At 60.0% G+C, this 54,720-nt stretch carries 55 protein-coding genes (2 of these 55 cut by a window edge); 32 read left to right on the forward strand and 23 right to left on the reverse strand.

Annotated elements, in window-relative coordinates; genetic code table 11:
• The 3 genes in view from MHM37_RS05600 to MHM37_RS05610 are tightly spaced (each overlapping or abutting the next) and all read left to right on the forward strand, a layout consistent with a single transcriptional unit that may run on beyond the window.
• Nucleotides 1–188, forward strand: the 3' portion of a protein-coding gene (locus tag MHM37_RS05600) for a DUF484 family protein (protein WP_239296300.1). 538 nt of this gene lie to the left of the window's left edge; 188 of the gene's 726 nt are visible here — the last part of the coding sequence; its start codon lies off the left edge, out of view; its stop codon occupies nt 186–188.
• The gene (locus MHM37_RS05605; RefSeq protein WP_239296298.1) at nt 181–1,095 is read left to right on the forward strand and encodes a tyrosine recombinase XerC; all 915 of its coding nucleotides are present in this window, start codon (nt 181–183) and stop codon (nt 1,093–1,095) included. The genes MHM37_RS05600 and MHM37_RS05605 overlap by 8 nt, the downstream gene beginning before the upstream one ends.
• Nucleotides 1,092–1,829, forward strand: a complete 738-nt coding sequence (locus MHM37_RS05610) for an HAD family hydrolase (protein ID WP_153843535.1) — start codon at nt 1,092–1,094, stop codon at nt 1,827–1,829. The genes MHM37_RS05605 and MHM37_RS05610 overlap by 4 nt, the downstream gene beginning before the upstream one ends.
• A 5-nt stretch (nt 1,830–1,834) precedes the next feature.
• Here MHM37_RS05610 and yihA read toward each other — a convergent pair whose 3' ends face one another.
• Nucleotides 1,835–2,482, reverse strand: a complete 648-nt coding sequence (gene yihA / locus MHM37_RS05615) for a ribosome biogenesis GTP-binding protein YihA/YsxC (RefSeq protein ID WP_139526048.1) — start codon at nt 2,480–2,482, stop codon at nt 1,835–1,837.
• 309 nt (nt 2,483–2,791) lie between these two features.
• On the opposite strand from yihA, the gene MHM37_RS05620 reads away from it, so the two are divergent.
• The 10 genes from MHM37_RS05620 (at nt 2,792) to dtd (ending at nt 11,553) form a co-directional block, all read left to right on the forward strand.
• Nucleotides 2,792–3,421: a c-type cytochrome gene (locus MHM37_RS05620; RefSeq protein WP_239296296.1), complete on the forward strand. Its 630-nt coding sequence runs from the start codon at nt 2,792–2,794 to the stop codon at nt 3,419–3,421.
• 119 nt (nt 3,422–3,540) lie between these two features.
• Nucleotides 3,541–4,173 carry a thiol:disulfide interchange protein DsbA/DsbL gene (locus MHM37_RS05625; protein WP_239296294.1) on the forward strand — a complete coding sequence of 211 codons (633 nt, stop codon included), beginning with the start codon at nt 3,541–3,543 and terminating at the stop codon, nt 4,171–4,173.
• Between the two features lie 2 nt (nt 4,174–4,175).
• Nucleotides 4,176–5,024, forward strand: a complete 849-nt coding sequence (locus tag MHM37_RS05630; RefSeq protein ID WP_239296292.1) for an endonuclease/exonuclease/phosphatase family protein — start codon at nt 4,176–4,178, stop codon at nt 5,022–5,024.
• Between the two features lie 96 nt (nt 5,025–5,120).
• On the forward strand, nt 5,121–5,681 hold the full coding sequence (locus MHM37_RS05635) for a TRAP transporter small permease subunit (protein ID WP_153843533.1): 561 nt from the start codon (nt 5,121–5,123) through the stop codon (nt 5,679–5,681).
• Nucleotides 5,681–7,084: a TRAP transporter large permease subunit gene (locus MHM37_RS05640; RefSeq protein WP_219862230.1), complete on the forward strand. Its 1,404-nt coding sequence runs from the start codon at nt 5,681–5,683 to the stop codon at nt 7,082–7,084. Before MHM37_RS05635 ends, MHM37_RS05640 begins: the two co-directional genes overlap by 1 nt.
• 172 nt (nt 7,085–7,256) lie before the next feature.
• Nucleotides 7,257–8,366, forward strand: a complete 1,110-nt coding sequence (locus tag MHM37_RS05645; protein WP_139526042.1) for a TRAP transporter substrate-binding protein — start codon at nt 7,257–7,259, stop codon at nt 8,364–8,366.
• A gap of 113 nt (nt 8,367–8,479) precedes the next feature.
• Nucleotides 8,480–9,340 (forward strand): bifunctional hydroxymethylpyrimidine kinase/phosphomethylpyrimidine kinase, encoded by an 861-nt coding sequence (gene thiD / locus MHM37_RS05650; protein WP_231125624.1) that lies wholly within the window; start codon nt 8,480–8,482, stop codon nt 9,338–9,340.
• Nucleotides 9,341–9,489: 149 nt separating this feature from the next.
• On the forward strand, nt 9,490–10,335 hold the full coding sequence (locus MHM37_RS05655) for a universal stress protein (RefSeq protein ID WP_239285781.1): 846 nt from the start codon (nt 9,490–9,492) through the stop codon (nt 10,333–10,335).
• Nucleotides 10,336–10,439: 104 nt separating this feature from the next.
• The gene (locus tag MHM37_RS05660) at nt 10,440–11,021 is read left to right on the forward strand and encodes a chalcone isomerase family protein (RefSeq protein ID WP_219862226.1); all 582 of its coding nucleotides are present in this window, start codon (nt 10,440–10,442) and stop codon (nt 11,019–11,021) included.
• A 94-nt stretch (nt 11,022–11,115) separates the two neighbouring features.
• The gene (gene dtd / locus MHM37_RS05665; RefSeq protein WP_239296290.1) at nt 11,116–11,553 is read left to right on the forward strand and encodes a D-aminoacyl-tRNA deacylase; all 438 of its coding nucleotides are present in this window, start codon (nt 11,116–11,118) and stop codon (nt 11,551–11,553) included.
• 4 nt (nt 11,554–11,557) lie between these two features.
• Here the strand turns inward: dtd and MHM37_RS05670 are convergent, their stop codons facing one another.
• Nucleotides 11,558–13,504 carry an ATP-binding cassette domain-containing protein gene (locus tag MHM37_RS05670; protein WP_153843530.1) on the reverse strand — a complete coding sequence of 649 codons (1,947 nt, stop codon included), beginning with the start codon at nt 13,502–13,504 and terminating at the stop codon, nt 11,558–11,560.
• Nucleotides 13,505–13,533: 29 nt separating this feature from the next.
• Here MHM37_RS05670 and MHM37_RS05675 point away from each other — a divergent pair, with 29 nt between their 5' ends.
• From MHM37_RS05675 to MHM37_RS05705, 7 genes are all read left to right on the forward strand, one after another.
• On the forward strand, nt 13,534–14,106 hold the full coding sequence (locus MHM37_RS05675; protein WP_153843529.1) for a TIGR02444 family protein: 573 nt from the start codon (nt 13,534–13,536) through the stop codon (nt 14,104–14,106).
• A 196-nt stretch (nt 14,107–14,302) separates the two neighbouring features.
• A complete protein-coding gene (dctP, locus tag MHM37_RS05680) occupies nt 14,303–15,352 on the forward strand; it encodes a TRAP transporter substrate-binding protein DctP (protein WP_153843528.1) in 1,050 nt (349 codons plus the stop codon).
• 270 nt (nt 15,353–15,622) lie between these two features.
• The gene (locus MHM37_RS05685; protein ID WP_139526035.1) at nt 15,623–16,201 is read left to right on the forward strand and encodes a TRAP transporter small permease; all 579 of its coding nucleotides are present in this window, start codon (nt 15,623–15,625) and stop codon (nt 16,199–16,201) included.
• 28 nt (nt 16,202–16,229) lie between these two features.
• The gene (locus MHM37_RS05690) at nt 16,230–17,513 is read left to right on the forward strand and encodes a TRAP transporter large permease (RefSeq protein WP_139526034.1); all 1,284 of its coding nucleotides are present in this window, start codon (nt 16,230–16,232) and stop codon (nt 17,511–17,513) included.
• 21 nt (nt 17,514–17,534) lie between these two features.
• The gene (locus tag MHM37_RS05695) at nt 17,535–17,978 is read left to right on the forward strand and encodes a universal stress protein (RefSeq protein WP_139526033.1); all 444 of its coding nucleotides are present in this window, start codon (nt 17,535–17,537) and stop codon (nt 17,976–17,978) included.
• Nucleotides 17,979–18,126: 148 nt separating this feature from the next.
• A complete protein-coding gene (locus MHM37_RS05700) occupies nt 18,127–18,807 on the forward strand; it encodes an FKBP-type peptidyl-prolyl cis-trans isomerase (protein WP_139526032.1) in 681 nt (226 codons plus the stop codon).
• 9 nt (nt 18,808–18,816) lie between these two features.
• Nucleotides 18,817–19,878, forward strand: a complete 1,062-nt coding sequence (locus tag MHM37_RS05705) for a PHB depolymerase family esterase (protein WP_239285820.1) — start codon at nt 18,817–18,819, stop codon at nt 19,876–19,878.
• A gap of 37 nt (nt 19,879–19,915) precedes the next feature.
• Here the strand turns inward: MHM37_RS05705 and MHM37_RS05710 are convergent, their stop codons facing one another.
• A complete protein-coding gene (locus tag MHM37_RS05710) occupies nt 19,916–20,512 on the reverse strand; it encodes an SCO family protein (RefSeq protein WP_139526030.1) in 597 nt (198 codons plus the stop codon).
• Nucleotides 20,513–20,515: 3 nt separating this feature from the next.
• Complete coding sequence (locus MHM37_RS05715; RefSeq protein WP_139526029.1) at nt 20,516–21,019, reverse strand: hypothetical protein; 504 nt, start codon at nt 21,017–21,019, stop codon at nt 20,516–20,518.
• A 121-nt stretch (nt 21,020–21,140) separates the two neighbouring features.
• Here MHM37_RS05715 and MHM37_RS05720 point away from each other — a divergent pair, with 121 nt between their 5' ends.
• Nucleotides 21,141–22,055 (forward strand): AEC family transporter, encoded by a 915-nt coding sequence (locus MHM37_RS05720; RefSeq protein ID WP_139526028.1) that lies wholly within the window; start codon nt 21,141–21,143, stop codon nt 22,053–22,055.
• A 263-nt stretch (nt 22,056–22,318) separates the two neighbouring features.
• Here the strand turns inward: MHM37_RS05720 and trmB are convergent, their stop codons facing one another.
• The 3 genes from trmB to thiS are packed head-to-tail and all read right to left on the reverse strand — an operon-like array spanning nt 22,319 to nt 24,124.
• On the reverse strand, nt 22,319–23,068 hold the full coding sequence (trmB, locus tag MHM37_RS05725; protein ID WP_139526027.1) for a tRNA (guanosine(46)-N7)-methyltransferase TrmB: 750 nt from the start codon (nt 23,066–23,068) through the stop codon (nt 22,319–22,321).
• A gap of 12 nt (nt 23,069–23,080) precedes the next feature.
• Entirely contained in the window at nt 23,081–23,875 is a 795-nt protein-coding gene (locus MHM37_RS05730) for a thiazole synthase (RefSeq protein ID WP_239296288.1), read from the reverse strand.
• Nucleotides 23,876–23,902: 27 nt separating this feature from the next.
• Complete coding sequence (gene thiS / locus MHM37_RS05735; RefSeq protein WP_239296287.1) at nt 23,903–24,124, reverse strand: sulfur carrier protein ThiS; 222 nt, start codon at nt 24,122–24,124, stop codon at nt 23,903–23,905.
• A gap of 142 nt (nt 24,125–24,266) precedes the next feature.
• Between thiS and MHM37_RS05740 the strand changes: the two genes are divergently transcribed.
• Nucleotides 24,267–24,647, forward strand: coding sequence for a DUF423 domain-containing protein (locus tag MHM37_RS05740; RefSeq protein ID WP_239296286.1), 381 nt, complete (start codon nt 24,267–24,269; stop codon nt 24,645–24,647).
• A 6-nt stretch (nt 24,648–24,653) separates the two neighbouring features.
• Here MHM37_RS05740 and MHM37_RS05745 read toward each other — a convergent pair whose 3' ends face one another.
• Nucleotides 24,654–25,409 carry a glutaredoxin gene (locus MHM37_RS05745; protein ID WP_219862217.1) on the reverse strand — a complete coding sequence of 252 codons (756 nt, stop codon included), beginning with the start codon at nt 25,407–25,409 and terminating at the stop codon, nt 24,654–24,656.
• A gap of 161 nt (nt 25,410–25,570) precedes the next feature.
• Here MHM37_RS05745 and MHM37_RS05750 point away from each other — a divergent pair, with 161 nt between their 5' ends.
• Nucleotides 25,571–26,011, forward strand: coding sequence for a DUF411 domain-containing protein (locus MHM37_RS05750; protein WP_139526023.1), 441 nt, complete (start codon nt 25,571–25,573; stop codon nt 26,009–26,011).
• On the opposite strand, the gene MHM37_RS05755 is transcribed toward MHM37_RS05750, so the two are convergent.
• Together MHM37_RS05755 and MHM37_RS05760 are read right to left on the reverse strand one after the other, a co-directional pair.
• Complete coding sequence (locus tag MHM37_RS05755; RefSeq protein WP_239296285.1) at nt 25,998–28,514, reverse strand: EAL domain-containing protein; 2,517 nt, start codon at nt 28,512–28,514, stop codon at nt 25,998–26,000. The two genes, MHM37_RS05750 and MHM37_RS05755, sit on opposite strands and share 14 nt — an antisense overlap.
• Nucleotides 28,515–28,622: 108 nt before the next feature.
• Nucleotides 28,623–29,264 (reverse strand): nucleotidyltransferase family protein, encoded by a 642-nt coding sequence (locus MHM37_RS05760; RefSeq protein ID WP_239296284.1) that lies wholly within the window; start codon nt 29,262–29,264, stop codon nt 28,623–28,625.
• 164 nt (nt 29,265–29,428) lie between these two features.
• Here MHM37_RS05760 and MHM37_RS05765 point away from each other — a divergent pair, with 164 nt between their 5' ends.
• From MHM37_RS05765 to paoC, 3 genes are read left to right on the forward strand one after another with little or no spacing between them, the layout of a single operon-like run.
• Nucleotides 29,429–29,995: a 2Fe-2S iron-sulfur cluster-binding protein gene (locus tag MHM37_RS05765; protein WP_239296283.1), complete on the forward strand. Its 567-nt coding sequence runs from the start codon at nt 29,429–29,431 to the stop codon at nt 29,993–29,995.
• Nucleotides 29,992–30,942, forward strand: a complete 951-nt coding sequence (locus tag MHM37_RS05770) for a xanthine dehydrogenase family protein subunit M (protein ID WP_239296282.1) — start codon at nt 29,992–29,994, stop codon at nt 30,940–30,942. The genes MHM37_RS05765 and MHM37_RS05770 overlap by 4 nt, the downstream gene beginning before the upstream one ends.
• A 3-nt stretch (nt 30,943–30,945) precedes the next feature.
• Complete coding sequence (gene paoC / locus MHM37_RS05775; protein WP_239296281.1) at nt 30,946–33,129, forward strand: aldehyde oxidoreductase molybdenum-binding subunit PaoC; 2,184 nt, start codon at nt 30,946–30,948, stop codon at nt 33,127–33,129.
• A 37-nt stretch (nt 33,130–33,166) separates the two neighbouring features.
• Here the strand turns inward: paoC and MHM37_RS05780 are convergent, their stop codons facing one another.
• Both MHM37_RS05780 and MHM37_RS05785 read right to left on the reverse strand, forming a co-directional pair.
• On the reverse strand, nt 33,167–33,583 hold the full coding sequence (locus MHM37_RS05780) for a PaaI family thioesterase (RefSeq protein WP_239296280.1): 417 nt from the start codon (nt 33,581–33,583) through the stop codon (nt 33,167–33,169).
• A gap of 172 nt (nt 33,584–33,755) precedes the next feature.
• The gene (locus tag MHM37_RS05785; RefSeq protein ID WP_239296279.1) at nt 33,756–35,930 is read right to left on the reverse strand and encodes a malate synthase G; all 2,175 of its coding nucleotides are present in this window, start codon (nt 35,928–35,930) and stop codon (nt 33,756–33,758) included.
• Between the two features lie 219 nt (nt 35,931–36,149).
• On the opposite strand from MHM37_RS05785, the gene MHM37_RS05790 reads away from it, so the two are divergent.
• On the forward strand, nt 36,150–37,118 hold the full coding sequence (locus MHM37_RS05790; RefSeq protein ID WP_153843513.1) for an alpha/beta hydrolase: 969 nt from the start codon (nt 36,150–36,152) through the stop codon (nt 37,116–37,118).
• Nucleotides 37,119–37,137: 19 nt separating this feature from the next.
• Nucleotides 37,138–37,719 carry an NAD(P)H-dependent oxidoreductase gene (locus MHM37_RS05795; protein ID WP_239296277.1) on the forward strand — a complete coding sequence of 194 codons (582 nt, stop codon included), beginning with the start codon at nt 37,138–37,140 and terminating at the stop codon, nt 37,717–37,719.
• Nucleotides 37,720–37,730: 11 nt separating this feature from the next.
• Here the strand turns inward: MHM37_RS05795 and MHM37_RS05800 are convergent, their stop codons facing one another.
• The 5 genes from MHM37_RS05800 to MHM37_RS05820 all read right to left on the reverse strand — a co-directional run bounded on the left by MHM37_RS05800 (nt 37,731) and on the right by MHM37_RS05820 (nt 44,005).
• Nucleotides 37,731–39,239: a YifB family Mg chelatase-like AAA ATPase gene (locus MHM37_RS05800; protein ID WP_239296275.1), complete on the reverse strand. Its 1,509-nt coding sequence runs from the start codon at nt 39,237–39,239 to the stop codon at nt 37,731–37,733.
• A gap of 117 nt (nt 39,240–39,356) precedes the next feature.
• A complete protein-coding gene (locus MHM37_RS05805; RefSeq protein WP_239296273.1) occupies nt 39,357–40,226 on the reverse strand; it encodes an ABC transporter substrate-binding protein in 870 nt (289 codons plus the stop codon).
• Nucleotides 40,227–40,344: 118 nt separating this feature from the next.
• A complete protein-coding gene (locus tag MHM37_RS05810; RefSeq protein ID WP_239296272.1) occupies nt 40,345–42,441 on the reverse strand; it encodes a TonB-dependent siderophore receptor in 2,097 nt (698 codons plus the stop codon).
• 137 nt (nt 42,442–42,578) lie between these two features.
• Nucleotides 42,579–43,514 (reverse strand): AraC family transcriptional regulator, encoded by a 936-nt coding sequence (locus tag MHM37_RS05815; protein ID WP_239296271.1) that lies wholly within the window; start codon nt 43,512–43,514, stop codon nt 42,579–42,581.
• A 134-nt stretch (nt 43,515–43,648) separates the two neighbouring features.
• The gene (locus tag MHM37_RS05820; RefSeq protein ID WP_219862197.1) at nt 43,649–44,005 is read right to left on the reverse strand and encodes an accessory factor UbiK family protein; all 357 of its coding nucleotides are present in this window, start codon (nt 44,003–44,005) and stop codon (nt 43,649–43,651) included.
• A gap of 358 nt (nt 44,006–44,363) precedes the next feature.
• Here MHM37_RS05820 and MHM37_RS05825 point away from each other — a divergent pair, with 358 nt between their 5' ends.
• The 3 genes from MHM37_RS05825 (at nt 44,364) to glnK (ending at nt 46,639) form a co-directional block, all read left to right on the forward strand.
• On the forward strand, nt 44,364–44,702 hold the full coding sequence (locus tag MHM37_RS05825) for a P-II family nitrogen regulator (protein ID WP_058579766.1): 339 nt from the start codon (nt 44,364–44,366) through the stop codon (nt 44,700–44,702).
• A gap of 87 nt (nt 44,703–44,789) precedes the next feature.
• Nucleotides 44,790–46,037: an ammonium transporter gene (locus MHM37_RS05830; RefSeq protein WP_139526009.1), complete on the forward strand. Its 1,248-nt coding sequence runs from the start codon at nt 44,790–44,792 to the stop codon at nt 46,035–46,037.
• 263 nt (nt 46,038–46,300) lie between these two features.
• Nucleotides 46,301–46,639, forward strand: a complete 339-nt coding sequence (gene glnK / locus MHM37_RS05835) for a P-II family nitrogen regulator (RefSeq protein WP_009098335.1) — start codon at nt 46,301–46,303, stop codon at nt 46,637–46,639.
• A 143-nt stretch (nt 46,640–46,782) separates the two neighbouring features.
• Here glnK and MHM37_RS05840 read toward each other — a convergent pair whose 3' ends face one another.
• Nucleotides 46,783–47,559: a ferredoxin--NADP reductase gene (locus MHM37_RS05840; RefSeq protein WP_139526007.1), complete on the reverse strand. Its 777-nt coding sequence runs from the start codon at nt 47,557–47,559 to the stop codon at nt 46,783–46,785.
• A gap of 192 nt (nt 47,560–47,751) precedes the next feature.
• On the opposite strand from MHM37_RS05840, the gene MHM37_RS05845 reads away from it, so the two are divergent.
• On the forward strand, nt 47,752–48,678 hold the full coding sequence (locus MHM37_RS05845; protein WP_044629892.1) for a LysR family transcriptional regulator: 927 nt from the start codon (nt 47,752–47,754) through the stop codon (nt 48,676–48,678).
• Nucleotides 48,679–48,681: 3 nt separating this feature from the next.
• Here the strand turns inward: MHM37_RS05845 and MHM37_RS05850 are convergent, their stop codons facing one another.
• From MHM37_RS05850 to phnE (MHM37_RS05870), 5 genes are all read right to left on the reverse strand, one after another.
• Nucleotides 48,682–50,787, reverse strand: coding sequence for a methyl-accepting chemotaxis protein (locus tag MHM37_RS05850; protein WP_239296270.1), 2,106 nt, complete (start codon nt 50,785–50,787; stop codon nt 48,682–48,684).
• A 144-nt stretch (nt 50,788–50,931) separates the two neighbouring features.
• The gene (locus MHM37_RS05855; protein ID WP_139526005.1) at nt 50,932–52,800 is read right to left on the reverse strand and encodes a methyl-accepting chemotaxis protein; all 1,869 of its coding nucleotides are present in this window, start codon (nt 52,798–52,800) and stop codon (nt 50,932–50,934) included.
• 102 nt (nt 52,801–52,902) lie between these two features.
• Nucleotides 52,903–53,334 (reverse strand): host attachment protein, encoded by a 432-nt coding sequence (locus MHM37_RS05860; protein WP_139526245.1) that lies wholly within the window; start codon nt 53,332–53,334, stop codon nt 52,903–52,905.
• A gap of 91 nt (nt 53,335–53,425) precedes the next feature.
• Nucleotides 53,426–54,235, reverse strand: coding sequence for a phosphonate ABC transporter, permease protein PhnE (phnE, locus tag MHM37_RS05865; RefSeq protein WP_139526004.1), 810 nt, complete (start codon nt 54,233–54,235; stop codon nt 53,426–53,428).
• Nucleotides 54,229–54,720: the 3' portion of a phosphonate ABC transporter, permease protein PhnE gene (gene phnE / locus MHM37_RS05870; RefSeq protein ID WP_139526003.1), read on the reverse strand. 315 nt of this gene lie beyond the right edge of the window; 492 of the gene's 807 nt are visible here — the last part of the coding sequence; its start codon lies off the right edge, out of view; it ends in the stop codon at nt 54,229–54,231. The genes phnE (MHM37_RS05865) and phnE (MHM37_RS05870) overlap by 7 nt, the downstream gene beginning before the upstream one ends.

Consider the following 54,720-nt stretch of genomic DNA (forward strand, 5'->3'; position numbering starts at 1 on the left):
GCAAGGCGGGCTCCTGTGCCATCACGCGACTCTCGGCCGGAGAGCCGCTAGGCTATTTGCTGCTTGCAAGCCCCGACCCCGACAGCTATCGCGCCAGCATGGATACGCTATTTACCGAGTACCTGGGCGATATCGTCGCGCGCCTGCTGCTGCGATTAGGCCCCCACGGCATGGAGCAGCATGGCTAGCCAAGCGACGCTGACAAACGCCGTTGAAGAGTACCTAGCGCAACTGGCGACTCACGCCAGTCCCGCAACGGTGGCGGCCTACCGCCAGGATCTGGCGGCGTTTTGTCAGTTTGCTGACCAGCGCGGCGTGACTCAGGCCAGCGCGCTGGACACGACGCTGGCAAGAGCTTTCCTCGGTACCGAGCGCAGCCGGGGGCTGGCGCCCCGAACGCTGGCCCGCCGTCGCGCGGCACTGTCGCGTTTCGCCGATGCCTTGGTAGAACGCCATGTGCTGGTGGATAACCCGATTCAACTGTTGCGCACCCCTAAGCAGCCCAGTCACCTGCCCAAACCGTTGGACGTAGACGCGCTGTCGCGCTTTCTGGACACTCCCCACGACGGCTCGCCGCTCTCGCTTCGTGACCAAGCCATGTTGGAGCTTTTCTACTCCAGCGGTCTGCGTTTAGCAGAGCTCGCGGCGCTGGACGTGAATCACTTGGCGGCCAACCATGTGCGGGTGATAGGTAAAGGCAGTAAGCCTCGCCAAGTGCCGGTGGGACGGCGTGCCCAGCAGGCGCTCACCGCGTGGCTCGCCTGCCGGGCCAGTTGGGTAGACAGTGCTGAAACGGCACTGTTCGTCGGGCAGCGCGGGCAGCGGTTGGGTCATCGGGCGATTCAGAAACGCTTGGCGCAACTGTCAGTGATGCGCGGCCTCCCCGAACACCTTCACCCCCACCGCCTGCGCCACTCTTTTGCCAGCCATCTGTTGGAGTCCAGCCAGGACTTGCGCGCTGTGCAGGAGCTGTTGGGCCACGCCAATCTATCGACGACCCAAGTGTACACGCGGCTGGATTGGCAGCATCTTGCCGAGAGCTACGATGCCGCGCATCCCCGCGCCAAACGCCGCCCCAGTGGGAGTGAATCATGATCACGTTAGACGCCATCACCTTTGATTTGGACGACACCTTGTGGGACAACCAGGGCGTGATGTTGAAAACCGAGGAAGGGCACTACCGCTGGTTGCTGGAAGCGCTCACCGCGTGGCGGTCGGCGCGTCAGGAGGCACCGCTGCCACTCACCTACGAGGAGGGGGTAGAAGACTATTTACAGCGTCGCCAGCAGTGGGCCCACCAGGTGCCCGAACGACGTGGCGACTTCACGTGGTTGCGCCTGCGGGCGCTGGAGGCCCAGTTGGAGGAGAGCGGCTTAGCGCGTAGCGCCGCGCTACTATGGGCCGCTGCCGCCATGAACGAGTTCCACCGTCTGCGTGTGCAGGTCACCCCGCACCCTGAAGCGGCCGGGCTGCTCTCGGCGCTCGCCGAGCGCTATCGGCTCGCGGCGATTACTAACGGTAACATTCACCTCAAACGTCAGCCGCTGGCGGCGCACTTTCCAGTGGCGATTGCAGCGGGTGAGCTGCTGGCACCGAAGCCGGATCCCAAGCCGTTTCTCACCGCGTTGGAGCGCCTGAATACCGTGCCGAGACGGGCCATGCACGTGGGTGACTCCTGGCAAGAAGACGTACTTCCCGCTCAGCAGCTCGGTATGCACGCCGCTTGGGTGGCCGAGCGCGGCGACCAAGCGCTGCCCGAGCGGGTACATCGTATTGCCCACGTCAAAGAGTTACCCGAGCTGATCGCATGGCTGGAGCGACAAGCCTAGGCCTGTTACTCGTTGGCGTCTTCAGGGGTGTAGAGCCACTGGTCGAGCTTTTGGGAGAGCATGTCGACGCCGTCACGCTTCAGCGACGAGAAGAGCTGGACCGATACCAAATCTTCCCACTCCCTCAAGCGAGAGCGCACCTTTTGGAGGGCGGCGCTGGCCGGGCCGCGTTTCAGTTTGTCGGCCTTGGTTAGCAGGATGTGCACCGGCATGCCGCGCTGGTCGGCATAATCGAGCATCATTTGGTCGAATTCGGTCAGCGGATGGCGAACGTCCATGAGCAGTACGAGGCCGCGCAGGCTAAAACGGCCGCGCAGATAGTCGGACAAGTGCTGCTGCCACTCGAGCTTGACCGCTTCCGGTACTTTGGCGTAGCCGTAGCCGGGCAAGTCCACCAAGCGACGCGACGTATCGTTCATCACGGTGAAGAAGTTGATGAGCTGGGTGCGGCCGGGTGTTCGCGAGGTGCGCGCTAGCGCGTTTTGCCGGGTAAGCGCATTGATAGCGCTGGATTTACCGGCATTGGAGCGCCCGGCAAAGGCCACTTCTGCCCCCGTATCGTCTGGGCATAGCGCCAAGGTCGGCGCGCTGATCATAAAGCGCGCAGTGGGGTAGTTTAGCCGAGGGACTGGGCTATCATGAGGGGTAGACATGGAGTTCATCCTGAAAAACAAACGTATGACACGGCCTGCCCAAGCACTCTCGAGTGAGCGAGGGCGGTACCGCGACGAATTACCCCAAAAGCAGACCTGGACTTGCATTCCCGCCGCTAGGGTGATTCGTTATAATGCAAGCGGTTTATAACTGCGACCTGGGGCGCTAGTGTACCATCGCGCTCTAGCCAGCAGCGACCAACGCGATATGTTGTTCGTTTTGGCGGAGCTGACCCTGGTAATGTGCTGAACCTGGGCAGCGCCCAGGGTGCGTACCAGTCAATAATCAAACGGCATAGTGGAATAGCAATGAGAACGTTACTGGCAAGCCTGGCAATTACCATGGGTGCCGTTGGCACCACCCACGCCCAAACGGACCTTCAAGCCGACGCTGATGCAGCGGCGGGTCGCGAACTTGCGCAAACCTGTGCTGCCTGTCATGGCCAGCAGGGCATTAGCGCAGTGGGTACCTTCCCCAACCTGGCAGGACAGCAGATGTCCTATCTGGCCAAACAGATCATGGACATTCGTGACGGCAACCGTGTCGTTGCTCAGATGGCCGGTTTGGTCGATGACTACTCAGACCAAGATGCTTGGGACGTCGCTGCCCACTTTGCAGGCCAAGAGGCTAACCTCGGTCAAACCAGCGATGAAGACGCTGAGTTGCTGGCCCGCGGTGAAGAGCTGTACCGCGCAGGCGATATGTCCAAAGGCATTCCCGCCTGTAGCGCCTGTCATACGCCCACGGGTGTCGGCATCGGCAGTGCGGTCTATCCGGCGCTGTCAGGCCAGCATGCGGAGTACACCGTCTCCACGCTGCAAGATTTTGCCTCTGGTGAGCGCGCCAATAGCCCGAACAACATCATGGGCGATATCGCTTCCAAGATGAGCGACCAAGACATGGAAGCTGTCGCCAACTATGTGCTGGGCTTGAACTAATTTTCCCTCCGCCGGTTTCCCTATCCTGTGAAATATCCGCCGGATGGGGAACCTGCCTGGCCCGCCAGGGGTCATAGCCACACTTTTTGTTGGCCTGCTTTTTTTGGAGAGTTCTCGCTATGTTGAAAACGTTGATGGTCGCACTGGCCGGTCTGGGCTTGTCTGCAGCGGTAAGCGCTCAAGAACTGGTCGAAGGCCAACACTACACGCTGCTGGAGTCGCCGGTGGCGACCCAGGTAGATGACGATCAGATCGAAGTGACCGAAGCGTTCTGGTTTGGCTGTCCGCACTGCTACCGGCTGCAAACGACCGTGAACGAGTGGTACGAAACGCTGGACGATGACGTAAGCATCGTGAAAATGCCTGCTACCATGGGCGGTGACTGGAATACCCATGCGACGGCTTTCTATGCTGCCCAGTCGTTAGGAATCGAAGAAGAGTTGCACCAGGACTTCTTCGACGCCATTCACCAAGACGGTCGTTCGTTGACCGAAGCAGACGACATCGCCGACTTCTTCTCTGATTACGGCGTGAGCGAAGAAGAAGCCCAAAAAGCACTGACCGCGTTCAGCGTGCGTAGCGAGGTCAATAAAGCCAACAGTCGTATGCGTGACATGCGTCTCATGGGCGTGCCAGCACTGATCGTGGATGGCCGCTACGTGGTATCGCCCCAGTCGGCTGGCAGCTTGGAAAACATGCCACAAATCGCCGACGCGCTGATCGACAAAGTTCGCAGCGAGCGTGCGCAATAACGGTGCTTGAGCACGGTCACACGGGCGGGCCAACTCGCTCGCCCGGAGCGCTTCCCTCCTCTGCGCTGTTGGAACGCGGCCATCTTCGGCTGCTGACCTTCAACTTGCAGGTAGGTATTCAAACCTCTGCCTACCACCACTATCTCACGCGGAGTTGGCAGCATGTGCTGCCCAACCCCCAGCGTATTAAGCGGTTGGCGCTAGTGGGCAGCGTGTTGGAGCAGTTCGACGTGGTAGGGCTTCAGGAAGTCGATGGCGGCAGCTTTCGCTCCAGCCGGGTCAATCAGGTGGAGTACTTGGCAGCCCAGGCGAAGTTTCCGCACTACTTTCAACAACTCAACCGCAATTTGGGTCAGTTTGCCCAGCACAGCAACGGCCTGCTTTCTCGTTTGACCCCTAGCCACATCGAAGAGCATCGGCTGCCCGGCATGTTGCCCGGCCGCGGCGCGATTCACGTGCGTTACGGCGAAGGCCCAGATGCGCTGCATATCTTCGTCGCCCATTTGGCGCTTAGCCACCGTGGCCGAGTGCGCCAACTCGACTACCTTAGCGATATCATCGAACCGCTGCGACACGTGGTGGTCATGGGTGACTTGAACTGCACGCCCGATCAGCTTCATGCCCACGAGCGGTTTAGCACCTCACTACCGCTGCACCCTGTCAAACCGCTACTCAGCTACCCTTCCTGGCAACCGCGCCGCGCGTTGGATCATATTTTGCTGTCGCAAACGCTGGAAGCCGCCGAGGTGCGCGTACTGGATCATCTCTTTTCCGACCATCTGCCGATCGCGGTGGATCTGCCGCTGCCAGCGGCGTGTCTCTCGTCCATCAGCGCGAACGTTAAACAATAAGCCGTAAGAGCGTCTTTGGGGCGCTGCATTGTCTGCGTATATGCGCTATTGTCTGGGGCGCTGACTCCCCTTAGCCGTTTTACGCGAGACACTTCCATGTCGGACACAACACAACTACCTGCGTTTATCGGTGCGCTGGACCGCGCTTCGGAGTGGTTCGGGCGTACTCTTGCGTGGCTGATCATCATCATGATGTTGATTCAGTTCGCGATTGTTCTGCTTCGCTATATGTTCAGTATCAATAGTATCTTCATGCAAGAGCTGGTGATGTACATGCATGCTAGCGTCTTCATGCTCGCTGCTGCCTATACCTTTCGCCACGATGGCCATGTCCGCGTCGATATTTTCTATCGTGGGATGACCCCTCGACGACAGGCGCTGGTGAATATAGTGGGTATTCTGTTGCTGATGATTCCGGTGATGCTGTTCGTCATCGCGTCCAGCTATGGTTATGTGGCGAACTCTTGGCGCATCATGGAAACCTCCTCGGATTACGGTGGCATACCCGCCGTATTTGCACTGAAGACGCTGATTCCGGTGTTTGCGGTCTTGATGATCCTTCAAGGGCTGATCGAAGTCGTGCGCAATGGCTATGTCTTCACCGGGCGAATGACGCCGCCAACTGCCGATGACAATCACCTCGAGGAGCGTGTTTGATGCTCGAATTTATGCCGCTTATTCTGTTTGCCGCCATCTGTGTCGTATTGATGTTCGGCTTTCCCGTGGCTCTGTCGCTGGCGGGCACTGCGTTGCTGTTTGCAGGCATGGGTCTGGGGCTGGAAGCCATTGGCATCGACGCCAACTTCGATAGCGGCTATCTAGCCGCGCTACCCAATCGTCTTTACGGCATCATGACCAATCAGACGCTCTTGGCGGTACCGCTATTCGTCTTGATGGGCGTGCTGCTGGAGAAGTCCAAAGTCGCCGAAACGCTGCTGGATGCCATGGCGCTGCTCTTCGGCTCCATGCGTGGCGGCCTGGGGATTTCGGTCACGCTGGTGGGCATGCTAATGGCCGCTTCTACCGGCATCGTAGGGGCAACCGTGGTCACCATGGGGTTGATGTCGCTGCCCACCATGCTCAAGCGTGGCTACAGTACGTCGCTGGCCACGGGCACCATTTGCGCTACCGGCACGCTGGGGCAGATCATTCCGCCCTCCATTGCCCTGGTACTGCTAGGCGATGTCTTGTCGTCTGCGTATCAGCAGGCCCAGCTCGACATGGGCATCTTCAGCCCGAAAACGGTGTCCGTGGGCGACCTGTTCATGGGGGCGCTCGTGCCAGGGTTGATTCTCGTCGTCATGTACATGATCTACGTGGGCTTGGTGGCGTTTTTCCGTCCCAGCATGGCGCCAGCGGCAGACCGCGAAGAGCTGATGGCCGAGCTTGGCCACACCTCGGGCTTGGGCATCCTGCTACTCAAAGGCCTGGTGCCGCCAGTGGTGCTGATCGTCGCCGTACTGGGTTCTATCCTGAGTGGTTTTGCAACGCCCACTGAGGCATCGGCGGTGGGTGCCTTTGGTGCCTTAGTGCTGGCATTGGCTTATCGTCAACTGGATTGGGCAACCCTCAAAGACGTGCTGCGTTCGACCACCCATGTCACCACGATGGTGTTCCTGATTCTGATCGGCGCGGCATTGTTTTCGCTGGTTTTCCGCGCCTATGGCGGTGAGCACATGGTCACCGAGCTGTTCGAGAGCATGCCAGGGGGCGTGATTGGAGCCACGATCATCGTCATGCTGGTGATCTTCCTGCTTGGCTTCATTCTCGACTTCATCGAAATCACCTTCGTGGTGGTGCCAATCGTCGGTCCGATCCTGCTGGCGATGGGACTCGACCCGATTTGGTTGGGCATCATGATCGCCATCAACCTGCAGACCTCCTTCCTGACGCCTCCGTTCGGTTTCGCGCTGTTTTATCTGCGCGGCGTGGCGCCACCGTCGGTGCCCACCTCGGCCATCTACCGTGGCGTGGTGCCGTTCATCCTGATGCAGTTAGGAATGCTGCTGTTGCTGACGTTCTTCCCGCAGTTGGCGACCTGGCTGCCGACACAGTTCTAAGACGCACTTAGTTGAAAAATAACGCTGCTATCAACGCAAGAGAGTGGCAACCTTCACTAAAAGCAGCCAAGCTGCAGACACACAATGGCTTGTAACAACCCGCTTGGTGGCACACGCCAAGCGGGGTATTCCCTACCCATAACAGCAATAAAACAAGCAAGAGGGTTAACGCATGAAAGCCAAAGCACTGCCTGTCGCCATTGCCATGACGACCGCTCTTTCTGCCAGTCTGCTGGTCGTATCCAGCTTCGATAACCAGGCCCAGGCACAAGAGAATTTTCGCTGGAAAATGGTCACTTCCTGGCCGAAAAACTTCCCCGGTGTGGGCCAAGGCCCTGAGCGGCTCTCCCAGCTCGTCGAGGAGATGTCCGATGGCCGGTTGACCATCGAAGTCTTCGGAGCAGGTCAGCTCGTGCCAGGCTTCGAGGTGTTCGATGCGGTGGCAGACGGCACCGCCGAGCTGGGCCACTCCGCCTCCTATTACTGGAAAGGCAAAGCGCCAGCGGCCCAGTTCTTTGCTGCCGTACCGTTTGGCATGAACGCTCAGGAAATGAATGCTTGGCTCAGCTACGGCGGTGGTATGGAGCTGTGGAACGAGCTTTATGATGATTTCGGCGTCGATGTGTTGGTCGCAGGGGCCTCCGGTGTTCAGATGGGCGGCTGGTACAACAAAGAGATCAACTCGGTAGACGACCTGGAAGGCTTGAAAATGCGCATGCCGGGTCTGGGGGGCGAAGTGATGAGCCGCATGGGCGTGGCCATCGTTAACATGCCCGGCGGTGAAATCTTCACGTCGCTACAGTCCGGTGCCATCGACGCCACCGAGTGGATCGGCCCCTACAACGATCTCGCCTTTGGTTTGCACCAAGCCGCTGATTACTACTATTACCCAGGCTGGCATGAGCCGACGGTGATGTTCGAAGCCATCGTGAATGAAGAGGCATGGGCGGAACTGCCCGCCGACCTTCAGGCGATTCTGCGCACTGCCATCAGCGACATCAACCAAAGCGTTCTGGATGAGTACACCGCCCGAAACAACGACGCCTTGGAAACCCTGGTCAACGAGCACGATGTCGAACTGCGCCGCATCCCTGACGACGTGCTGGCCCAGGCTCGCGAACACTCAGCCGACGTAGTGGGTGAGCTGGCTGCATCCAGCGAGCTGGCGACCCGCATCTATGACTCTTATCGCGAGTTCCAGGACAAGGTCGAGGATTACCACGCGATTTCCGAGCAGGCGTATTACAACGCCCGCAACCCGGACGGCGATACCACCCAGTAACGCCATGCCTCCACAAGGCCGCCCTCGGGCGGCCTTTTCGTGAGATTAAGGCAGCGTAAGTGCGGCGGCTTGAGTATCCTATGCAGATACTGTTCTGCTTGGTAAGGAGCCCCATGTCCACGCCCGCTATGCTCACGCCTTCACGACCTGCCGACGCTCGCTTGCGTAATGTATTGACCATCGCTGGCTCCGACCCCTCTGGAGGTGCCGGTCTGCAGGGCGATCTCAAGACATTTTCCTCCCTTGGCGTTTATGGCACGAACGTGATCACGGCGGTGATTGCCCAGAACACCTGTGGCGTCGCCTCGGTGTACCCTGTATCGCCCCAAGCGATCCGTGAGCAGCTCGAGCATCTGTTGAACGATGTGACTATCGATGCAGTGAAAATCGGCATGGTGGCAAGTCGTGACGTGGCGGAAGTCATTGCAGACGTACTACGCCAACGGCGTCCGCGCTGGATCGTGCTCGACCCGGTGATGGTAGCGAAGAGCGGCGATATCCTGGTCGATAACGCGGGCATTCGTGCCGTGCGGGAAGTGCTGGTGCCGCTCGCTGACGTGATTACCCCCAACCTACCGGAAGCGGCCGTGCTGCTGGACGCACCTGCGCCCACCAGTTTGGACGAAATGGAAGCGCTGCTGCCTAAGCTGGTGGCCCTTGGCGCGCCCTTTGTGGTGCTAAAGGGCGGCCATTTGCGTGGCGATACCTGCCCCGACTTGCTGGCCACTCCCAGCGGACAGCAGTGGCTACCGGCTTCCCGCATTGCTACTGAGAATCTTCATGGCACGGGCTGCGCGCTCTCTTCTGCCATTGCTGCCTGCCTGGCAAAGCTGCCTGACGCGGCTGAAGAGGATGCGCCAGAGCAGGCCATTACCGAGGCAAAGCAGTGGCTGCATAGCGCACTGGCGGCCAGCCACCGTTTAACCGTTGGCAAAGGGCGTGGTCCGGTACACCACTTCCATGCGTGGTGGTAGGCCGTTAGGCGAGCGCCACGCAGAATAAACGTCGGATCGAGGGGAAAGGCGGCGCAGAGTCTCCTTGCGAGATAGGGCAGCGGGCACCATGCTGAAGGGTGCCCGTTTGTTTGCCTATCAGGCTGAGCCATTCGGCCAAGGAGCTAGCCATGTCTCGCACGCTGCTATTTGCCACTGACCTGTCACAGGAAAATCGCGCGGCCTTTGCCCGTGCGCTGCGACTTGCCCATCAGCAGGGCGCGCAGTTGGACGTGCTCCACGTGCTCGACCCCTACCTTCCCCATCGGATGCTTCACGACCTGGAGCGCGCGGTCAGCGATGACATTAGCGCGACGCTCACCGATCTTCGTGAGGATTACGCGCTCGAACTCCCTTCGCTGATGATTCAAACGGTGGTGGGCGATGCCCATGTGGAGATCGTTCGCGAAGCCCATGAGCGTCATGCATCGCTAATCGTGCTTGGCATGCACCGTAAGCGGGGTGAGAAAGATTTACTCTTTGGCACGACCTTGATGCGTATTCTGCGCAGTACCCCTTGCCCCGTGGTGGTAGCGTCATACCGACCGACGCAGCCGTGGCAGCATATCGTGGTGCCGATCGACTTCTCTCTCACCGCTCGACAAACGCTAAAAGAGGCACTGATCCGCTTTCCCGACGCTCAGCTCACGCTGCTGCACGCGTGGAACCTGCCCGGTGAGCGAGAGCTGGGTAACCAGGCATTTTATGCCCATTGGCGTGATCATGAGGTCGCCCGCCTACGAGAAGCGCTGGACAACGAGGTCGAAAGCCTCATGCGCGAACTAGACGGCATACCCGATATCGAGCTGGTACTGGAACCGGGCCAGCCCTGCGACGTGCTGCACGACTATATCAAGCGCCACTCGCCAGACTTGGTCATGTTGGGTAGCCGCTGCCGACCGCATCAACCCAACCCGCTCACCGACATGTTGCTGAGCGAACCCCACTGCGACGTGATGGTGTGTCGACCTTGGTAGCCGGTAGTGCCGTTTCGAGCATGGCTGTACGGAACCTTTATTGTCCTGGTGGGTATGTATAGCTATACGTGAAGCCAGCCAAGCCAATACGGGAGGAGGACACCGTGCAACCACGCCTTGTGACAGCCCTACTGTCGACCTGTTTGCTCATAGGAACCACCGTGGCGGTCAATAGCGCCCAAGCCGAAAGCGTGACCGAGCGGGGCGAACGCTTCGACCGTGTGGTGGAAGAGAATGGCCAGCGCTATGTGCTGCTGGGAAGCGGCGTATTTCGTTACATGATATGGACCGCTTATGCGGGGGCGTATTATCAGTTGGAAGGGGAGCGCGAGCCTCAGCCGTTAAGCGATGTACCCCGCCGTTTGGAACTTGCCTACTTTCATGAGATTGCTGCCGACGACTTTGCCGAGGCGACAGAGAAAACGCTCGACGATTCGTTGACGCTTTACGAGTTCAATCAGGTGAAAGAGAACATGGCGCAGTTGAATCAACGGTACCGGGATGTGGTACCCGGTGATCGGTACCTGTTGAGCTGGGACGGTGAGCAGTTACGCCTTGCCCTCAACGGTGAGACGCTCTACGAGGATAGCAGCGCCGAGTTTGCCAGCGCGATGTTCGGCATTTGGCTGGGCGAGCGCCCGCTGGGTGAAGAGTTTCGCGACGCGCTACTGGGCGTGGACGGATAGCGGCTGACCACGCACCATCTCGCTTGGGCCAGCCCTCGCCTCAGTTTACACTCGCCCTCTTCGACAGCGCCAATGAACGGACAAAGGGGTAAGCGTGAAAGCACTGATTCAGCGGGTCAAACACGCCAACGTCACGGTGGATGGCAGCACCATCGGTGCGATCGACCACGGGTTGCTGGCACTGATAGGTGTCGAGAAAGGCGACAGCGAGGCGGAGGCCGATAAACTGCTGCACAAGCTGCTGCATTACCGCGTGTTCAGCGACGACGCGGGCAAGATGAATCACAACTTGCAGCAGGCCCAAGGAGGCTTGCTGCTGGTGTCGCAGTTCACGCTTGCGGCCGACACGCACAAGGGGCTGCGCCCCAGTTTTTCCAGCGCCGCGCCGCCCGAGGAGGGGCAGCGGCTGTTTCATTACCTCGTCGATCGAGCGCGCGCTGCTTGGCCCCAGGTGGCGACTGGCCAGTTTGGCGCGGACATGCAGGTTGCGCTGACGAACGATGGCCCGGTCACGTTTCTGCTGGAGAGCTAGCGCTCTAGGCACTCTCACTGGCGAGCAATTCGGCTTCCATGGCTTCCAGTGCCTCTTCGGCGGCGAGCCACGCCTGCTCGGCGTCGTCTAGCTGCGCTTTGATCGTTGCCTGCTTGGCCAGCGCATCGGTCAGCTCCGCTTTGCGGGCGCCGTCAGTGTAGAGCTCAGGGTCGGCGAGTATGGCCTCGACCTCCTCTAGCGAGTGCTGCGCTCTTTCCATGGCCTTTTCCGCCTTGTCGCGCTCTTTTTTCAGAGGGCGCAGCTTTTCGCGCAGCTCGGCCGCTGCTTTGCGGGCGGCTTTACGGTCGCCGCTGGGCTGTTGGCTCTGGCGTTCGCTCTTTTCACTACGGGCGTCGCGGCGGTTCTCTTCCAACCGCGCCTTGAGCCAAGCCCGGTAATCCTCCAAGTCACCGTCGAAGGGCTCGACCCGGTGGTCGGCGACCCGCCAAAACTCATCGACCGTGGCGCGCAGTAGGTGACGGTCGTGGGAGACCAAAATGACCGTGCCCTCGAAGCCTGCCAGCGCTTCCGTGAGCGCCTCGCGCATTTCCAAATCCAGGTGGTTGGTCGGCTCGTCCAGCAGCAGCAGATTGGGTTTTTGCCAAGCGACCAGCGCCAGTGCCAGCCGCGCTTTCTCACCGCCCGAGAAGGTGGCGACTTCCCCGAAGGCGTCGTCGCCCTTGAAACCAAAGCCGCCTAGAAAATTGCGAATCTCTTGATCGCTGGCGGTGGGCGAGAGCCGCTGCACGTGGACGAACGGCGTCGTGGTCACGTCCAGCCCCTCCAGCTGATGCTGAGCAAAGTAGCCAATCGCTAGGTGCTCGCCGGGCACGCGCTTGCCGTCGAGCAGCGCCAGTTCGCCGGTGAGCGACTTGATCAGGGTGGATTTACCCGCGCCGTTGGGTCCCAGCAGGCCGATCCGGCTGCCGGGAAGCAGCGTAATGTTCACCTTGTCGAGCTGTGCGACGTCGCCCGCCTGGCTGCGGTAGCCTAGCGTGGCTTGATCCAGCACCAGCAGCGGGTGAGAGGTCTTATCTGCCGCGGGCAGGGTGAAGTGAAAGGGAGAGTCCACGTGGGCCATGGCGATATCTTCCATGCGCTCCAGCATCTTGACGCGGCTCTGCGCCTGACGCGCCTTAGTGGCCTTGGCCTTGAAGCGAGCGATAAAACGCTCGATCTCTTCGCGGCGCGCCTGCTGTTTGGCCGCTTCGGCCTGCTGCAGGGCGAGCTTCTCCGCCCGTGTGCGCTCGAATCGAGAGTAGTTGCCCCGATAGAGTTCCAGCGTTTGATGATGCATGTGGACGATGTGGTCGCACACGGCATCCAGAAAGTCCCGGTCGTGAGAGATCAGCAGCAGCGTGCCGGGGTAGCGGGTGAGCCACTGCTCTAGCCACAGCAGGGCGTCCAGATCCAGGTGATTGGTCGGCTCATCGAGCAGCAGCAAGTCGGAAGGCATGAACAGCGTACGGGCAAGATTGACCCGCATTCGCCAGCCGCCGGAAAAATCTGAAAGCGGGCGCATCAGGTCCGACTGGACGAAGCCCAGCCCCACCAGTAGCTGGGCCGCGCGGGATTCGGCGGTGTAGCCATCCAGCGTTTCGATCAGCCCGTGTAGCTCCGCTTCGCGATGGGCGTCGCCCGCTTCCCGAGCGGCGAGCAAATCGGCTTGCGCCTTGCGCAATGCGTGATCGCCATCCAGCACGTATTCCACGATGGGGCGGTCCAGCGCCTCCACTTCCTGGGCCATGTGGGCGATCCGCTGGCCACCGCTCATTTCGACGTCACCCTGATCAGGGCCCAGTTCACCTAACAGGAGTTTAAACAGACTCGACTTACCGGCACCGTTGGCTCCAATGATGCCGGCCTTGACCCCGTTATGGAGTGTTAGATCGGCGTTTTCTAGGAGCGTTTGCGTACCCCGTTGCAGGGCGACTTGGCGCAGTGCGATCATGTTTTCTCCCGAAAAAAGTGGGTAAATCAATGCGCGATTCTAACCGATTGCAGCGCTTGCAGCAGAGGCCGCTGTGGGATTTTGCTTTGGCGCTCTATGCCAGGCCCGGCGTCGAGCAGGCCTGCCTCACGTTGCAGGATGAGGCTGGTGTGGATGTGTGTGAGCTGCTGTTCCATTGCTGGCTCTATCAGCAGGGTCTGGCGGCCTCGCCAGGCCCGCTCGCTACCATACGCGCCGAGCGCATGGCTTGGCAGCAGCAGGTGACGGCGACGCTACGAACGCTTCGCCGCCGATTGAAACCCGAAGCCGCCCACAACGAGGCCGTCAAAGCGTTGCGTGCCACGCTGCAGAGTGCCGAGCTGCAGGCAGAGCGTGAAAACCTTCAACGTTGGCAGCAGTGGGCGCTCGGCTCATCAGACGCGGACGCGCGCTTAACAAAAAGCGACATAAGCCAGCATAATGTTGCACAGTGGCTGCAAGATACGCTGTTTTCGACACCGCTTGACAACGATTTGTGTCGCGCGCCACGCGGGCGCGAGAGGACGAGAGCGGCCCTTTTTGCCTTGGCAAGCCAGCTTGACCGCTGTGAATCACCACGCTAGCCTGAAATTAAGCTGTTTTTGAATAACCCGTGTTAGCTTCGCTGGCGATCGTCCGCTAACCCACAGCAATGAACGACGTTACTGCGTGTTAGCGGCTGAACAAACGCTGAATAAAAGTGGAGCGACTCGGGATATACAAACACTAAGATCCTTGCGCTCTCGTACGGCGCGCTTACCACTGCTAGGGGAACTCTGCATGAAGGCAAGCACATTAGTTTCGACTCGTTCCGTCACCACCAAGTTGCTCACCACGGCAAGCGTGGGTGCACTGCTGCTGGGTTTGAGCGCGACCGCTCAGGCAGATAACTGGCGTTACGCACACGAAGAGTACGAAGGCGACGTGCAGGATGTCTTCGCTTACGCATTCAAGGAGTACATCGAAGATAACTCCGACCATACCGTACAGGTTTACCGCTTTGGTGAACTGGGCGAGTCCGACGACATCATGGAGCAGACGCAAAACGGCATCCTCCAGTTCGTCAATCAGTCACCTGGCTTTACCGGTGCGCTGATCCCAGAAGCGCAAATCTTCTTCATTCCGTATCTGCTGCCGACCGACGAAGAGACCGTTCTAACGTTCTTCGACGAGAGTAAAGCCATCAATGAAATGTTCCCGGAGCTTTACGCCGAGCAGGGTCTCGAGCTTCTAAAAATGTACCCCGAGGGTGAAATGGTGGTCACCACCGACGAGCCGATTAGCTCGCCGGAAGACATGAATAACAAGAAAATCCGCACCATGACCAACCCGCTGCTGTCGGAAACCTACGACGCCTTTGGCGCGACGCCGACACCGCTGCCGTGGGGCGAAGTCTACGGTGGCCTGCAGACCGGCATCATCGATGGTCAGGAAAACCCGATCTTCTGGATCGAATCTGGCGGTCTGTACGAAGTGTCTCCGCACCTGACTTTCACTGGCCACGGTTGGTTCACCACCGCGATGATGGCCAACCAGGACTTCTACGAAGGCCTGTCCGATGAAGACAAAGAGCTGGTCCAGAACGCCTCGGACGCGGCCTACGACCACACTATCGAGCACATCAAAGGGCTAGCCGATGAAGCGCTGGCCAAAATCCAGGAAGCGTCTGACGAAGTCACCGTGACACGCTTGAACGAAGAGCAGATCCAAGCGTTCCGCGAGCGCGCACCGCAGGTCGAGGAAGCCTTCCTCGAAATGACGGGCGAGCGCGGTGCCGAGCTGCTGGAGCAGTTCAAAGCGGACCTCGAAGCCGTCGAAAGCGAGTCCTAATCGGTTAGCGCGCTTGCGTTAATCACATGACGTCGCCAAGGGGCAGCCAGCGCTGCCCCTTTTTTGTTGTCCACCCCTCTAGCGAAAAAACACATGCTCGCGGGGGCGAACACAGAAAAATCTACGTCCATCCAGCGTTGAAGCGAAAAGAGTCATTACCCATTACGCATCAAAATGAGCAAGGCCGAACCTGCTCCGTTCGGTGTCAGTGATGGGAAGGTCGCGTCGCCATCGAGCAAGCGACCACGCTGCGTTCAAAGGAGAACGGCCATGTCCGAAGAAGAGTCCGAAAAGAACTACCGCTCGGGTTTGCCCGGCGTACTAGGAGTGATCGACACTGCAATTAGCAAAATCGAGTCAGTCATACTGGCGATGGGGGTTTTGCTAATGGCGCTGAATACGGTCACCAACGTCGTTGCCCGCTTCGTGTTCGGCAATAGCATCATGTTCTCAGGCGAGCTGAACCGTATCCTGATCATCATGATCACCTTTGCGGGTATTGGCTACGCTGCCCGCCACGGTCGCCATATTCGCATGTCGGCGATTTACGATGCGCTGCCGGTGGGCGGTCGCAAAGTGCTAATGATCGGCATCGCGTTTTTCACCTCGCTGGTGATGTTCTTCCTGCTTTACTACTCCGTCGTGTACATCCTCGACCTGTATAGCAAAGGGCGCGTACTGCCGTCGCTGGGCTTACCGGTATGGATCATCTACGTCTGGGTGCCCATGGGCTTTTTGATCACCGGGATTCAGTACCTACTGACCGCGATCAAGAATCTCACCACCCGAGACGTCTACCTCTCTACCGGGGTGGTAGACGGCTATAAAGACACCGAAACAGAAGTGTAAAGCAGGGATTGCACCTTAGGGGAACGCTATGACGACGATAATGGTAGTCACCATGATTGCCCTGCTGCTGCTGGGCTTTCCAATGATGATCCCGCTGATCACTGCGGCAGTGATCGGCTTCTATATGATGTTCAACGGCTTCGGCCAAATGGATACGCTGATTCAGCAGATGATGGCGGGCATACGCCCGGCGTCGCTAATCGCCGTGCCGATGTTCATTCTGGCCGCCGACATCATGACCCGAGGGCAGTCTGCGAATCGCCTCATCGATATGGTGATGTCCTTCATTGGCCATATCAAAGGGGGGTTGGCGGTCAGCACGGCGGCTTCTTGTACGCTGTTCGGCGCCGTGTCGGGGTCGACCCAGGCCACTGTAGTGGCGGTAGGCTCGCCGCTGCGTCCGAAGATGCTCAAAGCGGGCTACTCCGATCCCTTTACGCTGGCGCTGATCATCAATGCCAGTGATATTGCCTTTTTGATTCCCCCCAGCATTGGCATGATCATTTACGGGGTCATTTCCGGCACCTCGATTGGCGAGCTGTTCATCGCCGGTATTGGTCCCGGCCTGCTTATCCTGTTCATGTTCTCCACGTACTGCATCATTTACGCCATCGTAAAAGACGTGCCTACCGAAGAGCGCTCAAGCTGGAAAGAGCGGGCCACGGCCGTTCAGAAAGCGCTCTGGCCGCTCGGCTTCCCAGTGATCATCGTGGGCGGCATTTACGGCGGGATCTTCAGTCCTACCGAAGCGGCGGCCGCCTGTGTCCTGTATGCGGTGCTGTTAGAGTTCGTCGTCTTTCGCTCGCTGAAAATGCGCGATATCTACACCATCGCCAAGTCTACTGGCCTGATCACCGCCGTGGTGTTCATTCTGGTGGCCGTGGGCAATGGCTTCTCTTGGATCATTTCGTTTGCGCAGATTCCCCAAGCGATCCTCGAAGCCGTGGGGGTCAACGAGGCCGGACCCACGGGGGTGTTGATCGCCATCTGTATTTCATTCTTCGTGGCGTGCATGTTCGTCGACCCCATCGTGGTGATTCTGGTATTGACGCCGATCTTTGCCCCGGCGATTGCAGCCACCGGGCTCGATCCCGTACTGGTCGGTATCCTGATTACGCTGCAGGTGGCGATTGGGTCGGCCACGCCACCCTTTGGCTGCGATATCTTTACCGCCATCGCGATCTTCAAACGCCCCTATTGGGAGGTGATCAAGGGCACGCCACCGTTCATCTTCATGCTGATTCTGGCGGCGGCGCTGTTGATCATGTTCCCGCAAATTGCGCTGTTCCTGCGTGATGTTGCCTTCCGTTAAGCAGTCACAAGGAGAACGCGGATGTTCAATCGCATCTTGATCCCTGTCGATGGCTCAAAGGGGGCCATCAAGGCGCTCGAAAAAGCCGTTGGTCTGCATCTGCTCACCGGGGCAGAGCTCTACCTACTGTGTGTGTTCAAACATCACAGCCTGCTGGAGGCGTCGCTTTCCATGGTGCGCCCCAACCGGTTGGATATCCCCGATGACGCGCTCAAGGAGTACGCAACGGAGATTGCCGTGCACGCCAAATCCCACGCCATCGAACTGGGCGCCGATAGCGTTCGCGTGCGAGCTTTTGTCAAAGGCGGACGTCCCTCCCGTACCATCGTGCGCTTTGCTCGTAAGCGGGAGTGCGACCTGATCGTAATTGGCGCACAGGGAACCAATGGGGAAAAGAATTTGCTGCTGGGCAGCGTTTCCCAACGCGTGGCCGGTGCCGCTCATTGCCCCACGCTGGTGGTCTAGTGTGAAGGCGACCGGCTAAACCTCTACGCAATCGTGTGGTCTGAGCAGCACCCGCCGTTTCAGGTAATGCAGCCTGAGGCGGCGGGTGTTAGTCTTTGAAGCACCCCAAAATATTTGGCGCGCTGCGCCGCTGGATAAGGTTTTTTCCATGAAAGCACTACTCTCTTCTACCGCGCTCACTGGCCTGCTGCTAGTCGCACCGTTTGCCGCCGCTGCCCCGGAAACCGACGAGCAGCGCTTGGCGTATAGCCTGGGCGTGACCCTGGGCGAAAGCATGCAGGCAGACATCGAAGATCTCGATCTGGATGCGTTCACCGACGGTATGCGCGATGTCTTTGATGGCAACGAGCTAGCGATGAACGAAGAGGAGATGATGGAAGCGCTGATGGCGTTCCAAGAGCGCTCGATGGAAGCGCGCGAGCAGCAAGCCGCTGAGTTGGCGCAGATGAACCTGGAAGAGGGCCAAGACTTCCTGGCCGAAAACGCCGAGCGTGACGAGGTCGAAGTGACCGAGTCTGGTCTGCAGTACGAAGTCATCGAGTCAGGAGATGGTGCAACGCCTGGCCCGGAAGATACCGTCGAAGTGAACTACGAAGGCATGCTGTTGGACGGCACCGTGTTCGATAGCTCCTTCGAGCGCGGTGAGCCGGTGAGTTTCCAGGTCAACCAAGTGATCGAGGGCTGGCAAGAAGCCCTGCAGCTGATGAGCGTGGGTGACAGCTGGATGCTCTACATCCCGGCGGATCTCGCCTACGGCGAACGCGGCCAGGGCCCGATTGGTCCGAATGAAATGCTCACTTTCCGCGTCGAACTGCTAGGTATCGAATAAGCCATGGGTATGGCCTCTCGTCAGCGCCGCTGGATGGCGGCGCTTATTGTGTTGGGCAGCGGCGCTGCCCAGGCCCAGGAAGCACCTATTGAGCTCCCAGCGCTGGCAGCGGCTAACGATCAAGCAAGCGTCGTGGGCGTCTCCGCGGGGGGCTACATGGCCACTCAGCTTGCGGTGGCCTGGCCCGAGCGCTTTAGCGGACTGGGCGTACTGGCAGCAGGTCCTTGGGGCTGCGCGCAGGGGGCTTTGAGTACGGCTCTCAATCAGTGCATGATGACCCGGCGCGGCCTGCCGTCGCTCGACGAGCTGGAGCAGCGTCGCCAGCGCTACGCAGAGATGGAGCAAGTCGGCAGCCAAGAGGCGCTGCGCTCGCTGCGTGCTTTTGTGTGGCATGGTACGTCGGACGAGACGGTCTCGCCTGCGCTGGGCGACCTGCTCGCGCAGCAGTGGCAGCGCTGGCTGGCGGACCCCGAGCAGCAGCTACGCTTCGTTCAACGGGAAAACACCGGGCACGGCTGGCCGGTGGCGATGCCCAAAGATGCGCCTATCGACCCGCAGTCGCTAGGTGACTGCCATAATGGAGGTGGTAGTCACGTGTTGGCCTGTGGCGACGACGTCGCGGGGGAGATGCTGGCGTGGCTCTACCCCGAGCGTGAGGCGAACGCTAGCGAAGGCGAGCTGCTGGCCTTCGATCAATCTGATTTCGCGGTGAAGGGGGTGGCCGATACAGGCTATCTGTTCGTGCCCGAGACGTGTGAGTTGGGGGGGTGTCCGGTCACCGTAGCGTTGCACGGTTGCCAGATGAACGCAGAGACCATCGGCGATACCTTCGTTCGCTACAGCGGCTTGAACCGTTGGGCGGCGACGCATGGCCAAGTGGTGCTGTATCCACAGGCCGAAAGCAGCATGGCCAATCCGCAAGCGTGCTGGGACTGGTGGGGTTTCGCGGAGAGCACGTGGCAGATCAACCCGCTACACGATACTCGAGACGGCACCCAAGTACAGGCGCTGATGGCCATGCTGGATCGGCTGCAAGCCGATCAGACGGAGGAGGCGACGACGGCCGAATAGCCGCCGTGTCGCTAACGCATCAAGCCGTTTTAGAGCGTTAACTGCCTAGTTCGCGCTCGAGCGCCGATACCAACCCATGGGGCGTTGGTGAGTAGAGCACCCGCTGCAGTATCTTCCCCTCGCGGTTGACCAAAAACAGCGAGGCGCTGTGGTCGATGGTATAGGCCATGGCCGACTCCGGCGCCTCGACCCGTCGCCAAATCACACCATAGCGCCCGGCCACCTCGTTGAGCTGCGCCTGGCTACCCACCAAACCAATGAACTCTTCGCCGAAAAACTGCATGTACTCGCGCATGCGGGGCAGCGTATCGCGTTCTGGATCGACGGTAATCATGACAGGCACCACTCGCTCACGCTGGGCATCGCTCAATTGTGCCAGCGCTTGGCGCTTGACCGCCTGATTCATGGGGCAGACATCGGGGCAGTAGGTATAGCCGAAAGAGACGATGGCAATCTCGTCGTTGCCGAGCTGATCCAGGGAGAAATCGCCTTGCGTCGACGGCATGGCAATGGGCCCGCCTGTTGGTTCGTCGGGATCCTCCCCTGCGCGTAGTTGGTACAGGCCAACGCTTGCCACGACCAGCAGAAGAGCCATGAGGGCGATACCTAGCCAAAGCGGCTTGCGAATTGCCATGCGCTAACTCCTTGTCACATCGAAATCGAACCAGCTGCCTAGCTTACCGTCCGGGGTTTCCAAGATCACTCGCGCCCGCCATGGCATCACGGCTTGCGTGCACACCCCCACTTGTCCCTGGCCGTGGAAGTGCCCCGGCGCGGTGGCGGTGAGGGCGAAGCGGTTGAGACCCATATCCATGTCGCGACCTACGAAATCGACCGTCACATGGCGAGGGCTAACGCCCTCTACCTCGACATCCAGCGGCAGCACTTCAAGTGCCTCGATACGCCCATCGGCATCGATGGTCAGTGTCAGTTCACCTTTATCGCCCAGCGTTGCCGAACAGGGCGCTCTATGCAAGTTGCATTCGCCATTGGGGGTGAACCACACGATATCGCGATCATCGCGCAGCCAGTTAGCAAAGACGTACCACGTGCACGCGGCCAGCGCGATGCCCGTCACTAGAATAAGCACTTTCAGCGCTGGAAAACCCGTCACCTCGACAGGTTTAAGCAAATTCTTCATGGCAGAATAGTCGCTACGCAGGCCATAAGGCGTGTCATTTGTGTCAGGGTATGCAAATCATGGTAACAGCTATCCTGCAGATGTCTCTGTGCTGGGATGTCGCACTTGATAAGGAATGACAATGGAGAGCATTACCGGGGCACTAGGGCCCCTGTTTTTACTGATTTTATTGGGGGCAGGCTTAGGGTATGCCCGCTGGCCTACTATGGATTTTTGGGCGCAGATGGAGCGGCTGATCTATTTCGTGCTGTTCCCCGCCATGCTGGTAGGCACGCTGGCCACGGCCGATGTGAGCCAAGTGCCCGTCGGCCGATTGGCGCTGGCGCTGCTGGGAGCGATGGCGCTGTTTGGCATGCTGTTGTGGCATGGACGTAGCTGGTTAAGGCTCGGCCCGGCGGCGTTTACCTCCGTGTTTCAAGGCGCCGTGCGTTTCAACACCTACGTAGGCGTGGCGGGAGCGGCCGCGCTGCATGGTTCGCTAGGCGCCACCACGGCAGCGGTAGCCGTGGCGCTAATGGTGCCCGTGGTAAACGTCATGTGCGTCGCCAGTTTCGTGGCGGCGGGCACTCTAGGCAGGGCAAGTCTGGGCAAGAGCGCACTGGCATTGGCGAAAAATCCGCTTATTTTGGCGTGTCTGGCCGGTATTGGGCTAAACCTTAGCGGTGTTGGTCTGCCAGGTTGGAGCGAAGCAACCGTCTCGTTGCTGGGCCGCGCAGCGCTGCCGCTGGGCCTAGTGGCAGTGGGGGTGGCACTTCGACCCATGGCGCTGCTGCGCCTCGACCGCGGTGTGATGGCGACCAATACGATCAAGCTGCTGCTCATGCCCGCTTTCGTGCTGTCGTTAGCCTGGCTGCTGGGGCTCGACCCCGTCAGCCGAGACGTCGCACTGCTGTTTGCCGCCCTGCCCACGGCAACCTCGGCGTATATTCTGGCCCGTCAACTTGGCGGCGATGCGGAATTGATGGCCGCCATCATTACCGGACAAACGCTGCTCGCTATGCTGACGTTGCCGTTGTGGCTCCAGCTCATCAGTTGATTTAAAAATAAATAAAAAGTATTCGCATTTGTGTTGACGGGGTAAATGAGAATGATTATATTGTGATGGTCAGCGTTTGATGAGACGCTGGCAACCACGACAGAAACCGCCAGTTTCCTGTCATGGTTTCTCCCTCTCATTGCTAGTCACGGTCTTTTGCCGCTCCTTTGGAGCGGCTTTCTTTTTTTGATGGGTAGGGCTTTTGTACGAGTTCGTCGCGGCGGCAGACGCAGGGCCGCGCGTGGCCTGCTGCCAATCGAACGTCAGGCTTCCCGGCGGTAGATCAAGTCCCACACGCCGTGGCCGAGCTTTTCGCCGCGCGCTTCGAACTTGGTGAGCGGGCGGAAGGCCGGACGCGGCACGTAAGGTGCGGTCTCGGGCGTTGCGGTGTTGACGTAGCCAGGGGCGGCGTCCATCACTTCCGCCATCCACTCGGCGTAGGCTTCCCAGTCGGTGGCCATGTGGAACGTGCCCCCGGGCTTGAGGCGCGTGCGAATCAGCTCCACGAAGGCGGGCTGGACGATGCGCCGTTTGTGATGCTTCTTCTTCGGCCACGGGTCGGGGAAGAAGAGCTGCAAGGTAGTCAACGAGCCTTCGGGTAGGCACTGCTCCAGCACGGCCAGGGCGTCTTCACGGTAAACCCGTAGGTTGGTCAGGCCGCGTTTGTCGGCTTCGTCGAGCAGTTTGCCAACGCCAGGGGCGTGCACTTCGATGCCGATAAAGTCGGTATCCGGGTGGGTTTCGGCCTGCTCGATCAGCGAGTTACCCATGCCAAAGCCAATTTCCACCACGCGAGGGGCTTGGCGGCCGAAGAGGGCGTCTAACTCCTGGCGGCCATCGGCAATGGTCAGCCCCAGGCGCGGCCATACCTCTTCAAGTCCGCGGCTTTGGGCCTGGGTCATGCGTCCGGCGCGAATCACATAGCTTTTAATGCCGCGACGGTGCAGCGGTGCGTCGGCACTTTCGGGGCCAGTGGTGTTGCTCTCGGGCGCGGTATCGTTCGTATCAGTCATGGTGTCTCTGTATCAGCCGTTGATGCGGCCTGCAAAAGGCGAAGAGGGGTCGGCGCTTTGGCGGCGCGGCATGCGGCCCGCCAAAAACGCATCGCGGCCAGCCTCGACGGCGAGCTTCATGGCGTTGGCCATGCGCAGCGGGTCGCGTGCATGGGCGATGGCGCTGTTGAGCAGCACGCCGTCGCAGCCAAGCTCCATGGCCATGGCCGCATCGGACGCCGTGCCAATGCCGGCATCCACCAGCACCGGCACGCGGCTCTGCTCGACGATCAGGCGCACGTTATGTGGGTTTTGAATGCCATGGCCCGAGCCAATCAGTGAGCCCAGCGGCATGATGGCGCAGCAGCCCATGGCTTCCAGCTCGCGTGCAACGATCGGGTCATCACTGGTGTACACCATCACGTCGAAACCGTCGGCCAGCAGCGTTTCTGCCGCTTTGAGTGTCTCGACCACGTTGGGGTAGAGGGTATGATCATCGCCCAACACTTCCAACTTCACCAGGTTGTGGCCATCCAGCAGTTCGCGGGCCAGGCGGCAGGTACGCACGGCATCTTTGGCGTTGTAGCAGCCCGCGGTATTGGGCAGCAGGGTGTACTGCTTGGGCGAGATGACGTCCAGTAGGTTTGGGGCATCGGCATCTTGGCCAAGATTGGTGCGGCGCACGGCAAAGGTGACGATCTCGGCACTGCTCTGGGCAATGGCAGCACCGGTTTCGGTAAAGTCTTTGTATTTGCCGGTGCCTACGAGCAGGCGAGAGCGAAAATCACGTCCGGCAATGGTGAACGGTGTATCGGTCAGTTGCGTCATAGCGATTCCTTGAAAAAGCATCGGCAGCTAGCCGCCGCCAATGGCGTGGACCACTTCGATCTGGTCGCCTGCGGCCAGCGGGGTCGCGGCCAGTTGGCTTTTGGGCACGATCTGTTCGTTGATTTCGACAGCGATCCGCCGCCCGCCGAGGCCCAGCTGCTCGACCAAATCGGCAGCGGTCAGGCCCGCAGTCATGGCGTAGGGTTCGCCGTTGAGCGTAAGCTGTATCGACTCATGGGGGGTAGACATAAACAATAAGCACCCTGGTGGATGAGGCAAAACGGCCTCTATTGTAGCGGTTTCACCCCGTGCAAGGTATGCAACGGGGTGAATATCTCGATGATTAACAGTGCGGCACGTGGCCGCTAACATGCGTGAAAAGGAGCAGGGCGTGCAGCGAACCGACAAACTGTGGTGGTGTGTGGTGGCGCTATCGGGGGCCGTCATAGTGATGCTGGGGGCCTATGCCGCCCACGGTCTGGCGGCCCGCACCAGCGCCGCCATGGTGGATATCGTGGAAACCGGGGTGCGCTACCAAGCGTGGCACACGCTGGCCATGCTGGCGGTGCTTGCGTGGCGCAGCCACCGCCCGCTCCCCGGTCAGCAGGTCGTCCTCGCCTTATGGGCATTAGGTGTACTGGCCTTTGCTGGTTCGCTCTACCTGATGGCGCTGGTCGGGTTAAACGTGGGGATCGTGACACCCATCGGCGGGCTTCTACTGATGGCCGGTTGGTTGGCCCTGGGGGTCACGGCGCTCCTTAGCCGCACTTAATCGACGTTAGCCCAGCAGCATGCGCAGCGGCATCCACACGCCCATACCGATCATCACTAGGTTCTCGGTGAGTGACACAAAGCCAAGCGGAACGTTGCTGTTGCCACCCACACAGGCGCACTTGAGTTCGCGCTTGTCGATGTACACCGCTTTGAACACTGATACCGCGCCTACGGTGCCGACGAACAGCGCCAGCGGCGCGGCCACCCATATCAGCGTGCCTGCCAGCATCAATAGCCCGGCGGCGGTCTCGGCGTAAGGGTAAACGTAGCTATAGGGCACGTAGCGCTGGGCGAGCAGGTCGTAGTTGAGGAACATGGTGCTAAAACTCTCGATATCCTGCAGCTTTTGCAGGCCCAGCAGCACCATCGCAGTCGCCACGGCAAACTCCGGCATGCGCGCCGTCAACAGCGTGCCCTGTATCGCCCAGCTCATCGCCACGCCTATCAATAGGGCGACGGCAAAAATGGCCAGGACCGGGCGGTAGGTAGTCTCTTTGGCGCTGGGAACGCTCATCCCCAGGTGGTCGCGCAGCTCTTCGTAGCCGCCGATCCGCTCCCCGTCGATATAGACCTGCGGCGTCGTATCGACGTGCTCCTGCTCCTTGAACGCGTCGATCTCCTCGCGGGACGTGAGCGTGTGATCGTCCACCGTGTAGCCTTTGCGTTTGAGTAAATCAACGGTTTTCAAACCAAACGGACACAGATGCTCGGCGGTTTTCATCCGATATACCTGAGCGTTGGGGTGGGTCGTTGCTGCCATGATCAGCCTCCTTGTCGTCTTGCGGTCAACGTCCAACTTCAAGCATAGAACCCGGTGCCGCCCATAGGTCAAATGGGAGAGGATGGCGGTTGCCTGGGTCTTGACTTGCAGGTAGCCCCTAGGTTGTAAGCTATACAAACAGAGTGTCATAGGAGAGCCATATGAAACGACATACCACGGCGCTGCTAGTATCCGGTGCTTTGATGTTCGGTGCAGCCACGGCCCATGCCGCGCTGCCCGATGAGGCGACGCTGTATAAGAACCCGCAATGCGGCTGTTGCGATGAGTATGCGCGTCACCTGGAAGCGTTGGGTATAGACGTCACCATTATCGATGACGTCGAGCTGGGTGAGATCAAGCAGCAGGCAGGCGTGCCTTACGGCATGGGCGCCTGTCACACCATCGAGATAGGTAACTACTGGATCGAAGGGCACGTGCCCTTGGAAGCGGTCGAAGCGCTGTTCGAACAGCAGCCCGAGGTGGATGGTATTGGTTTGGCCGGTATGCCGATAGGCACTCCGGGCATGCCTGGGCCGCAGAGTGAGCCTTACCACGTCTACACGTTTAGCGACCACAACGCCCAGCCGTTCATGACGCTGTAAACGAAGAGGCACCGTTGTGTTGGGTAAACGCCTGCGCGGGAGTGGGCTTGCCAAAGTAGTAGCCCTGATACACATGGCAGCCCAGGCGAGCCAGGACGGTGGCTTGGTCGACGGTTTCTACGCCTTCGGCCACGACATCCAGACCTAGGCTCTCGGCCAGCGCGATGATAGTGGCGGCAATCGGCGTTGCCTGCATATCCAGGGTCAAATCCCTGACGAAGGCAATGTCGATTTTGAGCGTGTTCAGCGGCAGCGATTTCAGATACGCCAGCGACGAATAGCCTGTTCCAAAGTCGTCCAGCGCGAAGCGAATTCCCAACTGCCGCAGGCGCAGCATTTTATCGATGGTGCCTTCTGGGTCGCTCATCAGCAGCGACTCAGTTAGCTCTAGTGTCAAGCGTTCAGGTGGTGCGCCGGTCGACGTTAGAGTGCTCATGACCTGCTCGACAAAAGTGGGTTGCTGGAATTGACGCACGCTAACGTTGAGCGAGAGCTTCAAGCGGCTCAGACGTGGATCGTGCTGCCATTCGCCAAGCAGTCGGCAGCCCGCTTCGAGCACCCAAGCCCCTAAAGGAAGTATCAGCCCGGTTTGTTCGGCGATGGGAATGAAACGGCCGGGTGATATCATCCCCCGCTCCGGGTGTTGCCAGCGCAGGAGGGCTTCGGCGCCAATGACCTCATGCTCCCCATTCACCTGCGCCTGTAGATGAAGGCTGAGGGCGCCGCGCTCGATCGCTAGGCGCAATTCGCGCTCCAGGGTGATGTCCTCCTCCAGTTTTTGCTCCAGTGCGGAGCAGAAACGCTTGGGTTCGCCGTCTCGCTGGCGCTTGGCTTCCAGTAGTGCGAGCCCGGCGCGTTTGAACAACTGCCCAACGCTCTCGATCTCACGAGGGCAAAAGATCAGCGTGCCTGTGTTGATTTTGCATGGGTGGGTGTGACCGTGCAGTTGATAGTCAGCCGTCAACAATGCCAGTACTCGCTCGATGTATTGATGGGCGAGCCGTTCTGCAGCGGTGTGCTCGGTGGCTGCGAGGGATGCGAAAAGCGCAAACTCATTGCCGTCCAGCCGGGCTGCATAAATGTGATCGTCGGCTTGCTGTAAACGGCGGCCTAGCTGCCGCAAAAGCTCGTCGCCAATATCTTGTCCCATGCTGTCGTTCAACACCTTGAATCGGTTGAGATCCAGCAGTGCGAACACGGAGTAGCCCCCTTTCGTTAAGGGGCTTTTCAAATGAGTGGAGAGATGCTCTTGAAGGGCCAGCCGGTTCGGCAAACCGGTCAATATGTCGTGGTAGGCCAAGTAGCGGATACGCTGCTGCGCGTTCTGCTCGTCGGTGCGGTCACTGAACAGGGCCACGTAATCTCTGTCTTTGCTGTTGGCATAGTTCACTCGGCTGATGCTGATCCACGCAGGATATTCGTCGCCATTGGAGCGCAGTGCCGTCACCATGCCGCTCCACTCACCTTGTGACACCAGTGCGCGCTGTATGGTGGGCGTCAGTGCTTGGCTCTCTTTGGCGTAAGGCACCTGAGTGATATCCGCATCGATGAGCTGGGCTTGGGTCATCCCGGTTAATTGCTCAAAGGCGTTATTACACAGCCGGATGCGGGCGCCATCGTCAAACAGCACCACGCCATCTTGCAGTGCGGCGATCACCTCCAGCAGCCGCTGCTGGGTCATATAGCCGTGGCGCTCGCTGTCTTGTAGGCGGCGCTGAATTTTGATCGCCATCAACGTAAGCAATGCCGCAAAGACGGCAGTGCCGCTGATGACATAAATGAGCCAGTGCGAGGTCTCTATTGGGGCTTGGCCGATGGCGCCATCCGGCACGAACCAGGCGGCCTGCATGGCCACGTAGTGCATGCCGCTCACCGCAACCGAGATGCATAGGGCAGATACGAAAGCATACCGCTGATAGTGAGTTTTGCCGTTATCCAGGCGGCATAGGCGGTACGCGTAAGCGCTCAAGACGCCTAGCCCAATGGCTACCACCAGCGAGGCGAGGAATAGGTCCAGGGCGTAGAACAGCGTTGCCGGCATGCGCATAGCGGCCATGCCGCTATAGTGCATGACGCCGATGCCTAGCCCTAGGCTCGTGCCCGCTCTGATCAGCGTGTCGTGTGGGAGTCTCTCTCGGCAGAGCAGCGTCATGGCCACCAGACTGCCGACGATGGCTGGCAGAACGGAGAGGAGCGTCAATAAAGGGCTATGGCTGACGTGGAAGTCCAAGCGATAAGCGTGCATGCCGACGAAATGCATGCTCCAAACGCCAGTGCCCATGACGCTAGCGCCAGCGATAAGCCACGTGCGTCGCCACAAAGTTGATGACGTACTGCCCACCAGGCGAATGATTTCCAGGCTAGCAAACGAGGCGGCCAAGGCGACTAACCACGATAAAACGACCAGCGGGATATCGTGTTTTCCCTGCAGAGCACTCAGCGCCTGCGGTTCCAATAACAGGTTGGGCAGTATCATGGGTAAGTCGCCGTGTGGCAGTGGCATACGTACAGTACTTTATAATGTTTATTAATGTCTTGCTCTTAAAATCGGGGGAGGTTTGAACGCTCTGCGGTCGGAAGGCTATCGATACTGTGAGAAAGATGCGTTGATCTACAGGACGCCCCTGGGGCTGGCGAGTGCGTCTGGCGTATCAACATCGAATACCACCCCGGCATCGTCCACGTCATGGGTACGGTAGTGTGAAGCATGTTGCCGAATCAAAGACGCTGCCCCTGACTCGCCGTCGATGCCTGCCAGGGCTGGCCAAAAATCCCGCCCAAACAGTACCGGATGTCCAGGTTGGCCGCGGAAGCATGGCCGCCAGATGGTGTCTCGGGTGATGCACTGCTGCAGCGTCAGTAGCGTTTCGGGCTGAAAGCGAGGCATATCGCCTAGCAGCACCGCGACGGCCTGAGCGTCTTTTAGGCGACAATCACGACTCAACGCCGCCACCGCTTCGGCAAGGCTCGCACCCAAACCCAGTGGCGCCCGATGCAGTCGAATCAGCGGCGTACTCGGCGCCAAGCCGAGCTGAAGCACGTCGTCTTCCTCTCGAATCGCAACCCTGACCTGGATAAACGCCTGCTCAATGCGTGCCACCGTCGTGGCCAACAGCGTTCTGCCATCGGCAAGACACGCTTGGCGCTTATCGGCGTCGCCATAGCGCCGTGAGTAACCTGCTGCCATCACGAGCGCGACGACGTGATGAGCGCTCGCCGCGCACTGCCCGTTTTGCCGAGTATGTTCAATCACCTGCCGATCCCGCCGTTGTATCCATGTCGTCTCCTGTCCTGAGTCGTCTTGCTAGCCTAGCGCGGGTCGCTGCGTTACGTTAGGTCGCCGCCGCTGATTTATGACTATGCTGAAGGGCGAGACCGTCGATAAGCAACCGCAATGATCAGGGAAGGCACCGAGTTATGAACGCTCAACCTAGCGCTGAACAGCGCCGCGATCAGGCACCGCAAGAAGTGCCGCGCTCAACCGTGACGCTGGTGGTGAATGGCACCCAGCACACCTTAACGCTCGATAACCGCACCACGCTGCTGGATACCCTGCGGGAACATCTAGCGCTCACCGGCTCCAAAAAAGGCTGCGACCACGGCCAGTGTGGTGCCTGCACCGTGTCGGTGAATGGCGAACGCATCAACGCGTGTCTTACTTTGGCAGTGATGCACGAAGGTGACGAGATCACCACCATCGAAGGCGTGGGCACGGTAGAGCAGCTAGACCCCATGCAGCAGGCGTTCGTGGATAACGATGCCTTTCAATGCGGCTACTGCACGCCGGGGCAGATCTGTTCGGCCAACGCCGTATTGCAGGAGATCGCCGCCAATATTCCCAGCCATGTCACGGCGGATCTCACCGCGCCTATCGAGATCACCGATGCCGAGATTCGCGAGCGGATGTCGGGCAACCTCTGCCGCTGCGGCGCTTACGCCAACATCCTCAAGGCCATTACCCAGGTTGCCAAGGAGCGCGCATGAGAGCCTTTTCCTACGAGCGGGCGGCTAGCCCCGCCGAAGCAGCGGCCCGCGCGGCCGAGGTGCCGGGCGCGAAATTTATTGCTGGCGGCACCAACCTGCTGGATTTGATGAAGCACGAGATTGAAACCCCGCTGCACTTAATTGACGTGCGCGGCACCGGTTTAAACGCCATTACGGCTACGGAAGAGGGCGGCCTGCGGGTAGGGGCGATGGTCAGCAACAGCACCCTGGCGGCCGACCCACGCGTGCGCGAAGCCTATGGCGTGTTGAGCCGGGCGCTGGTGGCGGGGGCGTCTGGCCAGCTGCGCAACAAAGCCACCACCGGCGGCAACCTGCTGCAGCGCACGCGCTGCCCCTACTTTTACGACACCGCCATGCCCTGCAATAAGCGCTCACCGGGCGCTGGCTGCGCGGCGCTGGGAAAAGGCGCGAACACCCGGCATCTGGGCGTGATTGGTACGTCCGATGCGTGCATTGCCACACACCCCTCCGATATGGCCGTGGCCCTACAAGCGCTGGATGCTCGCGTGGAAACCGTCACCCCCGAGGGCGAGACTCGCAGCCTGACGCTGGATGCGTTCTATCCGCTGCCTGGCGACACTCCCGAGGTGGAAAGCACGCTGGCTAAAGGCGAGATGATTACCGGGGTGGTGCTGCCCGCGCCGATGGAAGGGCGCCATGCCTATTTCAAGGTGCGCGACCGCTCTTCGTACGCCTTTGCGCTGGTCTCGGTGGCACTGATTCACGCGCCGGACGGCACGGGGCGAGTGGCGCTAGGCGGTGTGGCCCCCCGGCCCTGGCGTTGCGATGCGGCAGACGCCGCGCTGCCCCAGGGCGTAGCAGCGGTGATGGCCAAACTGCTGGACGGTGCTCGCCCCACCGACGAGAACGCCTACAAGCTGACCCTGGCAGAGCGAACGCTCGCCGCGCTGCTGGCCGAGGAGTAACCGATGGATTTCAATCAATCGACCGACGATAACCTGTTCGATCACGCCCGTATCGTTGGTAAGCCCCATGCACGCATCGATGGCGCGCTTAAAGTGACCGGCCAAGCGCCCTATGCCTACGAGCGCCATGACGTAGCGGCCCACCAGCTGGTGGGCTATCCGCTGTGCGCCACGATTGCCAAAGGGCGCATTACCCATATGGATGCCACGGCCGCCCGCGCCGCACCTGGGGTGGCAGCGGTGGTGACCACGTTGGAGGTCGAACCGCTGGCGAAGGCCAAAAGTAACAAGGCGCGTCTATTTGGTGGCGATACGGTGGCTCACTATCATCAAGCGATTGCGGTGGTGGTGGCCGACACCCTAGAGCAGGCGAGAAGCGCCGCCGCACTGATCGAGGTGCGCTACCAAGACGAGCAAGGCGTGTTTGATTTAGACGCCGCCTGGGATCAGCAAACACCCGACGAGCCAATTTCTGACGTGGGCGATGTGGATGAGGCCTTTAAAAACGCTGCGGTAACGCTGGATGAAGTCTATCGCACCGCCTCCCAAAGCCACGCAATGATGGAGCCCCACGCCTCCATCGTGGATTGGTCGGATGGCGGGCAAATGACGGTCTGGACCTCCAATCAGATGATTGCCTGGACCCGCGAAGCGCTGGCCACCACCTTGGCAATCGACCCCGAGACCATTCGCCTAGAGAGCCCCTACGTGGGCGGTGGCTTCGGCGGCAAGCTCTGGCTGCGAGCAGATACCGTACTGGCCGCGCTGGGTTCGCGGGCGGTTGGTCGGCCGGTCAAGCTGGCGCTACCGCGCCCGCTGGTGTTCAACAACGCCACCCACCGCTCTGGCACTGTCCAGCGCCTGCGTATCGCTGCCGATACCGACGGCCGGATCACCGCCTTCGACCACTCGGCGTTCTCCCATACGCTGCCCGGCGGCAGTGGCGAGAATCCGGTCAACCAAACCCGCGCCTTTTACGCCGGTGCAAACCGCCGCGTGGCCCACACGGCCATCGAGATGGACTTGCCTGAGTCGGCGGATATGCGCGCCCCCGGCGAAGCCTCTGGCCTTGCCGCGCTGGAAATCGCCATGGACGAAATGGCCGAGAAGCTGGGCATGGACCCGGTAGAATTTCGCATCCTCAACGATACTCAGGTCGACCCGGAAGACCCCAGTAAACCGTTTAGCGACCGCCACTACGTGGAGTGCCTGCAAAAAGGGGCCGAGGCGTTTGGCTGGGAGGCGCGCAACCGCACCCCAGGCGGCCAGCGGGAAGGGCAGTCGCTGATCGGCCACGGCGTGGCAGGGGCTTATCGCGGCGCGCCCACTATGGATTCCGGCGCTCGGGTGCGTTTGCAGGCTGGGCGTTTGGTGGTGGAAACCGATATGACCGATATCGGCACCGGCTCGTACACGATTATTGCCCAAACCGCCGCAGAAGCCATGGGGTTGACGCTAGATGACGTGGAGGTGCGGCTGGGCAACAGCGACTACCCGGTCTCGTCGGGTTCCGGTGGGCAGTTCGGTGCAGCCAGCGCGACCGCCGGTGTGTACGCGGCCTGCCTGAAGCTACAAGAGGAGATTGCCCAGCGCCTTGGTATGAACTCGCCGCGGTTTGAACAGGGCATGGTGATCGCAGGCACCACCGAGGTGGCGCTTGCGGAGGTGGCCGACGGCGAAGAGCTGGTCGCAGAAGACACCATCCACTTTGGCGACTTCAAAGACACGCTGCAAATCGGCACCTTCGCGGCGCACTTTGTTGAAGTGGCCGTACACGCCCATACCGGCGAAATCCGCGTGCGCCGTATGCTGGCGGTGTGTGACGCAGGGCGCATTCTCAACCCGGTCACGGCGCGCAGCCAGGTGATTGGGGGGATGACCATGGGCGTGGGCAGTGCCTTGATGGAGGGACTCACCCCCGATGTGGAGCGCGGCTTTTTCGTCAACCACGACCTCGCCAGTTACGAGGTGGCGGTGCATGCGGACATTCCCGAGCAGGAGGTGATTTTTTTGGACACCACCGACGCCGCCTCGACGCCGCTCAAAGCCAAGGGCGTGGGGGAGCTGGGCATCTGTGGCGTGGCGGCGGCCGTGGCGAATGCGATCTATAACGCCACCGGCATCCGCGTACGAGACTACCCGATGACGCTGGGTCGACTGATTGACCAGCTCCCCAAAGTGAGTTGAGCGCGTTAAGGCGTGAACGACCGCGCTGTTTGGCAGCCTAGGGTTTATCCGGCAGCGCATAGCTAGCGGTGACATGCACCACGGGGCGCGTGTCATCACTGGCGGAAAAGATTTGCACTTCGCCCACCGCCAAGCGTCGGCCCAGCTTGATTAGCTTGGCGTGGGCGATGATGTCGTGGTCACCGGAGGCTGCGCGTAAAAAGTGACAGTTTAAATCGCTGGTTACGGCCATCGCTTCGGGGCCTATTTGGGCCAGTATCGCCACGTACAGCGCTACATCCGCAAAGCCCATCATGGTGGGGCCGGAAACGCGAGGGCCAGGGCGCAGATGCTCATGGCCAATGCTTAGGCGCATGGTGGCGCACATCTCTCCAACGCTCACTATCTTACCCATACGCTGGGGAAAGACCTCATCCAGGAAGTGCTCAATCTGCTCGGCGGTCATCACGGTCATTGTTGTTATTCCTCGCTATTTTTCTTATAGGCACGGGCCTGATGCTGTAGGCAGGTCGTAGAAAGGGGGGCTACCAGCAGCGCCACTTTGCTTTGACGTCAACGTAAGCCAGCATAAATAAAAAAGCCCCAAGGCGCGAGCCTTGGGGCTGTGGGCTATTAAGCGATAGGGCTTACTTAGCCTTGTGTACCTGACGCCATGCGTGCAGGAGCGGCTCGGTGTAGCCAGACGGCTGTACGCGGCCCTTGAACACCAGGTCAGAGGCAGCTTTGAACGCGGTAGAGCCTTCAAAGTCGGCGCTCATGGCGGTGTAAGTGGGGTCGCCAGCGTTCTGCTCATCAACCACTTTCGCCATGCGCTTGAGGGTTTCCTCAACGCGGGGCGCATCGACGATGCCATGGTGCAGCCAGTTGGCAATGTGCTGGCTGGAGATACGCAGCGTGGCGCGGTCTTCCATCAGGCCAACGTTGTGAATATCCGGCACCTTGGAGCAGCCGACACCGTGTTCCACCCAGCGCACCACGTAACCCAGAATGCCCTGGCAGTTGTTATCCAGCTCTTGCTGAATCTCTTCCTCTGACCAGTTGGCGTTTTCGGCCACAGGTACGCTCAGCAGGTCGTCTAAGAAGTCAGGCTCGCCTTGGGCTTCCAGCTCGCGCTGAACGTCAGCAACGTTCACCTGATGGTAGTGCAGGGCGTGCAGGGCAGCGGCTGTGGGGGAAGGTACCCACGCAGTGTTGGCACCTGCTTTCGGGTGGCCAATCTTCTGCTCCAGCATGCTGTGCATCAGGTCCGGCATGGCCCACATGCCTTTACCAATCTGGGCGCGGCCACGCAGGCCACAGGCCAAACCAACCTGCACGTTGTTCTTCTCGTAGGCGGTGATCCAGGCGGCGCTCTTCATATCGCCTTTGCGAACCATCGGGCCTGCTTCCATGGCGGTGTGCATCTCATCACCGGTGCGATCCAGGAAGCCGGTGTTGATGAAGACCACGCGCGAGGTCGCTTCGGCAATACACGCTTTGAGGTTCACCGTGGTGCGACGCTCTTCGTCCATGATGCCCATTTTCAGGGTGTCACGGCTCATGCCCAGGATGTCTTCGACGCGGCCAAACAGTTCGTTGGCGAAGGCGACTTCTTTCGGGCCGTGCATCTTCGGCTTGACGATATACACCGAGCCTGCGCGGGAGTTGCGCGGCTGGTCGGCGTCTTTCTTCAGGTCGTGCAGGGCCAGCAGCGAGGTGACCACCGCGTCCAGAATGCCTTCCGGCAGTTCGTTGCCGTTTTCGTCCAGCACCGCAGGCGTGGTCATCAGGTGGCCCACGTTGCGCACGAACATCAGCGAACGGCCCGGCAGTGTGACGGTGTTACCGTCAGTGGTTTGCCAAGTGCGGTCGGCGTGCAGCTTACGGGTGAAGGTTTTGCCGCCTTTTTCGATGGTCTCTTCCAGGTCGCCCTTCATCAGGCCGAGCCAGTTGCTGTACACACCGACTTTATCTTCAGAATCCACCGCCGCGACGGAGTCTTCGCAGTCCATGATGGCGGTCAGCGCGGCTTCAACCACGACGTCTTTGACGTGCGCCGGATCGGTCTTACCGATGGGGTGGTTGGCATCGACCTGGATCTCCAGGTGCAGACCGTTGTTGGCCAGCAGAATCGAATCGGGCGCAGAGGCGTCGCCGTTAAAGCCAATCAGTTTGCCAGCGTCTTTTAGGCCGGTTTCACGGCCGCCTTCCAGACTGACGACCAAGTGGCCGTCGCGGATGGCGTACTTCACGGCATCCCGGTGAGAGCCAGTGGCCAGCGGGGCGGCACGGTCCAGGACGCCACGGGCGTAAGCGATGACTTTTTCGCCGCGTTTTGGGTTGAAGCTGGTGCCTTTTTCCGCGCCGTCCTCTTCGGAGATGGCGTCGGTGCCATAAAGCGCGTCGTACAGGCTGCCCCAGCGGGCATTGGCCGCGTTCAGAGCGTAACGCGCATTGCTCACCGGTACCACCAACTGCGGGCCTGCTTGTGTGGCGACTTCGCGATCGACGTTGGCCGTGGTGGCTTTGACGCTGTTTGGTGCGTCCACCAAGTAGCCAGCCTCCTTGAGGAAGCTACGGTAGGCGGGCATGTCGCTGACCGGGCCGGGGTTTTCACGGTGCCAAGCGTCCAGCTTCTCTTGCAGCGTGTCGCGCTCTTCGAGCAGTTGGCGGTTTTTTGGGGTCAAATCGTGGAACAGGGCATCGACACCGGCCCAGAAGGCGCTTTCGTCGACGCCGGTGCCCGGCAGAGCCTGCTCGTTGATGAAACGATCTAGGTCGGCTGCCACCTGTAAACGGTGACGCGTGATACGCTCGCTCATGGGGTTCTCCTGTGAAGGTGCCCGTGGTGGGTTGAAGTGCCACGGTCAGGGTGAATGGTGATTTATGGAAAATACTTCCACACCTGCGTTGGCATGTAAACAGCGTAGACCCTAAAGCGGTAAAATGCTCGACCAAATGATAAGAGCGGGCGGCACCGCCGCTGTTATTTTGTGCTGTTACTCAGCCCATGGAAGTGTGGTGTTCACGGAGAGACGTCAATGCATAATTTCCAGCACTTGGAAGACCTGTTCCGGCAGGCGCAAGGGGAGTCGTCGCTCTCCCGCTTGACGCCAGGCGACGCGCTAACGGACGCTGTGCATGACTACTTTCGCCACTACGGTCTGGAGGCGCTGCTCAACGACACTAGCGAAGTGCATGCCGGATTTGTCGATACCGGACGGTTCGCGCTGTGGTGCCAAGTGTGGAGCCCACCCAAGCCCACCGGCACCGCGTTCGTGATTCATGGCTATTTCGATCACCTGGGCCTGTACCGCCACCTGCTCAGTTGCCTGCTGGCCAAAGGCTGGCGCGTGGTGCTGTGGGATTTACCCGGCCACGGCCTTTCCAGCGGCCCCCGGGCGGAAATCGAAGACTTCGATGATTACCAGCACTGCCTAGCGCACCTGCAAAAGACGCTGCAAACGCTCAACATGGCACCCACACCGTGGCTGGGCGTGGGGCAAAGCACCGGCGCGGCGATTTTAGCCACCGATGCGCTCACCCGCCGAGAAGCCGCCCATTGGGCCGGTATCGTGCTGCTGGCACCGCTGGTGCGCCCTTGGCGCTGGAGCCAAGCCAGCTGGCTGCATTTGATCGCCAGCCCCTTTGTCAAAGAGCTGCCGCGCAAGTACCGCCCCAACTCCACCGATGAAGCGTTCACCGCCTTTCTACGCGACCAGGATCCGCTACAGCCCGAGCGCTTGAGCGTGGCCTGGATCACGGCCATGCGCCGCTGGATGCCGCGCCTCTTGGCGCTCGAACCCAATCCGTTGCCTACCCTGATTCTGCAGGGCGAACAGGACCTCACCGTGGATTGGGAGTGGAACCTGACCATTTTGGCGGAGAAATTCCCCAATGCAGAGGTTCATCGTCATCCGGAAGCGCGGCACCATTTGGTGAACGAAGCAGAGCCGATTCGTCAACAGCTGTTTGAAGCGCTCGACCATTTCGTCGAGAACGTGCATTGACCCCAACGAAGGAGAGGCCATGACCGCCATTCAACCACCCAAAGTACTGGTTTTTGCGGGTAGCGCCCGTGAAGGCTCGCTGAATAAACAGCTCGCCAAACTGGCTGCCCAGCGCATCGAAGCGCTGGGCGGTCAGGCCACGTTCATCGATTTGAAAGAGTACCCCTGCCCGCTGTTCGATGAAGACATCGAAGCCCAGGGCATGCCGGAGAACGTACTGAAGCTGCGCGAGATTCTGGCAGAGCACCAAGCGCTTTTGATCGCCTCGCCAGAGTACAACGGCTTTATCACGCCGCTTTTGAAGAACACTCTGGACTGGCTGTCTCGCCCCTATGGCGATACCCCAGGGCTTGGGCTTTATGCCGGTAAATGGGCGGCGCTGGTGGCCGCTTCCCCCGGTGGCTTGGGCGGCATTCGCGCGCTGCCGCTGGGCCAGCAGCTATTGGCAAACTTAAGCCTCACCGTGCTGCCTCAGCCGCTCTCGCTCCCCAAGGCGGGCAGCGCGTTTGACGACAGCGGTGCGCTCAGCGATGATGCCACGAGCCAGAAGCTGGATGCGCTGTGCCAGCGCCTGGTGGATTCCCTCGCGGCAACGCACTGATCACAGGGGGCTTATGCTCCCTTCAGCAGACGATCCAGCTGCCGGTAGCCGATGGCTTCGATGAAGTGGGGCTGAGAGGGCTTGGGTTCGCCCTGCAGGTCGGCCAGCGTCAGCGCCACGCGCAGTACCCGGTGGTAGGCGCGGGCGGAGAGCTTGAGCTTTTCCAGTACGCCAGCGAGCCAGGCGCGCTCTTCATCGTTGAGGGCGCAGGCGGCTTCCAGCGCTTTACCGCTGAGCTGGCTGTTGAGCGCACCTCTTGCCATCTGCCGCTCCCGGGCGGCCATCACCCGTTCGCGCACCGCGCTGGAGGGCTCGCCCTGGGTTTGTGCGGTGAGCTGCTCCGGTGGCAGCGCGGGTACTTCCACCTGCAGGTCGATGCGGTCCAGCAGCGGGCCAGAAAGCCGCGCCTGGTAGCGCTGAATCTGGCTGGCGCTGCACTGGCAGCGGCTTCGCGGGTCGCCCAGGTGGCCACAGGGGCAAGGGTTCATCGCGGCAACGAGCTGAAATTGGGCGGGGTAGCGACGTTCGTGGCTGGCGCGGGAGAGGTGGATTTCGCCCGTTTCCAGCGGTTGGCGTAATACTTCCAAGACGTTACGAGAAAACTCCGGCAGCTCGTCCAAAAACAGCACGCCGTGATGCGCAAGCGATATTTCACCCGGTTTGGGTTTCGAGCCACCGCCGACCAGCGCGGCGGCGCTCGCGCTGTGGTGGGGTTGGCGAAAGGGCCGTTGGCCCCAGTCGGCTTCCAGCGGCAAGCCGCATACCGAGCGCACGGCTGCCACTTGAAGCGCATCATCTTCTGACAGCGGCGGCAGAATGCCGGGCAAGCGGCTGGCGAGCATGGTTTTGCCGGTGCCGGGTGGGCCTGCCAGCAATAAGTTGTGGCCCCCTGCCGCGGCTACTTCCAGCGCCCGGCGCGCCTGATGCTGGCCGCGCACGTCGGCTAAGTCCGCCACCGGGGCGGTGGATTTGACGGAGGCGGAGAGCTGATGGGGCGGGAGCTTTTCCTGGCCCAACAGGTGGGCGACGACTTGCCAGAGAGAGTCGGCGGGCAGCACCGGTAAGTCGCCTGCCAGGGCGGCCTCATCGGCGCAGGCGCGGGGGACGATCAACGCTTTATTGGCGCGGCGGGTCGCCAGGGCAAACGGCAGCACGCCGGGCACTGCACGCAGCTTGCCATCCAGGGCCAGTTCGCCCGCGCACTCCATGCCTTCTAACGCATCTACCGGGATTTGGCCAGAGGCGGCGAGGATGCCCAGCGCAATCGGCAAATCAAAACGGCCCCCCTCTTTGGGTAGATCCGCCGGGGCGAGGTTGAGGGTAATGCGCTTGGTATTGGGGAAGTCAAAGCCCGCGTTGATCAAGGCGCTGCGCACCCGTTCGCGGCTTTCCTTCACGGCGGTTTCCGGCAGGCCCACCAGTGTCAGGCCCGGCAAGCCATTTGCCAGATGTACTTCGACATGCACCGCCGGTGCTTCCAACCCCACGCCTGCCCGCGTGGCCACAATCGCTAGTGTCATGGCGCTCCCTCGCAACGTCTCTCAATCGGCTCACTCAGTTTAATGAGCCTGCTTGTTGGCTAAGCCTACTTTATTTCAAGCGTTGAGCGCTACTGAGGCAGTAAGGGCCGGTTGGGACTACCCAGCAAAATGGGCGTTCAGCGCAGTGGTCAGTTCGCGGGCAAAGCGCTGGGCGGAGGGGAGAGCGCCAAAGCTCCACACCGGGGGCAGGCGCAGCAGGTTGCCGTTTTGAACACTCGGCAGGTGTTGCCAGAGGCCGCTCCCCTCCAACTGCTCTTCCACGCCTGCGGGGAGTGGGTCGACGACCACCAGCGTGGCATCGGGGTAGCGTGCCAGCGCTTCGATACCGGCCAGTGAAAATCCCCAGGCGTTGGTGGGCTGATCCCAGGCGTTGGGCAATTCGAGCTGTTCTAGCACGGCGTTGTAGAGGCTGTTCTCGCCAAACACGCGCACATGGCGGGCATCCATGAACTGCACCATCAGCAGTGGGGGCGAGTCGCTGCGCTGGCGACGCAGGTCGGCCATCAGCTGCTGGGTGTTCTCGATCAGCGCATCGGCCTCGGCGTTGCGGTCGGTCAGCTCGCCCAGTTGGCGAGTGAGGCTCTGCATCTCTTGCCACGTATCCGCACCCGGTGAGTAGAGGGCGAAGGTGCCCACTGGGGCGATTTTCTCCAGCCGGGGAATGAGCCCGGTAAACATGGGCGAGAGCAGCGTTTGCTCGGGGGGCGATTGGGCCAGCAGCTCGAAGTTGGGCTGGGTGCGCAGGCCAATATCCATCACGCCCTCGGGAATGCGCGGCTCGCCCACCCAGTCGTGGTAGGCCGGTTGCTGCGCAATGCCGCTCACGGGGGCATCAATGGCTAGCAGCGTTTCAGCAATGGTCCAGTCGATGGTGGCCCACTGGGCGTGGCTGGCGGTAGACAGCAGCAGGCTTGCCGCGAGAAGGCCGTGGCGAGCCAGGATAAGCAGTCGGGGAAAACGGCGCATGGCATTAGTACCTAGCAATAAGCGCCTTATTTAAACGAGTCTATTTATCAATTGCAAATAGAAACACCCAGGCAAGCGCAGGTTGCGTAGGCCTGGGTGTGGGCTTGGTGGGCGATGCTCAGAAGCGGTAGTGAACGCTGGCAGTGATACCGCGTTCGGCACCGAAGTAGCAGTACTCCAGTGAGTTACACGATGCCACGTACGCTTTGTCCAACGCATTGTGCACATTCAGGCGGGTTTCGACGCCGTTCAAGCCTACTTGGCGCCAGTCGTAGCCCAGCGTGGCGTCAACCAATGTGTAATCCGGCACCGTGGCGGTGTTGGCGCGGTCGGCGGCAATGTCTGCGTAGTGGCGCACGCCTATGCCAACATCCACACCACTCAGCCAGCCTTCCTGCACGGCATAGTGACCCCACAGCTGCACTTGGTGGCGGGGTGAGTAAATAGCGTGATTGCCCTGGTTGCCGTCGTCGCTTTTGGCGTAAGTAATGTCGGTAAAGCTGTAGCCCGCCTGAAGCGAGAGCGCCTCGGTGAGCTGTGTTTGGGCTTCCAGTTCGATACCTTGCGACTCGATCTCGCCTACAGCGCGGTAGGGGTCGGTGGGCTGCTCTTTGGTCGCCACGTTCTCCTGGCTGATGTGGAACAGCGCTGCGCTGTACTGCTGCTGTTCGTTGGGCTGGTATTTCACGCCGGTTTCCCACTGCGCGCCTTCCATGGGAGAAAGCAGGTCGCCGTTGGCATCCACAAAGCTGGTGGGGGTAAAGGCCGTCGAGTAGCTGGCATAAGGTGCGATGCCGTTATCGAACAGGTACACCACCCCGGCGCGGCCGCTAAACTGGGTGTCGCTGAGCGCGCTGGTAGCGCCGCTGTCGCGGTTGGTGTTGTCGATATTGACCCAGTCAAAACGCCCGCCCAGCGTCACGCGCCACTGGTCAATGGCGATCTGATCCTGCAGATAGACCCCGGTTTGCTCCAGCTCGTGGTTCTCCTGAACGGGCGCGTAGAACACCAGCGGCTCGCTACCGTAGACTGGGTTGAAGGCATCCAGCGAGGGGAACGCGCCGGAAGGCCAAGCAACCTCGTTCTCGCGTTGCTGGTAATCCGCGCCGAGCAGCAGGGTGTGCTCCATGAAGCCGTTGGTCAGTCGCGCTTCTAACTGATTATCCACCGTCAGGGCCTGAAGCGACTCCTCGCTGCCGGAGTAGTAGCGGGCCAGTTCGTTGGAGGTCGGCGATGCCCAGCCAAAGCCGTACACCTGATTCAGCGTCACGTCTGAATTGAGATAGCGCAGCAGTTGGCGGGCGGACACGAGGTCGTTAAAGCGATGTTCGAGGGTATAGCCAAGCATGCGCTGGGTGCGCTGATAGGCGTCGTAGTCGGCTTCGCCATCGAAGAAGTTATTGCTTATTTGGCGGCCATTGCGAGCGATCACCGCGCCTTCATAGGGTACGCCGGAGTGGTAGCCGCCTTCTGGTTCATCTTGCAGGTAGGCTTCTACGGTGAGGCTGGTAGCGTCGGTCATGTCCCAGGTCAGCCGTGGCGCAATGGCGTAGCGCTCCTCCTCGGCTGGGCCAAACTGGGTATCGGCGGCGCTGGCAATGCCGGTGAGCCGAAACGCGACGCGCTGCTCTGCCCCCAGCGGGCCCGTGAGATCGAACGCGGCACTGCGCTGGTTATTGTTGCCGACACTGAAGCGCAGCTCGCCGCCCGGCTCGAACTCGGGGCGTTTACTGTTAAGAGCCACCACGCCGCCCGGTGAGGCACGGCCATACAGCACGGACGCCGGGCCGCGCACCACCTCGATGCTGTCTAGAAACCAGGGGTCGATGCGCATGCTGCTATGGGAGTTGGCGTCCCCCATCACCTTCAAACCATCTAAAAAGGTGTTGCTCAAGCTGCCATCGGAGAAGCCGCGCAGCACCAGGTAATCAAAACGGTTGGAAGCCCCTATTTGATTGCTGTACACGCCGGGCGTGTAGTCGGTAGCGCGTTGCACCGTGGTGACACCGCGCTGTGTCATCTGCGTATCGGTGATGGTTGAGACGCTCTGCGGCGTTTCAATAAAAGGCGTGGCGACTTTGGTGGCTGCTTGTTGAGCCGTCACGGTAACCGTGGCCAAGGGCGTGCTGGTTTGTGCCGCCACGGGTGACATCAGCACCATCAGCAGCGCGCTAGTGAGTGGAGCCAATAAGAACGGACGATGGAGGGAGGCCATAAGTGATCCTGAGAGGAAGTGGAATCAGTTTTATTGAGCAATGAGAATTATTACTTTTTATGGCATCGTAAAGGTATGCGTTATGCCAAGCCTGCTATGCGCGCTGTCATAAGTGATCGCATCAAGGGAACGATGACTTATGGCTTGTCCCGTTGAAGCTCGTGAGGGGAAACACCGAAGTGGCGCTTAAAGGCGCTCGAAAAATTGCTGGCATGGCGGTAACCGCAGCGGTGGGCCGTGTGTTGAACGCTGTGGCCTTGGCGCAACGATGCGTGCGCCTGCTCCAGGCGCGCTTGGCGAATGTAGTCGAACAGTGTGCAGCCGTAGTAGGCACGAAATTTCTGCCGCAGGCTGCTGGCGCTCATGGCGGCCTCTTTGGCTAGAGCCGCGAGGCTATAGGGCTCGGCGGGATGCTGAGTGATGCGCGCGTGCAGCGCTGCTAGGCGGCGTCTGTCTCGGGTGGAGAGGCCGTGATGCTTGGGGAGTGCGGGCGTCGTTTCCGGTAGTCCCAGGCCAATCAGTTGTATCGCGAGACCTTGCCACACGAGGGGCTGGCGCCAGGTGGTGGGTGGTTGCTCACTTATGGTGCAAAGGTGCTGGTGTAAGGCACTCGGCAGCCGCCAACGGTGCAAGGCCGGTTGGCTGCCGGGAGCGGGGAGCCCTAACGGTGCGGTCGTACGCACCGCAATATTCACGGTACTCAGGCGCGGCTGAGCCGGTTGGTGCACCGTTAGCGGGTGGTGGGCATCAAAGTGAGCGCACACTCCCTCCCCGGCACCTAGCTGCAGGTGCTGCTGGCCTATTTGTAGTTGAATCGTGCCTTCCAAAATAATGCTAAAGAACCAGGGGACGCTTTGGTAAGACGTGGAGGTATAGCCGCGCTCTACTTGCAGATTAGACAGCGTTAGGTGCAGCCCTTGGGGTAAGCCAACATCGTGCACATGGCCCAGCGCGACCGGCTGGTGTTGTAAAGGGGTGCCGTCCACGCGGTAGTGAATGCCAAATCGTTGGCCAAGCTGGACCAGCGAGCGGTGGGTGATTTCGGGCGTGATGAGGCGTTCCTGCGGGGGCATCTGAGCCGTCGCTATCGTGAATGAGGCAGCCAATCAACGCACGATAGCACTATCGCGACGGGAGTCAATGATAGTGATTCTTGTTCGCTAATTTGGGGCAGCTCAGCCTGCCCCATTCTGAGCACAACGGCGGCTTACTCAGTATCGCCAGTGGACGGTTTATCGGACGTTGGTTTCGTCGTCCCGGAGGGGTGCACAGGGGCGGGCGGCACTTCGGCTTCTACGGGCGTGGACGCGGTGTTGCTAGAGGCTTCTACGGCCGCTTCCAGGCTGGCCACTTGGCGCTCTAAGGCTTCAACCCGCGAGCGCGTGCGCTGCAGCACATCCATCAAAATATCGAAATCTTCCCGCGATACCAGCTCCAGGCGGTCAAAGGCGCCGCGTACCACCTGCTGGACACCTTTTTGAATATCTTCCGGGGCTTGCGACGCATTCTGCAGACGGTCGCCGATCTGCTGGGCTAAGCGGCTAATGCGATCTTGGGGCGCCATGGCTCTCTCCTTGAAAGGGCATGCATGAATATGAACTGCTTGTCAGTAAGGATACGCAACCCGACGCCGATTCGCATGCGCCGCGTGTGAATTAAGCGTGGTGAGCGGGAAGAATCAATGCATCGAAATGGAGCGGCTAGCTTTTATTAATGTTCATTAATGGTGCAAAGCCAGGGTGAGCCTCATTGGGTAGCACGTCTAAGCTACCGTGAATTGCTTATATAATTATTTTAAGTAATTGAAAGTTAATAATAAAAAAGCGGGTGGCACGGTATGCGCATTAGTAGGGCAAGCACTAAATTCGGGCGGCCATGCCGCTTTTCACCGAGTGGGACTGATCCAGCAGGGGAGATCCGGGATGAAACTCATCACCGCTATCATCAAGCCATTCAAGCTTGACGACGTTCGTGAAGCACTCGCCGACAACGGCGTTCAAGGGATTACGGTAACCGAAGTGAAAGGCTTTGGCCGCCAGAAAGGTCATACCGAACTCTACCGCGGCGCGGAATACGTGGTCGATTTTCTGCCAAAGGTGAAAGTGGAAGTCGCCGTGGACGATGCACGCCTGGAAAGCGTGCTGGACGCCATCTGTAACGCAGCGAATAGCGGCAAAATCGGCGACGGCAAAGTGTTCGTCACGCCGTTGGAAGATGTGATCCGTATTCGTACCGGTGAGCGCGGTGCAGATGCCGTGTAAGGGTAATGCTGGGCGGCTGATGATGTCGCCGCGCTGCCACGTACATCTTCCAAGTACCTCTTCTTAAGTACCAACGGGGAACACCTCATGAATGAGTTAGCTGATTTGAGCTATGCGCTCGATACGTTCTACTTCTTGATCTGCGGCGTGCTGGTCATGTGGATGGCCGCTGGCTTCGCGATGCTGGAAGCGGGCTTGGTTCGCTCCAAGAATACCGCCGAAATTCTGACCAAAAACATCGCGCTGTTTGCGATTGCTTGCACCATGTACCTGCTGGTGGGTTATTACATCATGTACTCCAGCAGCGCAGGCGGCTTCTTGCCGAACTTGGGCTTCTTGATCGGTACCGAGAACAGCGTCGATGCGGTGCTGGCCGGTGGCGACGATGCGCCTTACTACTCCATGCGTTCTGACTTCTTCTTCCAGGTGGTGTTCGTTGCCACCGCCATGTCGATTGTCTCGGGTGCGGTTGCTGAGCGTATGAAGCTGTGGGCCTTCCTGGCTTTCGCCGTGGTGATGACGGCGTTCATCTACCCGGTGTCGGGCTACTGGACCTGGGGCGGCGGCTGGCTGTCCGAAGTGGGTTACTCTGACTATGCCGGTTCTGGCATCGTCCACATGGCGGGTGCGGCCGCCGCGCTGGCAGGTGTACTCGTCCTGGGCCCGCGTAAAGGCAAGTACGGTAAAGACGGCTCTATCCATGCAATTCCCGGTGCCAACATGCCGCTGGCCACGTTGGGTACTTTCATCCTATGGATGGGCTGGTTCGGCTTCAACGGTGGTTCCGAGCTGAAAATGTCCGATATCGGCTCTGCCAACAACGTTGCGCAAGTATTCGTCAACACGAACGCTGCGGCAGCAGGCGGTGTGATTGCCGCTCTGGTGCTGGCCAAGCTATGGTTCCGTAAAGCGGATCTCACCATGGCGCTGAACGGTGCGCTGGCTGGCCTGGTCGCCATCACTGCGGATCCGCTCTCTCCCTCGGCGCTGGGCGCCGCCATCATCGGCGCAGTAGGTGGCCTGATCGTCGTCGCTGCGATCGTCACGCTGGACAAGCTGAAGCTGGACGATCCGGTGGGTGCGATCTCCGTGCACGGTGTGGTCGGTATCTGGGGCGTGCTGGCTGTGCCGCTCACCAATGGCGATGCCTCTTTCGGTGCGCAGTTAATCGGTATCGTGGGCATCTTTGGCTGGGTCTTCATCGCAAGCCTTGTGGTATGGCTGGTGCTGAAAGCGGTCATGGGCATTCGCGTGAGCGAAGAAGAAGAGTATGAAGGCGTCGATATCGCTGAATGCGGTCTGGAAGCCTACCCCGAGTTTAGCGTCAAGAAATAAGCTTGCGCTAATCATGTGAGCTGGCGTGCTCCTTGTGGCCTCCCCGAGTGGGAGGCCTTTTTGTCGTTGATGGATATGCGGTACGTCGAAGGTTATGAGCTAGTGACGTTCGGATTTTTTATTCTCCGCCCTTGGCGGTGTATGCTTAATCGACTGGGTAACGGGCTTGGCTACGTGAGCGCCCCGCTAACCTCGATGGTTATGACAATCGGTTAATAACGCTGTCTGCATGACAGCGGGCCACCAAGCTAGAGGATGTCGCAATGAAATTGATCTCAGCCATTATCAAGCCCTTCAAGCTTGATGACGTACGCGAATCGCTCTCGGATATCGGCGTGCAAGGCATTACGGTCACGGAAGTGAAAGGCTTTGGCCGCCAGAAGGGCCACACGGAGCTCTACCGTGGCGCAGAGTACGTGGTGGATTTCCTGCCCAAGGTGAAGCTGGAAGTCGCCGTCGACGACGATATGGCCGAGCAGGTGATCGACGCGATTACCCAGGTCGCCAATACCGGCAAAATCGGTGACGGTAAAATCTTCGTGATGCCGCTCGAGCAGGTCATCCGTATCCGGACCGGCGAAACCGGTAAAGACGCTGTCTAACCACGGTGAATGGTAAGGCGTGAACAGTGAGTCGCGCTGAATCGACAAAGCCCCTGTGGATAATATCCACAGGGGCTTTGTGCATAAGGCGACGATGACACGGGCTACGATTTCCTATTCACCCTTCACCCTTCGAACGGGGCTCACTTCTCAACGAAGGCGCGTTCGATGACGTAGTCGCCCGGCTCGCCCATACGCGGGGAGATGTTCAGGCCCAGCTCGTCGAGCAGGGCGCTGGTGTCGTCCAGCATCGCCGGGCTGCCGCAAATCATCGCGCGGTCTTGGCGCGGGTCGATGGGGGGTAGGCCGGTGTCTTCGAACAGCTTGCCGGTGCGAATATGGTCGGTCAGGCGACCCATGGTGTGAAACTCTTCGCGAGTCACCGTGGGGTAGTACACCAGCTTCTCGGCGATCTCTTCGCCCAGGTATTCGTGGGCGGGCAGCTCTTTGGTGATGAAGTCGGCGTAGGCCAGCTCGGAGACTTCGCGCACGCCGTGTACCAGCACGACTTTCTCGAAGCGCTCGTAGACTTCCGGGTCCTGAATCAGGCTCATGAACGGCGCCAAGCCGGTGCCGGTCGAGAGCATGTAGAGGTTACGGCCTGGCAGCAGGTCGTCGCACACCAGCGTGCCGGTCGGCTTGCGGCTGACCATGATCTGGTCGCCTACCTGCAGGTGCTGCAGGCGCGAGGTGAGCGGGCCATCCGGCACCTTGATGCTGAAGAACTCCAGGTGATCTTCGTAGTTGGGGCTGGCGATGGAGTACGCGCGCATCAGCGGTTTGCCGTCCACTTCCAAGCCGATCATGACGAACTGGCCGTTCTTGAAGCGCAGGCTGCGCTCGCGAGTGGTGCGGAAGCTGAACAGGGTATCGTTCCAGTGGTGAACGCTTAGCACTTCTTCCAGGGCAAACTTGCTCATGCTCACTCCTCCAGAGGCGGCGCAGCCTAAGCCTTGCTCGCCATATTCCAAAAAAGAATAAAAATTATCTCTATAGGTTGCTGCTAATTCTAAATAAAGGGTGGTATATCTGTTAAGCAAATTATCTTGATAACGCTTATCTTTAAAATCGATATAGCCCTTCGCCGCTCACTCGACAGAGAGGTTTTGGTCATGCATTACACCCTGCGGCAGCTAGAGGTCTTCGTGGCCGTTGCCCAGCACGAGAGCGTTTCCCACGCGGCGCGTGCGCTGGCCATGTCGCAATCGGCCACCAGTACGGCGCTGGCCGAGCTGGAGCGCCAGTTCGACTGCCAGCTGCTCGACCGCATTGGGAAACGGCTGAAACTCAACGCGCTCGGCTTTCAGCTACTGCCCAAGGCGGTGGCGCTGCTGGACCGCGCCGAGGAGGTCGAAGAGTTGCTGCGGGGCCAACAGGGCGTGGGAGCTTTGGACGTGGGGGCCACACTCACCATCGGCAACTATCTCGCCACGCTGCTGATCAGTGATTTCATGCAGCGCTATCCCGGCAGTCGAGTTCGGCTGGCGGTGCGCAACACGCGGCATATCATCGAAGGCGTGCGCCAGCACTCGTTAGATTTAGGGCTGATCGAGGGGCAGTGCGATGACGACATGATCATCAGCCAGCCCTGGGTCGAGGATGAGCTGTGCGTGTTCTGCTCGCCGCGTCACCCGCTGGCGGGACGCGAGCACTTGGAGCTGGATCAACTGCTGCGCGAAGACTGGATCATGCGTGAGGAGGGCTCGGGGACACGCATGACGCTGGAACATGCCGCCCGCCACCGCCGCAGCCGGTTCAATACCCTGCTGGAACTGGAACATACCGAGGGCATCAAGCGCGCGGTGGAGTCGGGGCTGGGCATTGGCTGCGTTTCGCGGCTGGCGCTGCGCGATGCCTTCCGGCGCGGTAGCCTGGTGCCGCTGCCCACGCCGGAGCTGGATTTAAAACGCCAGTTCACGTTCATCTGGCATCGTCACAAGTACCTGACCACCGGCGTGCGCGAGTTTTTACGTCTCTGTCGCGAAATGACCGCCGGGGCCAAGCGCAGCGACGATATCCCGCTGCCGCCGATTCCCTAGCGGCTAAACCTTGGCCTCGTCAGGGCTTGGCAGCGTCTGGGCCGGTTGCTGTGATGCTTCCAGCGTAAAGCCTCCCACCAGCGCGGCCAGCCTGTCCGCCTGGTCTTTGAGCTGCTCCGCTGCGGTGGTGGACTCTTGCACTAGAGCGGCGTTTTGCTGGGTCATTTGGTCCAGATCGCTCACCGCGATGCTGACTTGATTGATGCCGTCGTTTTGCTCACCGGCGGCGGTGCTGATATCGCCGAGCATGTGGGTGACGCGCGTCACGCTATCGGCCAACTCGTGCATGGCGGCCTCGGCATCGCGCACCAGTTGCGTGCCGCTTTCGACCTTGTCGGCAGACGCGTCGATACGCTGTCGGATGTCCTTGGCGGCGTCGCTGCTGCGCGAGGCCAACTTGCGCACTTCATCGGCCACTACGGCAAAGCCGCGCCCGTGCTCGCCAGCCCGCGCTGCTTCCACGGAGGCGTTGAGGGCCAGCAGGTTGGTTTGAAAGGCAATCCCGTCGATCACGCTGACGATGCTTTGAATCTCTGCCGAGGTCGCACGGATGTCATCCATGGTCGAGACTACCTCAACAAACGCTTTGTCGGTACGGGAAGCTAGCTGCGAGGCGGTGTTGGACAGCCCGCTGGCCCCTTGGGAAGCGTGGGTGGTGTGGCTGACGGTACTGCTGATCTCTTCCATCGCTGCCGACGTTTCTTGCAGGCTAGCAGCGGCTTGCTCGGTGCGCCGTGAGAGGTCATGGCCGCCCTGGGTGATCTCGCTGGCCGCGTGGTTCACGGCCTCACTACTGCGCCGCACGTCCAGAAGGATGGCCTGAATTTTTTCGGCAAAGGCGTTGAACTGCTCGGCCACGGCGGCGCTTTCATCGCGGCCATGCACGGGCAGGCGCTGAGTGAGATCGCCATTTCCAGAGGCGATCTCTTCCATTCTGTTCGCTAAGCGCTTGAGCGGTCGGGCAATGCGGCCACCAATCCACCACAGTGCGGCGATGCCGATGGCTGCCACTAGCAGCCCCACCAGCGTCATGCCCAGGGTGTTTTGCTGGCGCTGGTCGCTCAAAACGTTCTGTAGCGCGTTGAGTTCGGCGAGCACGACGGACTCGGGCAACTGTAGTACCAGCACCCATGGCTGTTCGGTATCGCCAATGGTCAGCGGCTGGTAGCGCTGAAACATGCCGTTGGCCATGCTGCTGTAGAGGCTGCCTTGTGTCGTGGCTTCGGCAATGCCGTCAAGCGCCGTGTCGCTCAGTGCGTTGCTGGCAGGCAGGCCCAGGGCCTCTTCACCGTGGGTGTCCGCCACCAAGCCGCCGCGCCCGGCAACCAGCGCCATCCGGCCTGCGCCGTCATACAGCGCGGCGTTAGCGTCGCTCAGCAGCGTTTGGATGAAGTTCAGCGAGAGGTCGACCCCAGCCACGCCGCGAAATTCGCCATTCACCAAAATCGGTGCGTTAAACGAGGTGACCAGCTGTGTCTCGCCGTCGTAATCGTAGGCGGCTGGGTCGATCACACAGGGGGCGAGCGTTTCGCGCGGGCAAAGGTAGTACTCTCCCTCTCGCACGCCGCTGGCTAGGCGGGTGTCGCTCTCCATGGTGTCACCCAGTGGCAAGACGTCGAGCGAGCCATCCCCGGTGCGGTACCACCAGGGCATGAAGCGGCCGCTGCCATCGTGGCCGTAGCGCTCGTCGCCAGCAAAGCGGGCATCGTCACCAAAGGCGTTGGGCTCCCAGCCGATGAAGGCATCCAATAGCGCCGGGTTGTCAGCCACCGTTTGCCGCACCAAATTGGAGAGCTGACGGCGGCTCAGATAGAGCGCGCGCTGGCCTTCGGCATCTTCCACGCCCATGAGGGCGTTGGTGGTGGCGAGCTGGCTGGCCAACGTCATGGCCTTGTCCAGCTCGCGTTGAATCCGCTCCCCTTCTGCTTGGGCAATGGCATCGAGTCGCGCGTCCAGTGCGCTTTGCATGAGCGTTTGGGTGTGCTCTTCGACGGTTTGTTGGGTGCGGGCGGCCGCGATGAGGTTATAAACCACCAGCGCGGCAACAACGGCGAGCAGGCAAGGGCCTGCCAACGCCAAAACGAGAGAGCGAAGGGAGCGAAAGTGCATAGAAGCGCGGTCCTGTTTCAGCAAACGGCGAAAGAGCCTATCGGGTGCCATCTTCGAATCAGTAGAACAAAGATTCATGGCTAACGCGTGACATGGCCGCCTCCGCAGACGTGAGGGCGGAAGCGGCCATGGAGTGACTGACGGTTAGAAACTCTCTGTAGTGCGCGGTAAGCGATCCTGCGGCGCTTGTAGCGTGGGTGATGCCGCTTTAGAAAGTTTGAAACTGCTGATCGTGCCGGTCAGGTGATCCGCTTGCTCTTTCAACTGCTCGGCGGCGGTGGTCGACTCTTCGACCATGGCGGCGTTCTCTTGGGTCATCCGGTCCAGTTCGGCGACCGCAATATTGACCTGTTTGATGCCGTCGCTCTGCTCGCTGGTGGCCGCGTTGATCTCTTCCAGGACGTCGGTGACGCGGGTGATATGTGCGACGATATCCTGCATGGTGCTGCCAGCATTACGCACCAAGGAGGTGCCGTTATTCACCTTGGCTTGGGAGTCCTCGATCAATTGCTGGATATCGCTGGCTGCATCGCTACTACGGCCCGCCAATTTGCGCACTTCATCCGCCACGACGGCAAAACCGCGACCGTGTTCGCCTGCGCGGGCGGCTTCGACCGAGGCGTTGAGGGCCAGCAGGTTGGTCTGGAAGGCGATGCTGTTCATCAGCGTGACGATCTCGCCAATCTTATGGGAGGCGTTGGAGATGTCTTCCATGGTGGTGACTACGTTCGACACGACCTGCCCACCCTCTTTGGCGACTTCGGTGGCCGCGTGGGAAAGCTTGTTGGCTTCCTGGGCCGAGGCCGCCGTATGCGCCACGGTGCTGGTGATCTCTTCGACTGACGCCGAGGTCTGCTGCAGGCTCGAAGCGGCGTTATCGGTGCGGCGGGAAAGATCTTGTCCACCCATGGCAATCTCGTTGGCGGCGTGGTGCACCGATTCGCTGCTGGTACGCACGTCGATCAAGACTGCTTCCATCTTGCCCACGAAGCGATTGAAAGCACTGGCGATTTGGGCGACTTCGTCGGTGCCTTCTTCCGGCAAGCGCTGAGTCAGGTCCCCTTCACCCGAGGCGATGTTATCCATCGCATTGCGGACGCCTAGTAGACGACGCAGCAGCAGTGACAGCAGCATGCCAAACACGACGGCCGTGATGGCCGCAACGATCAGCAGCGTCACGATGGACGTTGTCGCAATGGCGCGTAGACCTGCCGTGGCTTCTGCGTCATCCAGCGCCACGACCAACTGCCAACCGCTGTTGCCACCTACACTGCTGCCCATCAGGAGTTTGTCGTTGCCTTGTAGGGTGAGCGGTTGCGGGGTGTCCGCTTGCACGATGCGTGTCAGGTCGGAAGGGGTGAGCGCATCGCTAAGCGCGCTTGCAGGCTCCAGCGTCAGTGACGCGTCGGGGTGGGCGACCAGAGTGCCGTCGCTCGTCGTTAGAAAGCCGAAACTGGATGGGGTCGGCGCGATACTAGCGACGATATCGATGACGTCGGCAATCGTGATGTCGGCGCCTACCACGGCGGTGAGGTCACCATTCTGATAGAAAGGCCGAGCGAAGGTCACGATCAAACCGCCTGTTTGCGCATCGACATAAGGGGCAGTAATGATGGTGTCCTGTGCGCTCACGGCACCTTGGTACCAAGGGCGCTGGCGCGGGTCATAATCGCTGGGAGGTTGCCAGCCGTCTGAGAAAATCCCTTCTGAGGTAGACGGGTACGCGATGTAGGCGGTCATAAAGTCGCCAGAGTCGGCTAGCTGCCGCAGCGCTTGTAGCGGTGCCTCGCTACCAACGGCATGCTCCATGCTGGCCAGCATCGTAAAGCGAGCGTTGAACCATTCGTTAATGGCCTGTGTGTTTCCATTCACAACAGCGCTGAGATTGCGGTTTACCTGTTCACTATTATGATGCTTAACGGTGGTGTAGCTGGCAATACCATTGGCCGTCAAAGCCAACACGATAGCCATGAGGGCCGCCAGAAGGATGCGTGTACGTAGGGAGGAAAACATGGTCGCTCTCGGGATCATCAGGATTCATGATGGGTATCGGCGAGAGCGACGCTGTCTTTAGCAAAAAGCAGGAAAATAGTAAGTAAGTGCTAACTGCGTTGACTAACGCAAATCGCTGACCGCCTGTTGGATGTCGGCCAACGAGGCCTTGCTAAAATCTTTCGATAGCGTATGCGTGACCAGCTTTTGCGTGGGATTATCGAGTTTTTCTTTGAGCAGACCCAAGAACTTGGGAGGCGCGACCATGATCAGCTTCTCCATGCGGTTGTCTACCCGGGCAGCATAGAGTCGCTGGGCGACTTCTTTGGCAAATAGCTCGTTTTCATGTTGAGAGGCTGCGCCCTCTTCGCCAGAGGAGCGTGATGACGTCGACGTCGACTCGTGGACGTCGGCACCGCGACGGTCCGTGATCAAGTCGCCTTCATGCAGTCTGCCTGCGGCGTGTACCAAGCTCTCCTGCTCGGCGAGATGGAGCGCATCACGGGTGAAGATACGTGCGCGTGCGGCATCGGCTACCACGATATAGGTGGTCATTGTCATACGTCCTCCATGTCGTTGATTACCCTTTAACCATGGCAAGCGTTTAGGGTTTGGTCAAACGCCTGCCCATTTGCCCCAAGGCCCGTTAAAGTACCTTACTGCGCAGCAGGCTGGTCACCGCTTCGCCGAGCAGTACCAGCACGATAATGGCGATGAGAATGGTCGCCACGGTTGGCCAGGCAAAGGTATCGATCGCGCCTTGCAGAATGACCCCAATGCCCCCTGCGCCTACCAAGCCCAATACCGTGGATTCACGAATGTTGATATCCCAGCGCAGCACCACGATGGCAAAAAAGGCAGGCATCACCTGGGGCACGATGGCGTAGGCCACGACTTTCGCTTTCGATGCTCCCGTCGCCTCCATGGCTTCCACGGGGCGGCGGTCGATCTCTTCGATGGCTTCGCCCATGAGTTTGCCGATAAAACCAATGGAACGAAAGACGATGGCCAGAATGCCCGCCAGCACGCCGGGCCCAAAAATGGCCACGAACAGCAGGGCCCAGATGATCGTATTCACCGAGCGGCTAGAGACCAAAATGAAACGGCCTAACCACAGGCAAGCGCGGTTAGGTGTGGTGTTTTGGGCCGCCATGTAGGCAACAGGTAAGGCTAGAAAAATCGTCAGGAACGTCGCCAGCGTGGCGATATGCACGGTTTCCATGAGCGCATTGAGAATACCGCTGAGTCCGACCGCGCTTGGCGGCCACATGCGCGCCCCGAGGTTCGATATTTGGTTGGGAGCATCCCACACCCAGGGCCAAAAAATATCGATATCACGCACGGCCCAAAACACCAGCATCAGCGTGGCGAGCAGGGCGGCGTAACGGATCAGCCGCTCTTTGCGGTCGTAACGCTGCCAAATACGGTCAGCGAGTAGCTGTTCGCGATCTACCATATTTTTTTCCTCACCCAGCCGCTGATCCCTTCGCTGAGCAGAATCACCGCGATAATGACCAGTAAGATGGCAAACGCAAAGTCGTAATCGTAGCGCCCAAAGGCATTCATCAAGGTGCCACCAATGCCGCCTGCACCGACGATGCCCACGACGGCAGAAGCACGCAGATTACTATCGAGCTGGTACATGGACAGACCGACTTGGCGTGGCAGAATTTGTGGGAACACCGCATAAAACAGCGTAACGAGATAGCCAGCCCCGGTCGAACGCATGGCCTCTACTTGGCCCCAGTCGATCTCCTCTATCTCTTCAGCGAGCAGCTTACCGACAAAGCCAATGGAGTAGAGTGTCAGCGTGAGTATTCCCGCCAGCGGGCCAAATCCCACGGCGGCAACGAACAGGATGGCGACAATCACGGGGTGAAAGCTACGCGAAATAATGATGATGCTGCGCCCTAACAGGTAAACAGGCAGCGGCGCGATATT

The organism is Halomonas sp. MMH1-48, from assembly GCF_022348105.1.
Lineage (GTDB): Bacteria > Pseudomonadota > Gammaproteobacteria > Pseudomonadales > Halomonadaceae > Vreelandella > Vreelandella piezotolerans.

Excerpts from the sequence above, each read along its gene's own strand:
- MHM37_RS05605 (WP_239296298.1), top strand. The coding sequence starts at position 181 with ATGGCTAGCCAAGCGACGCTGACAAACGCCGTTGAAGAGTACCTAGCG.
- MHM37_RS05610 (WP_153843535.1), top strand. The coding sequence starts at position 1,092 with ATGATCACGTTAGACGCCATCACCTTTGATTTGGACGACACCTTGTGG.
- yihA (WP_139526048.1), bottom strand. The coding sequence starts at position 2,482 with ATGTCTACCCCTCATGATAGCCCAGTCCCTCGGCTAAACTACCCCACT.
- MHM37_RS05620 (WP_239296296.1), top strand. The coding sequence starts at position 2,792 with ATGAGAACGTTACTGGCAAGCCTGGCAATTACCATGGGTGCCGTTGGC.
- MHM37_RS05625 (WP_239296294.1), top strand. The coding sequence starts at position 3,541 with ATGTTGAAAACGTTGATGGTCGCACTGGCCGGTCTGGGCTTGTCTGCA.
- MHM37_RS05635 (WP_153843533.1), top strand. The coding sequence starts at position 5,121 with ATGTCGGACACAACACAACTACCTGCGTTTATCGGTGCGCTGGACCGC.
- MHM37_RS05640 (WP_219862230.1), top strand. The coding sequence starts at position 5,681 with ATGCTCGAATTTATGCCGCTTATTCTGTTTGCCGCCATCTGTGTCGTA.
- MHM37_RS05645 (WP_139526042.1), top strand. The coding sequence starts at position 7,257 with ATGAAAGCCAAAGCACTGCCTGTCGCCATTGCCATGACGACCGCTCTT.
- thiD (WP_231125624.1), top strand. The coding sequence starts at position 8,480 with ATGTCCACGCCCGCTATGCTCACGCCTTCACGACCTGCCGACGCTCGC.
- MHM37_RS05655 (WP_239285781.1), top strand. The coding sequence starts at position 9,490 with ATGTCTCGCACGCTGCTATTTGCCACTGACCTGTCACAGGAAAATCGC.
- MHM37_RS05670 (WP_153843530.1), bottom strand. The coding sequence starts at position 13,504 with ATGATCGCACTGCGCCAAGTCGCCCTGCAACGGGGTACGCAAACGCTC.
- MHM37_RS05675 (WP_153843529.1), top strand. The coding sequence starts at position 13,534 with ATGCGCGATTCTAACCGATTGCAGCGCTTGCAGCAGAGGCCGCTGTGG.
- dctP (WP_153843528.1), top strand. The coding sequence starts at position 14,303 with ATGAAGGCAAGCACATTAGTTTCGACTCGTTCCGTCACCACCAAGTTG.
- MHM37_RS05685 (WP_139526035.1), top strand. The coding sequence starts at position 15,623 with ATGTCCGAAGAAGAGTCCGAAAAGAACTACCGCTCGGGTTTGCCCGGC.
- MHM37_RS05690 (WP_139526034.1), top strand. The coding sequence starts at position 16,230 with ATGACGACGATAATGGTAGTCACCATGATTGCCCTGCTGCTGCTGGGC.
- MHM37_RS05695 (WP_139526033.1), top strand. The coding sequence starts at position 17,535 with ATGTTCAATCGCATCTTGATCCCTGTCGATGGCTCAAAGGGGGCCATC.
- MHM37_RS05700 (WP_139526032.1), top strand. The coding sequence starts at position 18,127 with ATGAAAGCACTACTCTCTTCTACCGCGCTCACTGGCCTGCTGCTAGTC.
- MHM37_RS05705 (WP_239285820.1), top strand. The coding sequence starts at position 18,817 with ATGGCCTCTCGTCAGCGCCGCTGGATGGCGGCGCTTATTGTGTTGGGC.
- MHM37_RS05710 (WP_139526030.1), bottom strand. The coding sequence starts at position 20,512 with ATGGCAATTCGCAAGCCGCTTTGGCTAGGTATCGCCCTCATGGCTCTT.
- MHM37_RS05715 (WP_139526029.1), bottom strand. The coding sequence starts at position 21,019 with ATGAAGAATTTGCTTAAACCTGTCGAGGTGACGGGTTTTCCAGCGCTG.
- MHM37_RS05720 (WP_139526028.1), top strand. The coding sequence starts at position 21,141 with ATGGAGAGCATTACCGGGGCACTAGGGCCCCTGTTTTTACTGATTTTA.
- trmB (WP_139526027.1), bottom strand. The coding sequence starts at position 23,068 with ATGACTGATACGAACGATACCGCGCCCGAGAGCAACACCACTGGCCCC.
- MHM37_RS05730 (WP_239296288.1), bottom strand. The coding sequence starts at position 23,875 with ATGACGCAACTGACCGATACACCGTTCACCATTGCCGGACGTGATTTT.
- thiS (WP_239296287.1), bottom strand. The coding sequence starts at position 24,124 with ATGTCTACCCCCCATGAGTCGATACAGCTTACGCTCAACGGCGAACCC.
- MHM37_RS05745 (WP_219862217.1), bottom strand. The coding sequence starts at position 25,409 with ATGGCAGCAACGACCCACCCCAACGCTCAGGTATATCGGATGAAAACC.
- MHM37_RS05750 (WP_139526023.1), top strand. The coding sequence starts at position 25,571 with ATGAAACGACATACCACGGCGCTGCTAGTATCCGGTGCTTTGATGTTC.
- MHM37_RS05755 (WP_239296285.1), bottom strand. The coding sequence starts at position 28,514 with ATGCCACTGCCACACGGCGACTTACCCATGATACTGCCCAACCTGTTA.
- MHM37_RS05765 (WP_239296283.1), top strand. The coding sequence starts at position 29,429 with ATGAACGCTCAACCTAGCGCTGAACAGCGCCGCGATCAGGCACCGCAA.
- MHM37_RS05770 (WP_239296282.1), top strand. The coding sequence starts at position 29,992 with ATGAGAGCCTTTTCCTACGAGCGGGCGGCTAGCCCCGCCGAAGCAGCG.
- paoC (WP_239296281.1), top strand. The coding sequence starts at position 30,946 with ATGGATTTCAATCAATCGACCGACGATAACCTGTTCGATCACGCCCGT.
- MHM37_RS05780 (WP_239296280.1), bottom strand. The coding sequence starts at position 33,583 with ATGACCGTGATGACCGCCGAGCAGATTGAGCACTTCCTGGATGAGGTC.
- MHM37_RS05785 (WP_239296279.1), bottom strand. The coding sequence starts at position 35,930 with ATGAGCGAGCGTATCACGCGTCACCGTTTACAGGTGGCAGCCGACCTA.
- MHM37_RS05790 (WP_153843513.1), top strand. The coding sequence starts at position 36,150 with ATGCATAATTTCCAGCACTTGGAAGACCTGTTCCGGCAGGCGCAAGGG.
- MHM37_RS05795 (WP_239296277.1), top strand. The coding sequence starts at position 37,138 with ATGACCGCCATTCAACCACCCAAAGTACTGGTTTTTGCGGGTAGCGCC.
- MHM37_RS05800 (WP_239296275.1), bottom strand. The coding sequence starts at position 39,239 with ATGACACTAGCGATTGTGGCCACGCGGGCAGGCGTGGGGTTGGAAGCA.
- MHM37_RS05805 (WP_239296273.1), bottom strand. The coding sequence starts at position 40,226 with ATGCGCCGTTTTCCCCGACTGCTTATCCTGGCTCGCCACGGCCTTCTC.
- MHM37_RS05810 (WP_239296272.1), bottom strand. The coding sequence starts at position 42,441 with ATGGCCTCCCTCCATCGTCCGTTCTTATTGGCTCCACTCACTAGCGCG.
- MHM37_RS05815 (WP_239296271.1), bottom strand. The coding sequence starts at position 43,514 with ATGCCCCCGCAGGAACGCCTCATCACGCCCGAAATCACCCACCGCTCG.
- MHM37_RS05820 (WP_219862197.1), bottom strand. The coding sequence starts at position 44,005 with ATGGCGCCCCAAGATCGCATTAGCCGCTTAGCCCAGCAGATCGGCGAC.
- MHM37_RS05825 (WP_058579766.1), top strand. The coding sequence starts at position 44,364 with ATGAAACTCATCACCGCTATCATCAAGCCATTCAAGCTTGACGACGTT.
- MHM37_RS05830 (WP_139526009.1), top strand. The coding sequence starts at position 44,790 with ATGAATGAGTTAGCTGATTTGAGCTATGCGCTCGATACGTTCTACTTC.
- glnK (WP_009098335.1), top strand. The coding sequence starts at position 46,301 with ATGAAATTGATCTCAGCCATTATCAAGCCCTTCAAGCTTGATGACGTA.
- MHM37_RS05840 (WP_139526007.1), bottom strand. The coding sequence starts at position 47,559 with ATGAGCAAGTTTGCCCTGGAAGAAGTGCTAAGCGTTCACCACTGGAAC.
- MHM37_RS05845 (WP_044629892.1), top strand. The coding sequence starts at position 47,752 with ATGCATTACACCCTGCGGCAGCTAGAGGTCTTCGTGGCCGTTGCCCAG.
- MHM37_RS05850 (WP_239296270.1), bottom strand. The coding sequence starts at position 50,787 with ATGCACTTTCGCTCCCTTCGCTCTCTCGTTTTGGCGTTGGCAGGCCCT.
- MHM37_RS05855 (WP_139526005.1), bottom strand. The coding sequence starts at position 52,800 with ATGTTTTCCTCCCTACGTACACGCATCCTTCTGGCGGCCCTCATGGCT.
- MHM37_RS05860 (WP_139526245.1), bottom strand. The coding sequence starts at position 53,334 with ATGACCACCTATATCGTGGTAGCCGATGCCGCACGCGCACGTATCTTC.
- phnE (WP_139526004.1), bottom strand. The coding sequence starts at position 54,235 with ATGGTAGATCGCGAACAGCTACTCGCTGACCGTATTTGGCAGCGTTAC.